The organism is Priestia sp. YIM B13551, from assembly GCF_042787905.1.
GTDB lineage: Bacteria > Bacillota > Bacilli > Bacillales > Bacillaceae_H > Priestia.
The window spans coordinates 690217-747266 of record NZ_JBHZOX010000001.1; the positions used below are offsets into that span (position 1 = coordinate 690217).

General features: G+C 38.8%; 61 protein-coding genes, 1 other RNA gene, 1 pseudogene and 2 riboswitches (2 of these 65 only partly in view). Of the genes and pseudogenes, 23 read left to right on the forward strand and 40 right to left on the reverse strand.

Features of this window, described 5'->3' with window-relative positions; translation table 11 throughout:
• A protein-coding gene (locus tag ACFX4N_RS03555; protein WP_063671486.1) for an FAD-dependent monooxygenase crosses the window boundary here: on the forward strand, positions 1-327 show its 3' portion. Its footprint begins 762 nt before the window's first position; 327 of the gene's 1089 nt are visible here — the last part of the coding sequence; the start codon falls outside the window, past its left edge; the stop codon is at positions 325-327.
• Between the two features lie 103 nt (positions 328-430).
• On the opposite strand, the gene ACFX4N_RS03560 is transcribed toward ACFX4N_RS03555, so the two are convergent.
• Both ACFX4N_RS03560 and ACFX4N_RS03565 read right to left on the reverse strand, forming a co-directional pair.
• Complete coding sequence (locus ACFX4N_RS03560) at positions 431-766, reverse strand: helix-turn-helix domain-containing protein (protein ID WP_013056901.1); 336 nt, start codon at positions 764-766, stop codon at positions 431-433.
• 182 nt (positions 767-948) lie between these two features.
• The gene (locus ACFX4N_RS03565; RefSeq protein ID WP_013056900.1) at positions 949-1074 is read right to left on the reverse strand and encodes an anti-repressor SinI family protein; all 126 of its coding nucleotides are present in this window, start codon (positions 1072-1074) and stop codon (positions 949-951) included.
• Between the two features lie 232 nt (positions 1075-1306).
• On the opposite strand from ACFX4N_RS03565, the gene ACFX4N_RS03570 reads away from it, so the two are divergent.
• Both ACFX4N_RS03570 and ACFX4N_RS03575 read left to right on the forward strand, forming a co-directional pair.
• Complete coding sequence (locus ACFX4N_RS03570) at positions 1307-2860, forward strand: alpha/beta hydrolase (protein WP_063671484.1); 1554 nt, start codon at positions 1307-1309, stop codon at positions 2858-2860.
• Positions 2861-2875: 15 nt separating this feature from the next.
• The gene (locus ACFX4N_RS03575; RefSeq protein ID WP_013056898.1) at positions 2876-3346 is read left to right on the forward strand and encodes a DinB family protein; all 471 of its coding nucleotides are present in this window, start codon (positions 2876-2878) and stop codon (positions 3344-3346) included.
• A 64-nt stretch (positions 3347-3410) separates the two neighbouring features.
• Here the strand turns inward: ACFX4N_RS03575 and ACFX4N_RS03580 are convergent, their stop codons facing one another.
• The 3 genes from ACFX4N_RS03580 to ACFX4N_RS03590 all read right to left on the reverse strand — a co-directional run bounded on the left by ACFX4N_RS03580 (position 3411) and on the right by ACFX4N_RS03590 (position 4829).
• On the reverse strand, positions 3411-3608 hold the full coding sequence (locus ACFX4N_RS03580; protein ID WP_013056897.1) for a hypothetical protein: 198 nt from the start codon (positions 3606-3608) through the stop codon (positions 3411-3413).
• A 115-nt stretch (positions 3609-3723) separates the two neighbouring features.
• Complete coding sequence (fosB, locus tag ACFX4N_RS03585; protein WP_013056896.1) at positions 3724-4152, reverse strand: metallothiol transferase FosB; 429 nt, start codon at positions 4150-4152, stop codon at positions 3724-3726.
• A 65-nt stretch (positions 4153-4217) separates the two neighbouring features.
• Positions 4218-4829, reverse strand: a complete 612-nt coding sequence (locus ACFX4N_RS03590; protein WP_013056895.1) for a LysE/ArgO family amino acid transporter — start codon at positions 4827-4829, stop codon at positions 4218-4220.
• 103 nt (positions 4830-4932) lie between these two features.
• Here ACFX4N_RS03590 and ACFX4N_RS03595 point away from each other — a divergent pair, with 103 nt between their 5' ends.
• A complete protein-coding gene (locus tag ACFX4N_RS03595) occupies positions 4933-6375 on the forward strand; it encodes an aminotransferase-like domain-containing protein (RefSeq protein ID WP_098196440.1) in 1443 nt (480 codons plus the stop codon).
• Here the strand turns inward: ACFX4N_RS03595 and ACFX4N_RS03600 are convergent.
• Genes ACFX4N_RS03600 through ACFX4N_RS03610 form a run of 3 tightly spaced genes read right to left on the reverse strand, consistent with a single transcriptional unit; the run spans position 6366 to position 8694 of the window.
• Positions 6366-7442 carry a HAMP domain-containing sensor histidine kinase gene (locus ACFX4N_RS03600; RefSeq protein WP_013056893.1) on the reverse strand — a complete coding sequence of 359 codons (1077 nt, stop codon included), beginning with the start codon at positions 7440-7442 and terminating at the stop codon, positions 6366-6368. The genes ACFX4N_RS03595 and ACFX4N_RS03600 overlap by 10 nt on opposite strands.
• Complete coding sequence (locus ACFX4N_RS03605) at positions 7439-8119, reverse strand: response regulator transcription factor (RefSeq protein ID WP_057273104.1); 681 nt, start codon at positions 8117-8119, stop codon at positions 7439-7441. Before ACFX4N_RS03605 ends, ACFX4N_RS03600 begins: the two co-directional genes overlap by 4 nt.
• A gap of 11 nt (positions 8120-8130) precedes the next feature.
• Positions 8131-8694, reverse strand: coding sequence for a class I SAM-dependent methyltransferase (locus tag ACFX4N_RS03610; protein ID WP_057273103.1), 564 nt, complete (start codon positions 8692-8694; stop codon positions 8131-8133).
• A 233-nt stretch (positions 8695-8927) separates the two neighbouring features.
• Between ACFX4N_RS03610 and ACFX4N_RS03615 the strand changes: the two genes are divergently transcribed.
• A complete protein-coding gene (locus tag ACFX4N_RS03615; protein WP_257206077.1) occupies positions 8928-9062 on the forward strand; it encodes a hypothetical protein in 135 nt (44 codons plus the stop codon).
• Between the two features lie 83 nt (positions 9063-9145).
• On the opposite strand, the gene ACFX4N_RS03620 is transcribed toward ACFX4N_RS03615, so the two are convergent.
• Positions 9146-9865, reverse strand: a complete 720-nt coding sequence (locus tag ACFX4N_RS03620; RefSeq protein ID WP_013056891.1) for an SDR family NAD(P)-dependent oxidoreductase — start codon at positions 9863-9865, stop codon at positions 9146-9148.
• Positions 9866-10062: 197 nt separating this feature from the next.
• Here ACFX4N_RS03620 and ACFX4N_RS03625 point away from each other — a divergent pair, with 197 nt between their 5' ends.
• Complete coding sequence (locus ACFX4N_RS03625; RefSeq protein ID WP_013056890.1) at positions 10063-10689, forward strand: FMN-dependent NADH-azoreductase; 627 nt, start codon at positions 10063-10065, stop codon at positions 10687-10689.
• 28 nt (positions 10690-10717) lie between these two features.
• Here ACFX4N_RS03625 and ACFX4N_RS03630 read toward each other — a convergent pair whose 3' ends face one another.
• A complete protein-coding gene (locus ACFX4N_RS03630; RefSeq protein WP_013056889.1) occupies positions 10718-11485 on the reverse strand; it encodes a TrmB family transcriptional regulator in 768 nt (255 codons plus the stop codon).
• Positions 11486-11607: 122 nt separating this feature from the next.
• Here ACFX4N_RS03630 and ACFX4N_RS03635 point away from each other — a divergent pair, with 122 nt between their 5' ends.
• The 3 genes from ACFX4N_RS03635 to ACFX4N_RS03645 all read left to right on the forward strand — a co-directional run bounded on the left by ACFX4N_RS03635 (position 11608) and on the right by ACFX4N_RS03645 (position 14241).
• Entirely contained in the window at positions 11608-12381 is a 774-nt protein-coding gene (locus ACFX4N_RS03635; RefSeq protein WP_013056888.1) for a sulfite exporter TauE/SafE family protein, read from the forward strand.
• A 545-nt stretch (positions 12382-12926) separates the two neighbouring features.
• Entirely contained in the window at positions 12927-13211 is a 285-nt protein-coding gene (locus ACFX4N_RS03640) for a hypothetical protein (RefSeq protein ID WP_013056886.1), read from the forward strand.
• Between the two features lie 139 nt (positions 13212-13350).
• Positions 13351-14241, forward strand: coding sequence for a PhzF family phenazine biosynthesis isomerase (locus ACFX4N_RS03645; RefSeq protein ID WP_053487239.1), 891 nt, complete (start codon positions 13351-13353; stop codon positions 14239-14241).
• Positions 14242-14281: 40 nt separating this feature from the next.
• On the opposite strand, the gene ACFX4N_RS03650 is transcribed toward ACFX4N_RS03645, so the two are convergent.
• From ACFX4N_RS03650 to ACFX4N_RS03660, 3 genes are all read right to left on the reverse strand, one after another.
• Positions 14282-14548 (reverse strand): hypothetical protein, encoded by a 267-nt coding sequence (locus ACFX4N_RS03650; RefSeq protein ID WP_013083004.1) that lies wholly within the window; start codon positions 14546-14548, stop codon positions 14282-14284.
• 125 nt (positions 14549-14673) lie between these two features.
• Entirely contained in the window at positions 14674-16176 is a 1503-nt protein-coding gene (locus ACFX4N_RS03655) for an NAD(P)H-hydrate dehydratase (RefSeq protein ID WP_192100450.1), read from the reverse strand.
• Positions 16177-16190: 14 nt separating this feature from the next.
• A complete protein-coding gene (locus ACFX4N_RS03660) occupies positions 16191-17228 on the reverse strand; it encodes a C45 family autoproteolytic acyltransferase/hydrolase (protein WP_057273101.1) in 1038 nt (345 codons plus the stop codon).
• A gap of 142 nt (positions 17229-17370) precedes the next feature.
• On the opposite strand from ACFX4N_RS03660, the gene ACFX4N_RS03665 reads away from it, so the two are divergent.
• From ACFX4N_RS03665 to ACFX4N_RS03675, 3 genes are all read left to right on the forward strand, one after another.
• Positions 17371-19248, forward strand: coding sequence for a terpene cyclase/mutase family protein (locus ACFX4N_RS03665; protein ID WP_057273100.1), 1878 nt, complete (start codon positions 17371-17373; stop codon positions 19246-19248).
• A gap of 322 nt (positions 19249-19570) precedes the next feature.
• Positions 19571-20113, forward strand: coding sequence for a GNAT family N-acetyltransferase (locus ACFX4N_RS03670; protein ID WP_029321532.1), 543 nt, complete (start codon positions 19571-19573; stop codon positions 20111-20113).
• Between the two features lie 101 nt (positions 20114-20214).
• Positions 20215-20409 (forward strand): hypothetical protein, encoded by a 195-nt coding sequence (locus tag ACFX4N_RS03675; protein ID WP_192100451.1) that lies wholly within the window; start codon positions 20215-20217, stop codon positions 20407-20409.
• Position 20410: 1 nt separating this feature from the next.
• Here ACFX4N_RS03675 and ACFX4N_RS03680 read toward each other — a convergent pair whose 3' ends face one another.
• The 4 genes from ACFX4N_RS03680 to ACFX4N_RS03695 form a co-directional block, all read right to left on the reverse strand.
• Positions 20411-21196, reverse strand: coding sequence for an ABC transporter ATP-binding protein (locus ACFX4N_RS03680; RefSeq protein ID WP_013056878.1), 786 nt, complete (start codon positions 21194-21196; stop codon positions 20411-20413).
• An 18-nt stretch (positions 21197-21214) separates the two neighbouring features.
• Complete coding sequence (locus ACFX4N_RS03685; RefSeq protein WP_013056877.1) at positions 21215-21697, reverse strand: GNAT family N-acetyltransferase; 483 nt, start codon at positions 21695-21697, stop codon at positions 21215-21217.
• 158 nt (positions 21698-21855) lie between these two features.
• Entirely contained in the window at positions 21856-22332 is a 477-nt protein-coding gene (locus ACFX4N_RS03690) for a site-2 protease family protein (RefSeq protein WP_013056875.1), read from the reverse strand.
• A 146-nt stretch (positions 22333-22478) separates the two neighbouring features.
• Positions 22479-23297, reverse strand: coding sequence for an AraC family transcriptional regulator (locus ACFX4N_RS03695; protein ID WP_155660429.1), 819 nt, complete (start codon positions 23295-23297; stop codon positions 22479-22481).
• Positions 23298-23435: 138 nt separating this feature from the next.
• On the opposite strand from ACFX4N_RS03695, the gene lacZ reads away from it, so the two are divergent.
• On the forward strand, positions 23436-26540 hold the full coding sequence (gene lacZ / locus ACFX4N_RS03700; RefSeq protein WP_057273099.1) for a beta-galactosidase, LacZ type: 3105 nt from the start codon (positions 23436-23438) through the stop codon (positions 26538-26540).
• 36 nt (positions 26541-26576) lie between these two features.
• Here lacZ and ACFX4N_RS03705 read toward each other — a convergent pair whose 3' ends face one another.
• The 4 genes from ACFX4N_RS03705 to ACFX4N_RS03720 form a co-directional block, all read right to left on the reverse strand.
• Positions 26577-27488 (reverse strand): EamA family transporter, encoded by a 912-nt coding sequence (locus tag ACFX4N_RS03705; RefSeq protein WP_013056872.1) that lies wholly within the window; start codon positions 27486-27488, stop codon positions 26577-26579.
• Between the two features lie 98 nt (positions 27489-27586).
• Complete coding sequence (locus ACFX4N_RS03710; RefSeq protein WP_013056871.1) at positions 27587-29503, reverse strand: vWA domain-containing protein; 1917 nt, start codon at positions 29501-29503, stop codon at positions 27587-27589.
• A gap of 11 nt (positions 29504-29514) precedes the next feature.
• Positions 29515-30429, reverse strand: coding sequence for an ATP-binding protein (locus ACFX4N_RS03715; RefSeq protein WP_013056870.1), 915 nt, complete (start codon positions 30427-30429; stop codon positions 29515-29517).
• A gap of 131 nt (positions 30430-30560) precedes the next feature.
• Positions 30561-30791: a YkvS family protein gene (locus tag ACFX4N_RS03720; protein WP_013056869.1), complete on the reverse strand. Its 231-nt coding sequence runs from the start codon at positions 30789-30791 to the stop codon at positions 30561-30563.
• A 421-nt stretch (positions 30792-31212) separates the two neighbouring features.
• Between ACFX4N_RS03720 and ACFX4N_RS03725 the strand changes: the two genes are divergently transcribed.
• Together ACFX4N_RS03725 and ACFX4N_RS03730 are read left to right on the forward strand one after the other, a co-directional pair.
• Entirely contained in the window at positions 31213-31707 is a 495-nt protein-coding gene (locus ACFX4N_RS03725) for an RNA polymerase sigma factor (protein ID WP_013056868.1), read from the forward strand.
• The gene (locus ACFX4N_RS03730) at positions 31704-32894 is read left to right on the forward strand and encodes an anti-sigma factor (protein WP_192100453.1); all 1191 of its coding nucleotides are present in this window, start codon (positions 31704-31706) and stop codon (positions 32892-32894) included. Before ACFX4N_RS03725 ends, ACFX4N_RS03730 begins: the two co-directional genes overlap by 4 nt.
• A gap of 150 nt (positions 32895-33044) precedes the next feature.
• Here ACFX4N_RS03730 and ACFX4N_RS03735 read toward each other — a convergent pair whose 3' ends face one another.
• Positions 33045-33497, reverse strand: a complete 453-nt coding sequence (locus ACFX4N_RS03735) for a helix-turn-helix transcriptional regulator (protein WP_057273096.1) — start codon at positions 33495-33497, stop codon at positions 33045-33047.
• A 153-nt stretch (positions 33498-33650) separates the two neighbouring features.
• Here ACFX4N_RS03735 and ACFX4N_RS03740 point away from each other — a divergent pair, with 153 nt between their 5' ends.
• The 3 genes from ACFX4N_RS03740 (at position 33651) to ACFX4N_RS03750 (ending at position 35134) form a co-directional block, all read left to right on the forward strand.
• The gene (locus tag ACFX4N_RS03740) at positions 33651-34271 is read left to right on the forward strand and encodes a hypothetical protein (RefSeq protein WP_057273095.1); all 621 of its coding nucleotides are present in this window, start codon (positions 33651-33653) and stop codon (positions 34269-34271) included.
• A 109-nt stretch (positions 34272-34380) separates the two neighbouring features.
• Positions 34381-34558: non-coding RNA, 6S RNA (ssrS, locus tag ACFX4N_RS03745), on the forward strand.
• A 147-nt stretch (positions 34559-34705) separates the two neighbouring features.
• Positions 34706-35134 (forward strand): pyridoxamine 5'-phosphate oxidase family protein, encoded by a 429-nt coding sequence (locus ACFX4N_RS03750; RefSeq protein ID WP_057273094.1) that lies wholly within the window; start codon positions 34706-34708, stop codon positions 35132-35134.
• Between the two features lie 28 nt (positions 35135-35162).
• Here ACFX4N_RS03750 and thiE read toward each other — a convergent pair whose 3' ends face one another.
• From thiE to ACFX4N_RS03775, 5 genes are all read right to left on the reverse strand, one after another.
• Positions 35163-35807: a thiamine phosphate synthase gene (thiE, locus tag ACFX4N_RS03755; RefSeq protein ID WP_013056863.1), complete on the reverse strand. Its 645-nt coding sequence runs from the start codon at positions 35805-35807 to the stop codon at positions 35163-35165.
• Between the two features lie 13 nt (positions 35808-35820).
• Complete coding sequence (gene thiM / locus ACFX4N_RS03760; protein WP_013056862.1) at positions 35821-36627, reverse strand: hydroxyethylthiazole kinase; 807 nt, start codon at positions 36625-36627, stop codon at positions 35821-35823.
• A 75-nt stretch (positions 36628-36702) separates the two neighbouring features.
• Positions 36703-36811: riboswitch (TPP riboswitch) on the reverse strand.
• A 192-nt stretch (positions 36812-37003) separates the two neighbouring features.
• Complete coding sequence (locus ACFX4N_RS03765) at positions 37004-38221, reverse strand: MFS transporter (protein ID WP_013056861.1); 1218 nt, start codon at positions 38219-38221, stop codon at positions 37004-37006.
• 96 nt (positions 38222-38317) lie between these two features.
• Complete coding sequence (locus ACFX4N_RS03770; protein ID WP_013056860.1) at positions 38318-38917, reverse strand: TetR/AcrR family transcriptional regulator; 600 nt, start codon at positions 38915-38917, stop codon at positions 38318-38320.
• A 474-nt stretch (positions 38918-39391) separates the two neighbouring features.
• Positions 39392-39853, reverse strand: a complete 462-nt coding sequence (locus ACFX4N_RS03775) for a GNAT family N-acetyltransferase (protein ID WP_371388513.1) — start codon at positions 39851-39853, stop codon at positions 39392-39394.
• A gap of 173 nt (positions 39854-40026) precedes the next feature.
• Between ACFX4N_RS03775 and ACFX4N_RS03780 the strand changes: the two genes are divergently transcribed.
• Positions 40027-40533, forward strand: coding sequence for a hypothetical protein (locus ACFX4N_RS03780; RefSeq protein WP_013056858.1), 507 nt, complete (start codon positions 40027-40029; stop codon positions 40531-40533).
• A 101-nt stretch (positions 40534-40634) separates the two neighbouring features.
• On the opposite strand, the gene ACFX4N_RS03785 is transcribed toward ACFX4N_RS03780, so the two are convergent.
• The gene (locus tag ACFX4N_RS03785; RefSeq protein ID WP_013056857.1) at positions 40635-42134 is read right to left on the reverse strand and encodes a UDP-N-acetylmuramoyl-L-alanyl-D-glutamate--2,6-diaminopimelate ligase; all 1500 of its coding nucleotides are present in this window, start codon (positions 42132-42134) and stop codon (positions 40635-40637) included.
• Between the two features lie 462 nt (positions 42135-42596).
• Between ACFX4N_RS03785 and ACFX4N_RS03790 the strand changes: the two genes are divergently transcribed.
• Positions 42597-43205 (forward strand): DNA-3-methyladenine glycosylase, encoded by a 609-nt coding sequence (locus tag ACFX4N_RS03790; protein ID WP_013056855.1) that lies wholly within the window; start codon positions 42597-42599, stop codon positions 43203-43205.
• Positions 43206-43273: 68 nt separating this feature from the next.
• Here ACFX4N_RS03790 and ACFX4N_RS03795 read toward each other — a convergent pair whose 3' ends face one another.
• From ACFX4N_RS03795 to ACFX4N_RS03815, 5 genes are all read right to left on the reverse strand, one after another.
• Positions 43274-44242: a sugar phosphate isomerase/epimerase family protein gene (locus tag ACFX4N_RS03795; RefSeq protein WP_013056854.1), complete on the reverse strand. Its 969-nt coding sequence runs from the start codon at positions 44240-44242 to the stop codon at positions 43274-43276.
• A gap of 1 nt (position 44243) precedes the next feature.
• Complete coding sequence (locus ACFX4N_RS03800; protein ID WP_013056853.1) at positions 44244-45248, reverse strand: Gfo/Idh/MocA family protein; 1005 nt, start codon at positions 45246-45248, stop codon at positions 44244-44246.
• Positions 45249-45260: 12 nt separating this feature from the next.
• Positions 45261-46286, reverse strand: coding sequence for a Gfo/Idh/MocA family protein (locus ACFX4N_RS03805; protein WP_013056852.1), 1026 nt, complete (start codon positions 46284-46286; stop codon positions 45261-45263).
• A 32-nt stretch (positions 46287-46318) separates the two neighbouring features.
• Positions 46319-47044, reverse strand: a complete 726-nt coding sequence (locus ACFX4N_RS03810; protein ID WP_013056851.1) for a ThuA domain-containing protein — start codon at positions 47042-47044, stop codon at positions 46319-46321.
• Positions 47045-47133: 89 nt separating this feature from the next.
• Complete coding sequence (locus ACFX4N_RS03815) at positions 47134-48165, reverse strand: LacI family DNA-binding transcriptional regulator (protein WP_029321510.1); 1032 nt, start codon at positions 48163-48165, stop codon at positions 47134-47136.
• Positions 48166-48415: 250 nt separating this feature from the next.
• Here ACFX4N_RS03815 and ACFX4N_RS03820 point away from each other — a divergent pair, with 250 nt between their 5' ends.
• A complete protein-coding gene (locus ACFX4N_RS03820) occupies positions 48416-48991 on the forward strand; it encodes a cell wall hydrolase (protein ID WP_013056849.1) in 576 nt (191 codons plus the stop codon).
• Positions 48992-49024: 33 nt separating this feature from the next.
• Here ACFX4N_RS03820 and ACFX4N_RS03825 read toward each other — a convergent pair whose 3' ends face one another.
• The 4 genes from ACFX4N_RS03825 to ACFX4N_RS03840 all read right to left on the reverse strand — a co-directional run bounded on the left by ACFX4N_RS03825 (position 49025) and on the right by ACFX4N_RS03840 (position 52060).
• Entirely contained in the window at positions 49025-49204 is a 180-nt protein-coding gene (locus tag ACFX4N_RS03825) for a hypothetical protein (RefSeq protein ID WP_055991262.1), read from the reverse strand.
• A gap of 113 nt (positions 49205-49317) precedes the next feature.
• On the reverse strand, positions 49318-50652 hold the full coding sequence (locus tag ACFX4N_RS03830; protein WP_071274965.1) for a sodium-dependent transporter: 1335 nt from the start codon (positions 50650-50652) through the stop codon (positions 49318-49320).
• 175 nt (positions 50653-50827) lie between these two features.
• Positions 50828-51010 carry a hypothetical protein gene (locus ACFX4N_RS03835; RefSeq protein ID WP_013056847.1) on the reverse strand — a complete coding sequence of 61 codons (183 nt, stop codon included), beginning with the start codon at positions 51008-51010 and terminating at the stop codon, positions 50828-50830.
• A 303-nt stretch (positions 51011-51313) separates the two neighbouring features.
• Entirely contained in the window at positions 51314-52060 is a 747-nt protein-coding gene (locus ACFX4N_RS03840) for a TspO/MBR family protein (RefSeq protein ID WP_013056846.1), read from the reverse strand.
• A gap of 226 nt (positions 52061-52286) precedes the next feature.
• Positions 52287-52385: riboswitch (TPP riboswitch) on the forward strand.
• A gap of 95 nt (positions 52386-52480) precedes the next feature.
• On the opposite strand from ACFX4N_RS03840, the gene tenA reads away from it, so the two are divergent.
• Positions 52481-53170, forward strand: coding sequence for a thiaminase II (tenA, locus tag ACFX4N_RS03845; RefSeq protein WP_192100456.1), 690 nt, complete (start codon positions 52481-52483; stop codon positions 53168-53170).
• A gap of 28 nt (positions 53171-53198) precedes the next feature.
• Here the strand turns inward: tenA and ACFX4N_RS03850 are convergent, their stop codons facing one another.
• From ACFX4N_RS03850 to ACFX4N_RS03860, 3 genes and pseudogenes are all read right to left on the reverse strand, one after another.
• Positions 53199-54599 carry an aldehyde dehydrogenase gene (locus tag ACFX4N_RS03850; protein WP_013056844.1) on the reverse strand — a complete coding sequence of 467 codons (1401 nt, stop codon included), beginning with the start codon at positions 54597-54599 and terminating at the stop codon, positions 53199-53201.
• Between the two features lie 13 nt (positions 54600-54612).
• Positions 54613-54915 carry an ArsR/SmtB family transcription factor gene (locus ACFX4N_RS03855; RefSeq protein ID WP_013056843.1) on the reverse strand — a complete coding sequence of 101 codons (303 nt, stop codon included), beginning with the start codon at positions 54913-54915 and terminating at the stop codon, positions 54613-54615.
• Between the two features lie 12 nt (positions 54916-54927).
• Positions 54928-55706 (reverse strand): annotated as a pseudogene (locus tag ACFX4N_RS03860) (SDR family NAD(P)-dependent oxidoreductase).
• A gap of 308 nt (positions 55707-56014) precedes the next feature.
• Between ACFX4N_RS03860 and ACFX4N_RS03865 the strand changes: the two are divergent.
• A protein-coding gene (locus tag ACFX4N_RS03865; protein ID WP_013056841.1) for a helix-turn-helix domain-containing protein crosses the window boundary here: on the forward strand, positions 56015-57050 show its 5' portion. 197 nt of this gene lie beyond the right edge of the window; the window shows 1036 of its 1233 coding nt (coding positions 1-1036); the start codon lies at positions 56015-56017; its stop codon lies off the right edge, out of view.

Here is a 57050-nt window from a genome sequence, read left to right on the forward strand (position 1 = left end):
TCAATAGAAAGGTTTATTACGTCGTGGTCAGACTTTACGCTTCTTTCTGTGCAAAGCAGCATAAGCGAAGTATGGTCAAAGCATCACCTGTTATTATTAGGGGATGCTGCTCATACGATGACTCCCACTGGCGCTTTTGGATTAAACGAGTCATTAAAAGATGCTGACTTACTGTCTGACTTACTGCATCAAGTTTTTTATCAAAACAAAAAGATTTCAGAAACATTGAGACAGTTTGAACAGAAAAGAAAGCCTGAATTAATAACTCTTGAACGTATTCAGTTTCAGCGAGAAAAAGAATTCTCGTCCCATTTTATTTCTTCTTAAGCCTAAAAAAGAGATTCCATAGATAAATGGAATCTCTTTTTTACAATCATGATTTTTCAGCAGTTGTTCTATGTAAGTTCTCTTTTATGTATATTCCACGAAGTTAATCTTGCTTTGCCCGCTGCCATTTTTGAAATTCAAGAAATTGTTTAAACTGCTCTTTGCTTATTCCTGACTCCGCTGCTTCTTTTGCTAACTCAAGCCACTCATCATCAATATCCAACGATTCAGATTTATCCATAGGCTCATGAATCAATCTATCAATACTGACGTTCAATGAGGTAGAAATTTTGTTTAGAAATTGAATAGATGGGTTGAGCTGAATTCCTCTTTCTACTGAAGATATGTACGATTTAGCAACACCCGCTCGGTTTGCAAGTTCTGTTAGCGATATTCCCTGTTTCGTTCTGAGATCTCGAATACGTTGGCCAATTGTCATTTTAATCACCCTTACTAATGCTTACTTATCGATAATAATACCATAATTTCACTTTACCGTGCATTATAAATAAACGTTCTTACTGTAAAGGGATGATTATACATCTAGTAGACATAGCTTGAGACTCGCTATAAAGGTTATCTATGCTTAGAAAATTCTTTATTTTCTTACTAGTGTATTGGCTAAGAATTTGAGCTAATACTTTGTAAAAATTGTCTAACTTCCTCGATGCTTATACCTGTTTGTTTTGCTTCCATTATGAGCATAACCCATTCTAAGTCTAACGCATTTTCGTCTTTAAAATTCATAATTCTCCTCCTTTCTTCTTTTTTCGAAATTGATAACGTTTTCTTTTTGCTGTTTTTGGGCATTCTCCCTTATTTTTCACTATGGTTTTACAGTATAATGGATATTACTAGAACATTAGACATTTTTTAATTACTAAAAAGTACCCATTTTTTTGAATTTTTTGTCTATTCTTATCATAATAATTTTACCGTTACACAAACGCTACAGTTAGACACTAGGAGGATTGTTTTTATGCCTTTTCTGCATACGGCGACAGAAAAAATTTACTATGAAGTTCATTCGCCCGTATTCACTGACAAGACAGAAACCATTGTGATGGTTCATTCTGTTATCACTGATCATACGCTTTTTGATTCTATTACTGCAGAATTAACCCAACATTATTGTGTTATTCAATACGATTTGAGAGAGACAGGAAATAGCGCCTCCGCTACAGGGGAGATATCGTTTGAGGCTCATATTGAAGATCTTTTCCACTTATTACATACGTTACATATAAAGAAATGTTACTTAGTTGGCGTGGGATTTGGAGGACAAATCGCTGTTAAATTTGCTGCCCGCTATGAATTTCTTATTGAGGGACTGATACTATTGTCTCTTCCTTTTTATTCAGATAGCACCCTTCAAAAGATTAAGAGATGTTACAACGAAGAAAGTAAAAACCAAATACCGGTAGATAAAATTTTCGAATTAGGCAAACTAGAGAGTCTGGAACCTACAAACATACAACAGGTAATTGAAAGACTAAAAAAAATGGATCCCGGTGTATATTTCCGCTTTCTTAAACTATCTATTACAGACAATCTATTTCAAGAGTTGACTAGCATTTCACTTCCTGTACTCACTTTATCTGGTCAACATGATTTTCTGTTTTCATCTCAGTATCTCATTTCAAAGACGATGTTTTTAAAAAACTACAGTCATATGACCATACCTAACGCACATTCTTTATTTTTGGTAAAAGAAAAAACAACTTTACTCAAAGAAATTGCCGTAGATTTTATTAAAAGTAACAAAACTCAGCCGTCTTCTTTAAGAAATGACTCTATGAAAATACTTAAAAACTGGGAAAGTGATACGGCTATAGACATACAAAAAGACTTCCATGCCCACACACCCTCTCTTAAAGTAGATTTCTTGTACTCTTTTTCCGTCTATGTAAATGGCCAGCTTATTACAGAGGGCTGGAATAAGCGCTTTGCTCAAGAAATTTTACTATATCTTATTTTTCATCATTCTATCAGCAGAGAACAGCTATGCGAAGCGTTGTGGCCTGACATACCTTTAAGCAATGCCAAAAAGAATTTACGCGTCTACTTGTCTCATTTAAAAAAGTTATTGAATGCAGAAAAGGAAGAGCCAGTTTTACTTGTTAACAGGCAGCTCATTTCTTTAAACGCAGATGTATCAAGCGATGGATTAGATTTATTAACTGACCTTCAGTGGATTACCGAACAGTCTGATCCGACGTTGAAATTCAAGGAAGCTGAACAGCGACTGCACCAATTAGTTCCTCATTATTTAACAACGATTTATGACGACTGGTTCCTTGATATCCGAGTAAAAATAGAGATTATTCTTCTTGACTTATTAATCTGGATGAAAGAATGGCTTTGTGAGAATGGAAAAGTTTCAAAAGCCGTATTTTTACTCATTAAATTTATTGATTTAGTAGAAGAAAAGGAATTCATTTATGATGAAATTGTCGATTGCTATATTAAGCTCGATAACAATGAAAAATCAGAGTACTGGCTGGATCAAAAAATGCGGTATTTAGTTGAATAAAAAGGATGTGAATACATGAATTCGTACTGTGAGATGGTGTTTAATCAAATAAACGTTAACATCCATTCCCTAACCGCAATCATTAATGACGTTACAGAAGAAGAGCTTGCTTATCGTCCCCTCCCTCACAAGCGGTCTATTCAAGAGCTGTTGCAGCATTTATGTCTCATTTGTAGTGCAGACTATTATATTTCCTTAGGCTACTCTGCAGATAAAATGAATGACTTTTATCTGCAGCATCCAGCTTATACAAAGCTTGAACTCAAAGCTGCTTTAGTAGAGGGCTTCAATCAGCTAAAAGCAGCCTACTCTTCTTTTGACGAACAAAAGCTATTTTCACTGCAGACATCCTATTGGGGATGCACGTATACACGTTTTGAGTGGCTACTTGAAATTCAATCTCATTTATACCATCACCGTGCAGAACTGTACACGCTTCTAACCTGTTACCGCAGAAACGGATTGGATGTAGTGCTTTTTGAGTAATATCATTTTGAAATAGAAAAAAGCAGTGAAGCTAAAGCTTCACTGCTTTTTCTTACTATTTATATTAGATAACCTTTATTTTTGTTTTAATTGTATAATATGTATCTGCTACTAGTCCTACTGCAAGTCCGCTAATCATCCCGTACGGCAATACGCCAGGTACATTTTGATAAAAAGTTCCGATGAACATTGCAGCTAGTATGCCGAAAAGTACGCCTATTACAATATGCGAACCAAACTTCACCTGTTTTGCGGTATACATTCTTCCTCCTCCTCACTTTTTTTCCATTATATCACAACAGTATCGTTTGTTTAATGATAAATGCAAGAAGAAGGCGAATGTAATAGAATTATAACCTCATGTAACTATTTTAGTACTACTCTTTTAGCGAATAAAACTTCATATGTGGCTTTTCATCTTGGTAATACGCTAAACGGTCTTGGAGCGTACCGGTATGAAATTCAAATTTATGCCCATCTGGATCCGTAAAATAAAGAGATTTTTTGTCTCTCTCGTCACGGCTTCTTCCCGGTAAGATTGTTACATTATGCTGTTTTAACAATTCTTTTGCTTCGTCAAAGCTTTCAATGGTAATAGAAAACGCTAAATGAGTATACGAATACTGAATTTCTGATCTAGGTACATTTTTTTCTTCGTTTAACGCCAGCCACAATCCATTAAGATTAAAATAAGCGGTGGATTTTCCTTTCACTAAAAGTTCCGCTCCTAACACTTTCTGATAAAAGGTGATGGACTGTTCTAAATTTGACACGGAAAAGCACATATGATTAATTCCTTGAATCATTTTTTACCCTCGCTTTCTAGAAAAAAGCATTTTTATATTACATAACTTTCCTTTCAACGTTTATTCTAATGAAAAAGAATGCTTTTTGCCATGTAAAGAGCCACTCCCCAAATCATACATGCAGAAACCTTATTCACCCAAATCATTATTTTCCCATTTGTATCCATTTTTCCTATCACTTTTCCTGCAAAAGCTAAAAATAAAAACCATATCCATGAAACAGATATCGTAACCAGCGTAAAAATCCATTTTTCCTTTCCGCTGTACAGTAGAGAATTTGTTCCGATTACGCCTATAATATCCATCAGCGCGTGGGGATTTAGCAGAGATACAGAAGCAGCAAATAGAATCTGCGCTTTTACCGTCATTCCTTCCTTTAATGACGTTTTCGAAGGTTCGCTCTTCCATGTTACAAAGCCCATATACGCTAAAAAAAGAAAACCTATTCCAAAAATAAGCGTTTGAAAAAACGAAAAAGCAGCAACTACTGCTGAAACTCCCAGCACTGCGACTATAATTAAAATCGTATCACAAACAGAAGCCGTCACCACTACAGGAAGCGCCTGTTTGAACATCCGTTGATTTGCTCCTTGATTAAAAACAAACACATTTTGTACTCCTAAAGGTAAAATCAAACCGAATGCTAACAACAAAGCGTGTATAACCACTGTAAACATGTTACTCTCTCCTTTCACTTTCATCTTACAATTGACATCCCCTGTTGTCTCCATCCAAGTTTTGATTTATAATACCAACCAAATTACAAAAAGGTGGTCTCACATGAATTGGACTCCAAATCCGGCTGATAAAAAGCCAATGCACAAACAAATTCAAGAGTATATGAAAGAGAAAATTACAAATGGAGAATGGCCTATTGGAACTAAAATTCCTTCGCAGCGCCATTTGGCTGCTACCTTTTCTGTAAATAGAAGCACAGTGGTAACAGCAACTGAAAACTTAATTGCTGAAGGACTGCTTAGTGGAAACAAAGGTGGTGGAACCAAAGTCATTAACAATACGTGGAGCTTACTAGCAGCAGGTTCTCACATGAACTGGAGTTCTTATGTAGAGGCAGGAATATACCAACCAAATTCTTCGACTATCCGCCATATTAACGAAGCTGAATTTCAACGGGGCATTATTCGTTTGGGAACTGGAGAGTTAGCACCTGACCTGCTCCCTTCTGATCAGCTTTCCGAGCTGTTTAGCGGAATGAAACATAGAAGCGTACACTTGGGGTACGAGCACCCAAAAGGTAACGGTGAACTGCGACAAGAGTTAGCGAAGCATGTAAAAAAACGAGGCATTGAAACGTCTCCTTCATCTATTTTAATTGTATCTGGTTCACTTCAAGCGCTTCAATTAATTTCAATCGGCCTGCTGCCTCCAGGTGCCAATATTTTAGCTGAAAAGCCATCTTATCTTTATTCTCTGCCCTTGTTTCAGTCCGCACAAATGAAAATAACGGGCGTTTCATTAGATAAAGAAGGAATTCAATTATCTTCATTAAAAGACCAGCATGAAAAAGAAAAAGGCACAGTCTTATATACGATACCCAACTTTCATAACCCAACCAATGTGACGATGAGCGAACAAAGGCGTCAAGAGCTACTTCATCGGTGTGAAATGATGCATTTGCCTATTATTGAAGATGATGCTTACGGAGAGCTTTGGTTTCATTCACCCCCTCCGCTTTCATTAAAAGCTCAAGATAAAAACGGAATGGTTCTTTATTTAGGAACGCTCTCTAAAACCTTCAGCCCAGGATTTCGAATTGGATGGGTTGTCGGGCCAGAACATGTGATTGAGCGATTGGCCGATCTTAAAATGCAAGTTGACTACGGAGCTAGTTCCTTATCTCAATGGGCTGCTGCTGAAGCTCTTAAGACAGGAATTTATGACAATCACGTTGCCAGCGTACGGTACAAATTAAAAGAAAAATCTCAGAAAGCACAGGCTATTTTAGAGAAGCATTTGGAAAGTCTCGCTACATGGAATGTTCCGAGCGGAGGTTTTTATTTTTGGCTTACGCTGCATAAGCCTGTTTCGATGCGTAAATTATTTAAGCACTGTCTAGATCAAGGCGTCCTTTTAAATCCAGGCGCATTATATGATCATGAAACATCGCAGCATATCAGAATATCCTTTGCTTATGCGACGCTTCCAGAATTTGAATACGGTATTAAAATAGTAGCAAAAAGCCTTAAGAATCTTTACTTATGATTCTCAAGGCTTTCTTGTGTTAGCGGCAGCTTTATAAAAAAAGTGAGCTTATTACGCTGAAGCTCCGCTCGTATATCTCCTTGATGAAGCAGGATGATTTGTTTAGCAATAGCCAGTCCTAAGCCTGAACCATTCGCATCCGTTCTTGATTCATCACCTCGATAAAATCGATCAAATAACTTTTCTACCTCAAGTTTTTCACTGATGTTAATGCTGTTCCTAAAGGAAATAATCAACGAATCCTCATCAATTTCCTGATTCACCTCTAATACGGAAGGCTTTTCGCTGTACTTTTTGGCATTTTCGAGCAAATTTTGAAATACTCTTACCATTTTCTCTACATCAATCAATACAACCGATTCACTAGCAAAACTAGTCTGAACGTCAATGCCTTCTCTTTTTAAAATCGGCTCGTACTCTCCTATCACCTGCTGAAGCAAACGTTTCATATCCACTTCATTTCGTTGAAGCTGAAGATCGGGACTCGTTAATTTTGTATAGTCAAACAACTCTTCAATTAAATCCGTTAAATAATTTGCTTTTGAATCGACAATATATAAATAGCTATCTAATGTTTCATCATCTAAATTTGCTCTCTTTTTAATTAAATCGAGGTACCCCACAATGGAGGTTAGCGGCGTGCGCAGATCGTGAGACACACTGGATATTAGCTCATTTTTTGCTTGTTCGATTTCTCGTTCGCGATTAAATTTTGTACGAAGCTGAGCAGACATTTTGTTAATATTTTGACTTAACTCAGCCAGTTCATCTTTTCCTCGCACATGGATGGTTGCTCCTAAATCTCCATTTGATATTTTTTGAACCTGTTCGGAAATTTCTTTCAGGTAACGAATATGGGAACGAATAAGTACTAAAAAAACAAAAATAAAGACCACAACCGCCATAGAAATAAGCCCAAACGCCAATAGATTATATGCAGAAACATTCATTTTCTCTTCTTGTATATACCTGCTTAAAACAAGCCTAGAAATTAAAATAAAAATTAAATTAGTAGCCAAAAAGCTTATAATGACAGCAAAAAGAAGCTTTACACTTATTCTTCTCATATCCTGTATCCTACGCCCCATATTGTTTTAATATAAATGGGCTTTTTCGGATTATCCTCAATTTTTTCGCGGATTTTTGTAATATGAACCATTACGGTACTATCCGATTTAAGCGCGTCTGCTTGCCAAACGGCTTCATATATTTTCCCCATACTCATCACCGTGCCCTTATGACGTGCAAGCAGCTCTAAAATATCAAACTCTTTTGGCGTTAAGCGAATCTCTTGGCCGCGTACAAAGACGAGTCGGGTGCTGCGGTTAATTTCCAAATCGCCAATTTGAATAATTTCATGCTCAGCACGTTGATTGTATTTTTTATAGCGTCTAATTTGTGATTTAACCCGCGCGATGAGCTCGAGAGGATTAAATGGCTTTGTTAAGTAATCATCTGCGCCTGCTGTTAAGCCAGATATCTTGTCCATATCTTCTGACTTAGCTGACAGCATGATAATGGGCATGTTTTTTTCTTCACGTATTTTAAAAGCAGCCTCAATTCCACTCATCTGCGGCATCATAATATCTAATATAATTAAATCTACCTCTTGTTCTTCTAAAAGCGCTAACCCAGATACAGCATTAGAAACTTTCAGCGCTTCAAATCCTTCATTTTCTAAGTAAATAGCAATTAAATTACGAATTTGCTCATCGTCATCCATAATTAAAATTCTGTCTTTCATTTACAAACTCCTTATATCTCATTCTTTTCACATGTAAAAATGTATGCAGGCGGAACATTTCTCCACTCTTTTTCTACCTTAATCTTCGGGAAAAACGTACGAATCAACTCTTTTTTTAAATTCGTATACTGAAACGTAATAAATTTCCCTTCATCAGCTAATACGCTGCGCGTGTTTTGCAGAATACAGTCCGACACTTCAGACGGCAACGAGGCAAAAGGAAGACCTGATAATACGTAATCTATTTTTGTAATACCATACTGTATCAAGTACTTTTGAACATTTTCAGCGGATCCGTTTATCACGTACACATTTTTTTCATTCCTTACTTGTTCCTTTACTTTTTCGTAAAAATGCCGATTATATTCGATAAGAAGCAAAGTTGTACAAGCGCTTCGTCTTCTTATTAATTCACGGGTGAAAGCTCCGGTTCCTGGTCCGTACTCTACTATACAGGCTGCATGTTCAAAATCAATCCCTTTTATCATCTTTTTCGCTAAGTGCTTAGAGCTTGGCAAAAGTGCTCCTACCGTTCGCGGCTGGTGAAAATATTGATACATAAAAGCTAAATTCATTTTCTATTCCTTCTTTCTACTCTTTCTTTCTAGAATAGAAAAAAAATCTAAAGAAACGTTAAGTAAATTTCTTAAGAATTCTTAAGAAAACAAAAAGGAGGATGGGACAAACGTATTTTAGTTGAAGGAAGATCCGAACTATGAATTAAAATCCTTTATTGAGAATTAAGTGCATTCGAATTTTTTATGGTGATAGTCAACGTAGGTTTCATGTATGTAGGTGCTTCTAGCTGTTGATTGGAGGGCAAGGCCAAGACTCCTGCCGGAAAAGCGGAACAGATGAGACCCCGCAGGAGCGCATGCGACGAGGAGGCTCATCGGCCGCCCGCGGAAAGCGAAGTCTGGCACGGAGATCAACAGCGGTGTAACACGCGCCATACTGAATTATTTATCCCATTTGTTCGTCTTTGGATTGATGTAGTTAATGTCTCAATTCCTTTTGAAAGAGTATTCAGCGTAAATAACATCCGCTATTAAGATCAAAGGTGGCTCCTGTATAATGTTTTGCTTGAGGGCTTAATAAAAACAGGACCGTATCTGCCACGTCTTGAGGCGTAACAAAGCTTGGAATCAGCTGATGAGCGATGTATTCATTTTTGCGCCACTCTGGAATATTTTTCATCATATCGGTATTTACCATTGTAGGTGCTACCGCATTCACCCGCATATAAGGAGAAAAATTCATCGCACAGCTCTTGGTTAATCCTAATACTGCTGCTTTAGACATTCCATATATAGCATCGGAGCTTCCTTCCATTCCTGACACGGACGATATATTAATAATCGCCCCTTCTGTTTCCTTTTTCATTAATAATTCGCCAAAGTACTTGGAGAAATAAACATATCCTTTAATATTAATATCCATCACAAAATCTATTTCGTTTTCTTCATAATCCAATAAATTTTTTCCTAAATACACGCCTGCATTATTAACTAACCCATACAAATTTTTATCTTTTATTTGATAAAAAAGATCTTTTACATCCTTTCCATTTTTAACATCTACTACATGCGTTTCAATATGGCCCTTTGTATCTTCAGCTAGTTGTCTCAAAGCTTCATCATTAATATCACAAGCAATAACTGAATAGCACTTTGACACACACTCTTTTACAATTTCTTTGCCAATTCCAGAACCTGCACCCGTAACAATTATCCATTTTTCTTTCATCTCGACACCTCTTATTTACTTCTGTTACACATACTTGTTATGTAAATATTCAAACATTTATTATACCATTATTTTCTATATAAAAGTTCTTTTCCTATGCTCTTTTTCAGCTTACTGAACAAAGTGCGTATAGTTTTTTATACTAGTGATAACGATAAGACAGTACATTATTTCAAACAAGAAAGAGATGATAAGACGTGGCAAAAGTACTTTATATTACAGCTCATCCTCACGATGAGTCTCAATCATTCAGTATGGCAACTGGAAAAGCATTTATCGATGCTTACAAAGAGCACAATTCAAGTGACGAAGTTGTACATATTGACCTTTATAAAGAAAATATCCCTCATATTGATGCGGATGTATTTAGCGGCTGGGGCAAACTTCAGTCTGGCTCTGAACTTTCTTCTCATGAACAGGAAAAGGTCAATCGTCTTGCAGAACTGAGCGAACAGTTTGTAACCGCGGACAAATATGTTTTTGTAACGCCTATGTGGAACTTTTCATTTCCACCGGTTATGAAAGCTTATTTAGACTCTGTAGCCGTAGCCGGTAAGTCATTTAAATACACGGCAGAAGGTCCTGTTGGGCTATTAACGGATAAAAAAGCGCTTCATATTCAAGCGCGCGGAGGCATTTATTCGGAAGGTCCCGCAGCTGATATGGAAATGGGGCATCGTTATATTGGAATTATGATGAATTTCTTCGGAGTACCTTCGTTAGACGGCATTTTTGTCGAAGGGCATAACGCAATGCCAGATAAAGCGCAGGAAATTAAAGAAAAGGGAATAGCCGAAGCCAAAAAACTTGCGCAAACTTTTTAATACAAAAACCCGCATAAAGCGGGTTTTTCTACGCAAAAAAACTTTCTCTTTCCCTTTCGATCCATCTGTCCATTTCCTGATCACTTTTTTCTACAAGTCTGTTAACGAGAATATCATGCCAAATATAGTTTTCAAGTAAATTAATGTTGACTGCGTTATTTGTATAGTAAGCCATTTCTTTATGACCATAAATCATTTCACTGCTGTCAACAGATATAATAAACCAGTTTTGATTCCCAATGTTTTCGGTATAGCTTGTATGACGGTGCCGGTCAAATTCCTCCATCGCTTCATCTTGTTCAAACACAATTCCTTTTAGTGTGACACTCTCCCTTAGCTGTAATAAAAGGGGCTTCAACTCATTATAAATATCGGGCCAAAGCGAGATGACAATTTTATTTTTTGCTTTTAACAATAGCGACTCACAAAAAGCAAGAATCGCTCTTTCCCCTTTCATCGTCATAACCCGGCTTTCTTCTATAGACTCTGCAGCTTCAAGACGTTTAAGCGTTTCGCTAACGTCTTCATACGTTTCGTTCCATTTTTTCTGCAGCGAATGCAAAAAAGCATCGACGGGCAACGACGTGTACCGGGTGCCATCATTACTCTCTTCTTTTAACACCATGCCTTTTTCCTCTAGTGTTTGTAAAATATCGTATACACGCGCTCTTGGCACACCTGAATGTTTACTAATACTATAAGCAGTGGAAGATCCTTTTTTAACAAGCGTCACGTATACTTTTGATTCGTACTGATTAAATCCAAGCGACTGCAGCTGCTGAATAATATTTTCCATAAAGGAAACCTCCCTGTTTTTTAAGTTATTTGAAATTTTCATCATTTACATATTTACAACTGCTTTTTATATAGTTACTATTTAAGTAGTCACTATATATTATGACATGAGGAAGGTGCTTTATGGAAGAATTAAGTTTACAGATTGTTCTTTTGCTTTTACTATTTGGTTTTTTAGCTGCATTCATCGACTCTGTAGTTGGCGGAGGGGGTTTAATTTCAACGCCTGCCCTTTTATTTTTAGGCCTGCCTCCCGCTGCTGCCTTAGCTACAAATAAATTAGCCGGAACGATGGGCGTATTAACGAGTACCATTCGATTTGTTAAATCCGGAAAAGTCGATTTTCGCGTCGTAGGTAAATGGTTTCCTTTTGTATTTATTGGTTCTTTAGGAGGTTCAATCACCGTTCATTTTCTATCCTCTGCTTTTTTGAAACCTGTTATTTTGATTCTCCTTGTTTTAGTTGCTATTTATACAATCTTCAAAAAAAACTGGGGCACCACGTCCACGTATAAGCCGCTGTCTATTAAGAAACTTATTTTCTTTACTGCACTTATTTTTATTATTGGCTTTTACGATGGTTTTTTAGGAGCAGGCACAGGTTCATTTATTTTATTTGCTTTTTTATTTATGGGATTTGATTTCCTGCAGTCAGCAGGCAGTGCAAAATTTTTAAATTTCGGCAGTAACTTAGGTGCTTTGCTTGTGTTTTTATATTTCGATTCTGTTGTATTTTCTTACGGATTAATTATGGGGTTTGCGATGATCGTGGGTTCTTTTGTCGGGTCAAATGTCGCTCTATCAAAAGGCGTGACGTACGTCCGAACGCTTTTTATCCTTGTCACTTTAAGCCTTATTAGCAAAAACATATTCGATTATGTGAATCAGTACAAATAGATCAATGGTTTCTTTAGAACCATAACAATGAACCTATATATCTATTAGATTAATAAAACCACCTCTTACTATTTTTTTATTTTTGGGTAAATGTGTAAAAAAACACTAAAATTGCTGTATACTGGCCCATGTTGTTTTACATAATTTAGAAATATTATACAGAGGTGAACATTTTGTTTAAGAAATTCAGGTTTTTATGGTTTATTCTGCTGATCTTTGCACTTATTTTTGTCAAAAATACGTTCTTTTCTTCTTCAGAGAACGCCGCTGAGACTCTAGCAACGTCAGATGTTCCACAAGCCGCAGATACTTTCAAAGATGGAAACAATCAGTAGGACGGAGTCATTATTCAAAAATATCGCAAACAGCTAGATGCAGCGCAGAAGAAAAGCGACGAAAAAGCTACTAAAGAAATACAAGAAAAAATTTATGAAGGCGGAAGACAAGCGGCACTAAACTTTTTACCGCGCAATAAATTTCAAAGAGCTTTTTCTCAGCCTTCTAAAAAATCGGCCGATGATATTTATAACTTTCTAATTGCCCAAGTGGGGTTTGGAGGATATTATTCTCTTTATCAAGAAGCAATAGCCGCAAAAAAAGAAGCAGCTTCTTCTACTGATGAATTAAATATGAGTGGCATTCAAGCTAAAACCGCTGCACTTACATACGGCACACTAGCACAAAGAGAGCATCTGCTTGTTACAAGTCTTGCCTATGACTTAAGCAGCGTAGGCGTCATTTCTTCCGATACAGCTAAAGATATTGATAAAAAAGCTACTCATATGCTAGAAGTTAGAAAAGAAGGAATAAATGCCGCGATGCAAAAATAGTTTTGCGAAGTGAAAAACAGCGGGTAAAACTGCTGTTTTTTTATTCTAACGTTCAGGTATTTCACTATTTTAATAGCCAATCATTTAATAACACTGGTTAAAGCTTTCATACAAGGATATAAAAATGGAGGTAATTTCTATGAAAGAAGCGATTGTTTATCAATACGATGCGTTCAGCACGCGCCCTAATAAAGGAAATCCTGCAGGAATCGTGTTTAACGGAGATGATTTTTCAGCTGAAGAAATGCAGAAGATTGCTTATCAAGCACAGTTTAACGAAACGGCTTTTATCATGAAGTCTTCCCGCGCTGATTTACGAATTCGATACTTTACGCCCGGCCAAGAAGCAGATTTGTGCGGTCATGCAACCGTCGCTTCTCTTTATGCTTTACATAGTAAAAACAAACTTCCAAAAACTACATTTACAGTGGAAACAAATGCTGGAATTTTGCCGATGACTGTACAGAATAGAAACGGACAACCTGTTATCACCATGAGTCAAGCTTCTCCGCAGTTTCATCCGTTTTCGGGTTCAAAAGAAAAACTGGCAAAAGCTCTTAATCTTCATATTGATGACCTTGATCAAAGACTTCCTATTGTATATGGAAGTACGGGGAACTGGACGCTTATTGTACCTTTAAAAAATTTAGATGCCTGTAAAAAGATGAAGCCTAATCAAGAAGATTTCCCTCATATTTTAACAGATATGCCAAAAGCATCTATTCATCCCTTTTGTTTTGAAACGATTCACTCAGAAGCCCATATGCACGGAAGACATTTCTCTTCACCATTTTCAGGTACGGTAGAAGACGCCGTAACTGGAACAGCATCAGGCGTAATGGGCGCCTATTATGCGAGATATGTGGACCAGCAAGATAATGACCGCTGGCAATTTGTGATTGAGCAAGGACAGGAAATAGATAAAGATGGCTTCGTTCATGTAAAAATTACAAAAAAAGAGAATACGTATGGTGTGGTAATCGCAGGAGAAGCGGTCTATGTAACCAAGCAAATCGTTTCTCTTTCCTAATAAAAACGTGTCCGCCTATTTGGCGAACACGTTTTTTTGTTTAGTAAATAATAGCCTGTACGCTCATTATTGTAACGGTTAAAATAAGAATCACGTTCCCTATAATTAACCACGGCTTTGCGCTTCCTCTTCTACCTTTAATAGCCGTGATTAGTCCAGCAATGGGCAATAAAGCCATAACGATGACCCAAATTTTACGAAGAATGCTGGAATCCAAATAAAAACCAAACTGCATCATCGCAAATAACACGACTGTGATAAGGAAGAAAAGTGTAGGCACAGCTAAATGAATGCCTCTTGGTCTCATTGAGTAGTACACAACATCACTTTCTTTCTATGTAAAATCTTACGTAAAATAACGTTATCATTTACAAAGAGTTTTGACAACTTTTTGAAGGATTTTGTCAACAAATTTTAATAATCTAGAAGAAATTACTTCTCACCCAGCTGCCCTAAGACTGCCGGCAGTGCAGAAATAACGTCGCTTGCTAACATATCCATCATTGTATGCCCCTGATCGAGCAGCACATCCGCTGCTTTTCCGTGAACATATACCGCATTACTGATTGCTTCTTGAAGAGAATCATGCTGCATAATAAAAGCGAGGATGATCCCTGTTAACGTGTCACCCGTTCCTCCTTTCGCAAGTCCCGCGTTTCCAGTGGTATTTACGTATTGTTTTCCGTCAGGTGTTGTAACAATCGTGTTTGGACCTTTTAATACAAGGTACACACCATTTTCCACTGCGTATTGCCTAGATATTGAAAATCGATTTGCTTCTACTTCGGCGATTGTTGTGTTCACGAGCCTTGCCATTTCTCCCGGATGAGGTGTTAAAATCGTGGCGTGTTCTCTTTCTTTTACTTCTGTTTCTAAATGGGGAAGATGAAAAAGAGCATCGGCGTCCACCACAACAGAAACCGGCTGGTAAAGCACTTGTTCGACGACTTTCTTCGTTTCTTTCGTTCTCCCAAGCCCTGGTCCGACTGCAATGGCATCATACTTCGCTTCTTCTAAAGGTATCTCCCCTGCAAAAAAGCCATCTTTGCTTGGACATGGTTTATACATCACTTCCAGCATGTGACCAGCTGCAATCGCATGAATATCGCTCGGAAGCGCAAGCGTTAAAAGTCCCGCTCCGCTTGTGAGCGCTGCTTTTGACGTTAACATCGGCGCTCCGGGTGTTTGGAGTGAACCTCCTATTACGATTCCTTTTCCGTGTGTACCTTTATTGGACGAAGCATTCCGAATAGGAAAAGATTGTTTAATATGCTGAGTTGACCATACCTCTTTAAAAGATGAACTTTTTTCAATTGCTAACGGCGGAATTCCAATATCTACCACAATCAATTCTCCATAACTTTCTTTGCTGGGGTATGTAAATGCCGTGATTTTCGGCTGCTGAAGCGTAATCGTAGCATCTGCACGTACTGTAAGCTCTTGCTTCTGTTCCATTACTCCACTTGGGACATCGATGCTGTATATGTAAGCCTTAGAGTCGTTTATTTTTTTTATAATATCATCGTAAGGAGATTTGATGCTGCCTTTTACTCCTATCCCTAGTAGACAGTCAATAAGCACCGTATACTTTTTTACAGAGAAATTATCTCCCGCCGATTGCCACGTGAACCCGGCATTTTCATAGATGATCATTGCTTTTTTAGCCGCGCCTTTTATTTTTTCCCGTGCAGGAACTACCCAGACGTCAACTTCATAGCCTTTTGACTTCAAAGCACGGGCAATAACAAAGCCGTCTCCTCCATTGTTTCCCGTTCCTATAAGCAGCCCTATGTTTTCATGTTTTTCGATTCGCTCACTCAGCGCGTTTGCAGCAGTCTGCCCGGCATTTTCCATAAGGGACTCTTCACTCATCCTAATTGTATTCATCATATAATCATCTACTTGATACATCTCTTGATTCGTTACAATTCTCATTATGCTGCTCCTTACTAAAACGGAAATAGTTCATCTGTATTTACCGTTCCTTTTATTTTCGTTATAGTTAATTGTTCTCCTTTCATCCAATCTTCAAACGAGAAAATGAGAGGCTTTGCTTTTCGTCCAATCCCCACAATGACTTGCAGCGTCTCCGGTACATATGCTACTGTATGAAGCGTTCCAGCAGAATTCCGGTAATCTTCTTTAAAAATACCGTATTCATCTTCATTAAATAAAGAGAAAGCTTCAAGAGGCAATAGCTTTTTTTCAATATGATCTCGAATATGATCGAGCCTTTCCTTTGACTCTACCAAATGATGACGATTTTCTTCGACCAGCTGATTAAAATGGTTCGTACACCCCATCATCGTTCCTCTTTGTACATGAACGCCTCGTCCAGATGCTTCGACTACTGCTCCCTGTCCGCTGCGGTCATAAATGGAATAATTGAACGCATGACGATGCGGTGCTCTTTCTAAAATAGCAATAGCCTCTTCTGTCGTTTCACATGTTTCTAAAATAAACCGAGCGAGCGTACAGCAAATAAATCCGTTCGTTTGACGGCGGCGATTAACAAAATGATAGCCAATTGCTAATCCTTTTTCATTCATTCCATCCATTCGCCCCACCATTCTCGTTCCAAATCCGACGCTTGCATATCCTTCATTTGGCTGAAAAAGCAAAAATCGACCTTCGTACGTTTTAGGATGATAATCGTAGTTTCGCACATACACGCCGTGCTGCATAAGAGCCGAACATCCCGTTTTTTTCCACTCTTGCTGATACCCGCTGTACTCATGAATAACGTCTTCAAGAGGCCAATCTAAGCCTTCTGCTAAGCCCACTAGCTCATCCCACAGTCCCGGAGCAAATAAGTCGTAATAATGACGAGCTTCTTTTGCTATCGTTTGATAGCTTCTTAATGAACGTTTTCTTCTTTTTTGATGATTTTCAAACAGCTTTGTTCCTTTATGTAATTTCCCTTGCATTTCACCAAGCTCTCGGTAAGAGCCTCGTCCTTGAATGACTTCTACCTGTATTTCTTTCACTTCTATCACTCCAATTTTCCAGTACCTTTATTGTGCAGCAAGCGCTCTATTCTTTGCAACTTTCTCCTCTCATAGAACTCTCTTCCTTTGAATACAGTTATAAAGAAACAGGTCGAAAGATTGAAAAGCATTATCATAAGAGGTGATCATATTGCTAAAGGAAGTTCAGCTAGAGATTCAGCGAAGAATCGCCTATCTGCGCCCAACACAAAAAAATGACGGGTCATTTCGCTACTGTTTTGAAACAGGCGTTATGCCTGATGCGTTTTTAATTATGCTTCTTCGCACCTTTGATTTAGATAAAGAAGGGTTGATTAAACAATTAACCGAACGGATCGTTTCCCTTCAAAATGAAGATGGTCTTTGGACGTTGTTTGATGATGAAGAACATAACTTATCCGCCACTATTCAAGCTTATACAGCTCTTTTATATTCAGGGTATTACCAAAAAAACGACCGGATTTTGCGAAAAGCAGAAAGATATATTATAGATTCGGGAGGCATTTCGCGCGCTCATTTTCTTACAAGATGGATGCTTTCTGTTAACGGTTTATACGAGTGGCCAAAGCTATTTTACCTCCCGCTTTCTCTTTTGCTCGTGCCTACCTATGTACCGCTTAACTTTTATGAATTAAGCACCTATGCCAGAATTCACTTCGTTCCGATGATGGTAGCAGGAAACAAAAAATTTTCACTTACTTCTAGGCATACACCTTCTCTTTCTCATTTAGATGTAAGAGAACAGAAACAGGAATCGGAGGAAACTACTCAAGAATCACGCGCTTCTATTTTTTTAGTCGACCATTTAAAACAGCTGGCTTCTTTACCTTCTTACATCCACAAGCTTGGTTATCAAGCAGCGGAGCGTTACATGCTAGAAAGAATTGAAAAAGACGGAACACTCTACAGCTACGCCACCTCTACTTTTTTTATGATTTACGGTCTTTTGGCTCTTGGCTATAAAAAAGATTCATTTGTGATCCAAAAAGCAATTGACGGTATTTGTTCACTACTTAGTACATGCAGCGGCCACGTGCACGTAGAAAACTCCACGTCAACCGTTTGGGATACCGCGCTGCTATCTTACGCTCTACAGGAAGCAGGTGTACCGCAGCAAGATCCTATGATTAAAGGCTCAACTCGCTACTTAAAGAAAAGACAGCATACAAAGCTTGGAGATTGGCAGTTTCATAACCCAAATACAGCACCTGGAGGCTGGGGGTTTTCCGATATTAATACGAATAACCCTGACTTAGACGATACGTCTGCTGCTATCAGAGCTCTTTCTAGAAGAGCACAAACCGATACAGATTATTTGGAGTCTTGGCAAAGAGGCATTAACTGGCTGCTGTCCATGCAAAACAAAGACGGGGGTTTTGCTGCATTTGAAAAAAATACTGACTCTATTTTATTTACTTATCTCCCGCTTGAAAATGCAAAAGATGCAGCGACGGATCCGGCTACTGCCGATTTAACCGGTCGAGTGCTTGAGTGCCTCGGAAACTTTGCTGGTATGAATAAATCCCACCCTTCGATTAAAGCTGCAGTAAAATGGCTGTTTGATCATCAATTGGATAACGGGAGCTGGTACGGCCGGTGGGGAGTTTGCTACATTTACGGAACGTGGGCCGCTATTACAGGACTTCGTGCTGTAGGGGTTTCTGCTTCTGATCCGCGTATCATCAAAGCTATCAACTGGCTCAAAAGCATTCAACAAGAAGACGGTGGATTCGGAGAATCATGCTATAGCGCTTCTTTAAAAAAATATGTGCCACTATCGTTTAGCACCCCTTCTCAAACGGCTTGGGCTCTCGATGCTTTAATGACAATATGTCCATTAAAAGATCGAGCCGTTGAAAAAGGAATTAAATTTTTACTGAATCCAAATCTTACAGAGCAGCAAACTCATTACCCCACGGGAATTGGTCTTCCTGGACAATTTTATATTCAGTACCACAGCTACAATGATATTTTTCCTCTTCTTGCACTTGCTCACTACGCAAAAAAACATTCTTCGTAAAGAGGCTGGCAGAAAAGTAGTTTAGCTGAAGGAAGATCCGAACGATGAATCGAGATTCTTGCTTGAGAATCCAACTCGTTCGGATTTTTTCATTTGTAGAATGAACGTAGGCTTCATGTATGTAGAGCAGTTAATGGAAAGCCAAGGCTTGCACGGAAGTCAACCGCGGTGTAACAAGCACTCCATACTAGCGTACCGATCCCATTTGTTTTAAGATTCGATGGACATAGTTATGTCTGAATTTCTTTTATACATAAAAGCAGGTTTTTTAGGAGACAAGTGGAATACCTTTTTAAATGTTAGAAAAGAAAGGATGCATCAAATGAATAATGTTTCACCACTTTTAAAAGGAAAAAACGTGATACTAAGAAAACCAAAAGACAGCGATGTAAATGACTATCTAGCATGCAAACAAACAAAAGAACTTATTCGCATGTACGGAGGCGATACCCGAAACTTAAAACCTCTTACATTACAAGATGCCAAGCGGCACGTCGAGTACATAAAGTCTCAAAAGCTGAATTGGTGTATTGAATATGAGCAGCGTTTTGTTGGAGAAGCACGGCTGACCGTTAACGAGCACGACCGGCGCGCACGGTATGCAATTGGTTTATTTGATTCTTCCGTCTGGAATCAAGGGCTAGGCACCGAAGTTACAAAATTGGTACTTGCGTACGCATTTGAACACCTTCACTTGCACAGAGTCGATTTACGAGTGCTCGAATACAACCATAGAGCCATTGCTTGTTATGAAAAATGCGGTTTTGTAAAAGAAGGAATAGAGCGTGAAGGTGCTTTTATTGAAGAAGCATTTCAGACAGATCTTATCATGAGTATACTCGAACAAGAATATTATCAGCTGTAGAAAAGAGAATCAGCTGTCGTCATCCTACTTCTTTAAAAGTTCGTATAGCCCAAGCCTTTTGTGAATAAAGTAACATAACGATATAATCAAAGGAGCCAACGATGACAGCTTATGATTCCTCTTCTTTTGTATTTGTAACCATTGATAAACATGACATTGCTGCTTTTTTACTAATTGATATTATTTGCAGCACCACTATTTATGTAGCATGTAAACATTATCTCCACAATGAGCTTGTTTCCATTGCAAGCAGCGCTCTTTTTCCCATGGTATGTAAGAAGTTTTCTCGACGCTAGCTCAGCTTTTTACCGGTTCTTTTAATGACAGCCAAGTGCGTTCCTTCTGCTGCTGAATCTCTACGGAGTGATTAAAAAATTTAGAAAGATGCGGCTCAGTGAGCTGGTCTTTCGTTTTTCCAGAAGAAAACACTTCTCCTTGGCGCATACAAAGCGTATGGGTAAAGCACGGCAAAATTTCTTCTACATGGTGAGTAACATAAATAAGCGTAGGCGCTTTTGGCTGCTCTGCCATTTTTGCAATCAGCTGAAGAAGCTGTTCTCGGGCCATTATATCTAGTCCTGTACATGGCTCATCAAGTATTAAAAGCTTTGGTGAAGCCATAAGAGCTCGGGCAATTAGCACTCGCTGGCGCTCTCCTTGAGAAAGTGTTCCGTACGCCTGATTTTGTAAATCTTCGCAATTTAGCAGCTTCATTAATTCTATAGCTTGGTTCATATCTTTTTGCTCCACTTGTTCATACAAACCAATAGATGCAAATTTGCCGCTTAAAATCATTTCTAAAACCGTATCGTCATCTTGAAACCGCTGCTGAAGCGAAGAACTTACCCACCCGATTTCTTTTCTGAGCTCAGACAGATTTGTTTCTCCAAATTTCCTTGAGAGAACTTCTACTTGGCCTTTTGTAGGCCAGATATATCCGTTGATTATATTTAAAAGCGTCGTTTTTCCGGAACCATTTAACCCAAGCAAACACCAATGTTCCCCTTTTTTCACTAACCACGACACGTTTTTTAAAATTTCTTTTTCTGCTCGTTTTACCGAAACGTTCTTAATTTTGATCATGCTAACACTCCTATACTCTCATTTTTCATTATATATACTATAAAAGAATAATGATTTGTCCCATTTGTTAACTTGCTTTTCTTTTTTCATGCCAATTCTTTCAGCCACTTTAATCGATGGGTAATTGTCAGGATCTATCAATGATGTAATTTTCTGAAATTTCAGCGTATGAAGTCCATAATCTAAGCAAGCTTTTGCTGCTTCACTCGCATAGCCCTTCCCCCAGCGGCTGCGTAAGAATAAATAACCAAGTTCTGGATCTACCTTTCCGTCTACTTTTTGAAGAACCATGCCGCACTGCCCTAGAAACTCTCCTTTCTGTTTATCCTCAGCGATCCACATGCTAATGCCGTACGTTTGATAATGCTGCTTCATCCATTGAATCCAACGGCGTGTGTCTTGTTCGCTTTTAGTAGAAGAATAATACTTCATTGCTTCAGCATCCTCAAAGATTTTCAGTAAATTTTCTGCATCGCTTTCGGCCATGGCTCGCAGCGTCATTCGTTCTGTCTCAATAATCGTATGAATCCTCTCCTTTCTTACATTCCAATATCTACTATCTTTATTATCCGCTACTATTTTCTTTTCGTAAAGTTTTCCTTTTTTTATTTAAATGAACGAGAAAAAACGCACCAAAAAAGGCTGCTACACACAGCCCTTTAATCTGGATCACACGTTTTCCCGTACCGTAATACGTTATATATAGCACGTCCATCACTTGCAGATGTCTCTGTATATTGAATTGGCAGCAGTGAGAAAATAACATAATAGACTGAAAAATAAACAAATTGATAGCAAAATATATCTTCAGGCAGAATATTAGCCATAATTAATCCATTTATTATAAAAATAGTAAGCACATTAAACAGTACACCACCCGCATACACCACTGCATGAGAAATGCGACTGTCATTCTTAAGATTTTCATATTTACAAAACGAGTCTAAAAAATAGACTGACTTAATTTTAAACTTCCCCATTTTAAGAATCGTTTTCCCTCGCCCAATAGTAAAATCGACCTTCCCTCCGAAAATAATTGCCATGACGGAATGCCCCAGCTGATGAACAAATGATACAAGTGGCAATACAAGACAGAATGACCACACAAACTTTGGAAGATCATTTAACCCAAACACGTTTATCCCTCCTTTTTGTTTCTTCTCTCTACTTTTCCTCCCCGTTTTCACTTAAAACTACATTTAATTTCTTTTTTAAAACTCATACGGAATAACTAGCATACACTTCATGTCTTATGACCTAGATAAACCCTGATGTATGTAGCTTATGAAAAATACATTTTTCGAAAAATAGTTGGCGTAACGTTTTCCTGTTCTTTGAAACGCTTGATAAAGTAGCTTGGATGTTCATACCCTACTTGTCTTGCTATATCTTGTACAGAGATTTGGTTGTTTTTAAGCAGCAGTTTCTTTGCTTTTTGAATCCGCACGCGCGTTACGTATTCAAATGGCCGGATGCCAAGAGATTGTTGAAAAAGCAAACACGTATACTGCTCCGTTACGTTGAGCTGCTGCGCCAGTACTTCTAGCGTTAACGGCTGATGATAATATTCCTCGATATAACGAAGGACTGGGTTTAGCTGAGTAATTTGCTGCAGGCGACTTTTGCTTTCTATATATACGCTGTCTTGGCGAAGTTTTAAAATGACGCTATATAGTAGTTCAGAGCACTGCATGGTGCTAGAGGTATGATTTTCTTCTAACCGATCCATTAGTTCTTGAAGCATCCTGTAAAGACTTTCAGCATTTGTAAGGACGATTTTTCCCGAATTAATAAATTGAAGAGAAAGCATGATATCATCAATCACACTTCCGTTAAAAGAAACCCAGCATACTTGCCATTCGCTCGTAACGGGATAGTATTCGTGCGGAACGTGCGGCGTCAGAAACATCCCTTCATTTTCTTTTATAATATAAACCTCATCATTTACACGAAGCTCGCCTCTTCCTTTTATGCATTGAATCCATTGATAATCAGGAAACTCTCCCTGACGCTTAATATGCTTTTGGTGTCTCCAGCTTCCAGCGCTTGTAACATAGAATGGCAGTTTCATATCTTCATCTGAAAGGGCCGGAAAGTACATACGGTCCACATTACTTCCCCCTTTTTATGTGAATATAGTTATATTATCATGAAAATAATTGGATTGATAAGGTTTTCAGAAAACGTTATCATTTTCATATAAACTAATAACCTAGTACTTTAGAAATGAGGGATCGACGTGTTAAAAACCGGCAAGAAATTTCATTATACAGCACCTGCAAACGGATACCCTGAATGGAATAACAACCCTGAAATTTTTCAATTGAACCGTTCAAAAGCACACGCTTTACTTATGCCTTATCAAACGGTCGAAGAGGCCTTAAAAAATGATAGAAAATCTTCTGTTTACTATCAAAGCTTAAATGGCAGCTGGTATTTTCATTTTGCTGAAAATGCAGATGCCCGCGTCAAAAACTTTTTCGCACCTGAGTTTTCATATGAGAAATGGGACTCTATTTCAGTTCCTTCACATTGGCAGCTGCAAGGATATGACTATCCTCAATATACAAACGTGACATACCCTTGGGTTGAAAATGAAGAGCTCGAACCTCCTTTTGCACCGACTAAATATAACCCTGTCGGTCAGTACATCCGTACTTTTACACCTAAACCAGAATGGAAAGATCAGCCGGTGTACGTCAGCTTCCAAGGCGTCGAATCTGCTTTTTACGTATGGATTAACGGTGAGTTTGTTGGATACAGCGAAGACAGCTTTACTCCAGCTGAATTTGATATAACTTCTTACCTTCAAGAAGGTGAAAATACGATAGCAGTAGAAGTATATCGCTGGAGTGATGCAAGCTGGCTTGAAGACCAAGATTTTTGGCGAATGAGCGGCATCTTCCGAGATGTGTATCTCTATTCTACTCCACCAGTTCACATCTATGACTTTAGCGTTCGTTCGTCGCTTGATAACAACTACCAAGATGGTGAACTTATCGTTTCAGCTGATATCTTAAACTACTTTGAGCACGATACTCAAGGTCTAACATTTGAAGCCACGCTGTATGACGCGAATGGCCAAGAAGTACTACAAGCTCCGCTGCAAATAAATTTAAGTGTGAGCGATCAACGTACAGTCTCCTTGCGTACACACATTAAAAGCCCTGAAAAATGGAGTGCAGAAAGCCCTCATTTGTATACGCTTGTACTCAGCTTAAAGAATTCTGCTGGTTCTATTATTGAAACAGAAAGCTGTAAAGTCGGCTTCCGTACATTTGAACTAAAGAACGGTCTTATGACAATCAACGGCAAACGTATTGTACTTCGAGGAGTGAATCGCCACGAATTTGATTCAGTAAAAGGCCGGGCAGGCATCACGCGCGAAGACATGCTTCACGACATTTTGCTGATGAAACAGCATAATATTAACGCCGTGCGTACATCCCATTATCCTAACGATTCAGTATGGTATGAACTGTGTGATGAATACGGACTGTACGTTATTGATGAAACCAATTTAGAAACGCACGGAACGTGGACTTATTTACAAGAAGGTGAGCAAAAAGCCGTTCCAGGAAGCAAGCCAGAATGGAAAGAAAACGTATTGGATCGCTGTCGTTCGATGTACGAACGTGACAAAAACCACCCTTCTATCATTATTTGGTCGCTTGGAAACGAATCATTTGGCGGAGAAAACTTTCACCATATGTATACCTTTTTTAAAGAAAAAGATTCCACACGACTTGTTCATTACGAAGGAATCTTCCATCATCGCGACTATGATGCTTCAGATATAGAAAGCACGATGTACGTTAAGCCAGCAGATGTAGAGCGCTATGCATTAATGAATCCGAAAAAACCTTACATCTTATGTGAATACAGTCATGCAATGGGCAATTCATGCGGGAATTTATACAAATACTGGGAGCTGTTCGATCAATATCCGATCTTGCAAGGCGGTTTTATATGGGACTGGAAAGATCAAGCTCTTCAAACAACAGCAGAAGACGGTACTTCTTACTTAGCTTACGGGGGAGATTTTGGTGATACGCCTAACGATGGTAACTTCTGCGGAAACGGCTTAATCTTTGCTGATGGGACAGCTAGCCCTAAAATTGCAGAAGTAAAAAAATGCTATCAGCCCGTAAAGTGGACAGCAGTCGACGCTGCTAAAGGAAAGTTTTCCGTTCAAAACAAACACTTGTTTACAAACTTGAACGCCTATGATTTTGTTTGGACTGTTGAAAAAAACGGTGAACTCGTTGAAAAGCATGCGTCTCTTTTAAATGTAGCTCCTGATGGTACAGAAGAACTGACGCTTTCTTATCCTCTTTATGAGCAAGAAAATGAAACTGATGAATTTGTTTTAACTCTTTCTCTCAGATTGTCCAAAGATACAGCTTGGGCTTCAGCTGGATATGAAGTGGCATACGAACAGTTTGTACTGCCTGCCAAAACCGCTGTACCTTCAGTAAAAGCTGCTCATCCTGCTTTAACCGTTGACCAAAATGAACAAACGCTTACGGTTACAGGAACTAACTTCACGGCTATTTTTGATAAGCGAAAAGGACAGTTTATTTCTTACAACTATGAGCACACCGAGCTGCTTGCGTCGGGTTTCCGTCCGAATTTTTGGCGTGCAGTAACCGATAATGACCTCGGGAATAAACTGCATGAAAGATGTCAAACGTGGCGTCAAGCAAGCTTAGAGCAGCATGTGCAAAACATAAGTGTTCAGCCGCAAATTGACTTTGTTATCATTTCGGTTGAACTAGCTTTAGACAACTCTCTTGCTTCTTGCTATGTAACGTATACGCTATATAACGATGGTGAAATGAAGATTGAACAATCTTTAGCACCTTCTGAGACAATGCCTGAAATTCCTGAAATCGGCATGCTGTTTATGATGAATGCGGCTTTTGATTCTTTAACGTGGTACGGAAGAGGACCTCATGAAAATTATTGGGACCGTAAAACTGGCGCTAAGCTGGCCCTTCATAAAGGCAGTGTAAAAGAGCAAGTTACACCGTATTTACGCCCTCAAGAATGCGGAAATAAAACGGACGTTCGATGGGCCACTATTACAAACGATCAAGGACGCGGCTTTTTGATAAAAGGTTTGCCAACAGTCGAGCTGAACGCTTTACCTTACTCACCTTTTGAACTGGAGGCTTACGATCATTTTTACAAATTGCCGTCAAGCGATTCAGTAACCGTGCGGGTTAACTACAAGCAAATGGGCGTTGGCGGAGACGACAGCTGGGGAGCTAAAACACATCCTGATTACACACTATATGCTAACCGCTCGTATACAAACACGTTTACACTAAAACCTCTATAAAAGTAAAAAGGACTTTCAAATGAAAGTCCTTTTTACTTATGACGTCACCTCTGGCTTTCGCTGAGAAAGTAAAAATACCGTAGCGATAATAAGAATCGTACCTAACCACTCCGTCCATCCAAAGGTCACATGAAGCCATAGAACAGAGAGCGCCGCTGCTGATAAAGGCTCTGCTGACGCAAGAACAATGGCTTCAGAAGCGCTAATATGCTTCAAACTTTCCAAATAGCAATAAAATGCAATAAGCGTTCCAAAGATGACTACAAATAACACCGCACACAGCGACAATAGCGACCACTCACCTGCTATATGCCACGGCGGGTGAATAAATGAAAAACTTACTCCACCTATCACCATTCCCCAGCCTACTACTTCAATTGAGCTCCATTTCGCAAGAAGGCGTTTAGGCTGAAGCGTATAAAAAGCAGACGTCACAGCTGCCCCAATCCCCCAAAACAACGCCCATCCTGTAATAGACAGCTCGTTAAAATTTCCGCTTGTTGCAAGAAAAAATGTCCCCGTTATGACGAGCGCAACAGAAATCATTTCTACTTTCACCGGCCACTTTCTTGCTTGCACAGCTAAATAGCCAATAATAAATATTGGCGACGTATATTGAAGCACTGTAGCTGTAGCAGCGTTTCCTGCTTCAATAGCTGCAAAATATGTATACTGCACGCCGAGCATACCGATTACACCAAACAAAAGCAGCGAAGTCCTCTCTTCTTTTGTTTTCCAAATTGCAAAAATATTGCGCTGCTTAGAGGCTATTGCCAAAAGCAGCAATCCGGATACTAACATACGAACGACGACCAGCCATTCTGCGTTAAAACTTTTATGCTGAAATAAATATTGAGCCACCGTGCCAGATACTCCCCACATTGTGGCACCAATGATTACAAGCAGCAGCCCCCATGCTCTTCTAGATGACGTTTGAACTCCTTCCACTTGCCATTCCTTCTCTCTTTTTCATATATATTTAACTTACCTCGCTCCTCTTTAACGGTCAATAGCAAAAAAAGTCGAAGCAATATGCTTCGACTTTTTTAAATGCTTTTATGAAGTAATTTCTTCAGTAAAGGAAATAGCACATCGGGAAGTTCTTCGATGTTTGGTACTAGAATACTATATTTCCCGTACATATTTTGAATGGTTTTCTTTTGTCCTTCATCAATTTCTCCGTTGGATAAAAAGACGTTGATGACTTCAATTCCGTGCTTGCGTGCTTCTAATACCGCTTCGTGCGTATCTACAATACCATTTTGTTCATATCCCATAGCGGCTGGTTCACCGTCTGAAAACACAAGTAAAAACTTCTGCTGTTCAGAACGCTGAAGCAAACGGCGTGTCATATGGCGAATAGCAAATCCATCACGGTTGTCTTCTTCAGGCTCAAGCTGCATAATTTCAGGACCGCTTTTACGCTTTAACGATGCTTGAAAGTCCATAACCGTCTGCAGGTAGTTAGGCTGGCTCGTTTCGGTGGCATCATTTGTATCTTCCCAAAACCCTACAATTTGATGAGGCACCATAACAGACTTTAACGCTTCATGAAATAGCGTAATCCCAAGCTTCGTTTCATCCATTTTGTCGTACATCGATGCGGAACAGTCAACTAAAAGAGAAAAGACGGCATCAATTTGCGCAGAATCTTCATCTTTTTTATAAAACAAACGAGGATTGTCGTCTGTCCATAGTTTTAGAAGCTTTTTATTCAATCGGCCAAAGTGCAGCTCGCTTCTAGGAAGCGTTTTTTTATGTTCAAGCGTTTTTTCAATCATTTGCTTTAATTTCTTTTGATACGATGCAATAATTTTTTTATTCTCATCATACTGAACAACGTGATCGTCGTTCGGAAGTTTAGAATCTATAAAAACAGCATAGGCATGCTTATTTTCTTTCCCATACTCATAATCCGCTTCCCCGTCTTTTTCCGGATGCGTTTGCTCCATGGCTTCGATTTGAGAATAATCGTTGCGCGATGTTTTTTGAGAAGACCCTTGCACCATGCCCATTGCTTGATCTCCATCGTCGCCTTCACGAACACCATCGCCTAGCATGTCTGTTTTTGAGCCTTGATCCATATCAAACTGTAGAAAACTTTGCGTCGCTTCGCTTGTCTCTCGATGCCACATTTCCATTTTCTCTTCGTGAATGTCTTCATCCCCGTCTTTTTCATGCTCTAAAATATCATCGTTCACTAATGAATCTTTGCGCTTTAAATCTTCAAATGTTAACCCTTCTTCTAACTGATCATACTGGAGTTCAGCCAAGAAGAAATAGGTATTAAGCATATCTTTTTCAATAATATCATCAAAAACATCTACAAGTTCAAGACAGATGCGCGATACATCTTTTGTTGTTTTAGCTTCATATACATTTGTTAGCTGTCTGCGAATAAAAGGCATCGCTAAATTAATCGATTCACTCATTGAAGGAATTTCTTCAAATGGATTTTCGGCCGTCAATAGCAAGTAGATGCCGTTAAAAAGTGCATCCGTATACACGCTTTTTGTTAAATTTGCGCTCATTTGTGTAGCAAAATATTTTCTATAGAGCTGTCTTCTGACGGCGAAGGCTTTTTTCGTTCCAGAACGTTCGCGTTTGCATACTTCTTCTAAACGAATATCTTCAAACAGCATAAACAGCTGCTTAGCTAAGCTAGGTACCGAGGTTTTATTTATTTTCTTTAAATATGCATTAATTTCTTTGAAGTTTGAATGCTTATAGCTTCCAATACTTCTTAAAAATACATCACTTTTTAAGCCGTACACTTTGTCTTGTTCTGGACGGTTATCCCAAAAGTGACTGAGATAAATAATGCCGTGTACAGGATCATAATAAGACGAAACGCGATACTCTACTTCAATTTCATCATTTTTTGTTAATGTTTTCGTTAAATCTGCCAGCTCCATATAGAGAAAGGAATCTACATTTTTGTCGTTAAATTTAATAAATCGCATAGCGCCACTCCTTACTCAAATAATGTTTCAGCAATATTTTGAATGGCGGCTTTTTCCCTTTCATCTTCTAGCTTTTCAATAATACCGCGTTTAATCGCGCGAAGAGGCGGCATATAAAGAGCTAAATCACACGTATCGATAAGCGCACGAATAGACGCAGCTTCTTCTGATACATGGCCGCTTTGAACTTGAGTAATTAAATCTGCAGAGAGCGTGACAAATTTATCAATTAATTTTTCGTCTTTTAACTGAGACTGAGACATCAGAACTTGCTTTAAGCTGCCTCCTTGAATATACGGAACTTCAATAACAACAAAACGATTTTTTAATGCTTCGTTTAATGGAACAGTACCAACATACCCCTCATTAATAGCCGCTACTACGCCGAACGTTTGCTGACCGCGTACTACATCTCCAGTGAATGGGTTCGTAATCATTTTCCGGTAATCAAGAACCCCGTTTAAAATAGGAAGCGTTTCAGGTTTAGCCATGTTAATTTCATCAATATATAATAAATGGCCTTTTTTCATTGCCTGAATAACAGGTCCTTCCACAAACTCAATACCTGTTTTCCCTTCTTGTTCAGCAATTGTTTTAAAACCAAGCAGCGCTTCTGCATCTAAGTCAACCGAGCAGTTAACGCTATGCATCGGCTGAGAAAATAAATGCGACAGCGTTTCAGCCAGCTTTGTTTTACCTGAACCTGTTGGCCCCTTTAAAAGTACATTTTTCCCTAGTGACAAGGCAATAATGGCATCTTCTAAAATATCTGCTTCTTCTGCTGTATAGCCGCCTTTTCCAATTAATAGCTGATCAGCATCGGACAAATTTTCATATTTACGATTCGCTAAAAGCGAAAGAACCTCTTGCGGTAATGATAATTGTGATAGTTGAATTGACATAACAAAAATCCTTTCTTTCTGCATACTTTCTATAGTTTACTAAAAAACATTGTTCATCTCAAAGAATTGCTTTACCTACGCTTTTCTCTAAGGTTTCCGATAGAAAAATCGCAGCCTTTAAACATATATTCAGTAAAAAAAAGTAGGTTATTCACCTACTTTTTTACGATTTTATAGTTTTTATGATTAACAACTGTTTTCATGGATTCGCCCGTTTCAGCATCTTTCCCAAAATCTACGATAACCGAATTGTCTCGCACTACCATAACAATTCCTTTAAATCCTTTATAGTCGCCTTTTTTTGGCTGAATCGTATCGCCAACTTTAGCTGCTTTGACTTTAGGTGCTTGTTCTTCTGTACCTTGTGTATTTTCTACGTCCATCATGACCCCACCTTTTCCAATTTACCGTGTTTTTTATAAGTGAAAACACAATTTAATTTACTTTTTGTTGAAAATACTTAGTTCATTTTCCCACAAACATCCATGGTTAAACAACATGTGTTTGTCCATTTTTATTTTGCAAACAAACGCTGTATTTTTTATTATGTATGTAGCTGTTTTTTGTAAGAGCACATCCTTGTTCTATCATAACATTTTCTGTTTCCTTCGAACACCAATTACCCTTTAGTTTTTTAAAAAAATGACAAATTACACGGAATTATGTCGAATTTCATATGGTTTTCTTTTTAGTATGATAAGCTATATATCGTATTTTAAGCATCTTTTATCTATTACATACGATTTTTAATAAAAAAACCGAAACTTTTATCCACAAATTGCGTTGATTAAATGAAAGGGGGAGAAAATGGCACAACAGCATAACTTTGAACACATTTATAAACAGCACATGCATGATTTGCTGCGCTATCTTCTCTCTCTTACTCGCAGAAAAGAATCAGCGGAAGATTTAATGCAGGAGACCTTTTACCGGGCACTTTTACACTTAGAAACATATAAAGGCGAGGAAGTGAAGCCTTGGCTGTTCAAAATTGCTTATCACGCCTTTATTGACTGGTATCGAAAAGAAAAAAAACGCCCTACTGTCGAAATAGAAGAATGGCACTTTACTCCTCAGCCAAGTGCTGAAGAACAAGTGATGATTCAAAGTGAAATCGACGGCTGGCTTTCTGATGTATCTGCTTTGCCTCCGGCTAAGCAGAATATTGTACTGCTACGAGATTATCACGGCTTCACATATGAAGAGATTGCAGAAATGACTGGCTTTACTCTGTCAAAAGTGAAAATGGACTTGTATCGTGGTCGTCAACAATTGAAAAAAAGAAAGGAAGAGGACGGATGAGCTGTCAAGATATGAAGCATCAATGGGAAAAATATAAAAACGGCACTTTGACAGACAAAGAAGCAGAAACACTTGAAGAACATACGGAAAATTGTGAAGCATGCTCAGCTCATTTGGAGCACTTGCTAACCGAAGATGAACCGTTATCGCCAACTGCATCAGCTACTTCATTAAGTGACGATACGATGTTGGATAATAAAAAAGTTAAAAAGTCCATTTATATCGCCAAATGGAAGCAGCGCCTTTCAAATGTGACAACTGTCATTGGCTCTGTCGTTCTGCTATGGATAATCGGCAGCTTTTTATCTATTGTATATTATCATCAATCAAAAACCGAATACATAAACAGCGTGAATCAAGCGGCTATCGAATCTGCTTTTCCGAACGTTCATATACGTGAAACCACTTCTGATACACAGTCCTTTTTCCGCATGCAGTCGCAAATGGAAGCTTATAAGCAAATTGGACGTGAAGAGCAGGCCATTGGGACGTTTACATTTCATCAGCTGTTTGATAAAACAAGCGGTGTAGAAAAAGAATTTCCTGGCGGCAAATACGATCTTAACCTTTCTTTTGTCTATCCTGATCCAAAAAAACTAAAGCAACATACAAAAGAGTATAAGGAATGGACGAATGAAACATGGAAAGCATTAGAAAATCTACCAAAAGGAACGGTAAGCGAAGTGGCTATTTCTTTTGATGATACGTACTCGCTAAAAGAAGTTCAGCAAAAAATGAACACCATCGACAGCCGTGATTTTTCTACCTCTTGGTACGCGCTTAATACAGGGCACGAACAAAAAACAAGTACAAAAGACGAGCCATTAATTGACTTAACATCAACATTTGGCTTTCCAGAGTTTCTAGACTTACCTTACGAACACAAAGGAAATCAAACCCACTCTACTAGCAAGTCGAACGTTTTAAATATGATGAAACTATTAGCTGATAATGAAGAAACGGTCCAAAAAGTTCGTCAGCTAGACCATTCGGATCTGTTGCTAAAGCAGCGATATTCTTATGTAAAAAAACATGGCGTCGGTGTGTACGGCGTTGTGATTACAGGGCCTACAAAAAAGCTTCTGAAATTAAAAAATGATCCGTCGATCACATATGCGTCACTTGGAGATGTAGAGCTATGGAATTGGTTCAGTCGTCCCTCATCAGGTACCTTAATGAATCAGTAGAGGCTGAGACAAAAGTATAGCAATGGAAGAAAAATCCGAACGATGAATCAAGACTCTTGATGGAGAATCAAATTCGTTCGGATTTTTTTATGGATAGGGTGAACGTAGGTTTCATATATGCAGTGATTTCGTTACGTCCCGGCCTCTTTTTTATTCATTCGTTAATTCTTCAAACCTTTTTACCGCTTCGCTTTTATCAAATGAACTAAACCATCGATAGTCTTGGTCATCTAAAACGCGATAGTGCTGACTAATCATATTTTGCTGCAGACGAAAAGAGCCTTCTTTTTGAATTTCTTTCCACCATACTCTTCCTCCGAGCGTTCTATCTTTTGGAGAAGATACGCCGTTATGAGCAATGATTTCTACTACTTCTAAAGGAACGTCTCCTAAAACCGATTGAAGGATTTCACTGTCACCAAACAAACCGCATACTGCAACAGTGGTCGTCCACCCTGCTTCCGTGCGCCCTTTTTCAATTTGAACCAATGTTTTTTTGGAAATACCAATGACTTCAGCCATTCTGTCTTGTGAATAGTTTCTTTCTAAACGAATTAATCGTATTTTATCTGATACTGATTTAATTACTTCTTGTTTATTCATTTTCACAGCCCTTTCTTTCTATACACGTACATTTCTTTAGTGTAATATTACACCTAATTAAAGAAGAGTTTCAAGCGTTTCCCTTCGTCACAAGACGGGGAAATATACTGAAATGGTTTTTGTACACTAAAACAAGTAAAAGGAGTTGAGAATATGTATATCATTGGATGGGCTATGCTTGTACTATACGCCTTGCTGCTAGCTCCGGGAGCAAGCGCCGCTAATAATTTGCTGTTTAAAAATCTTATCACAGGAAATTTTCAACAGGTAGATCCGCTCGTGGTTATGGTATTCTCTTTTTTAGGACTTTTCCCAGTATTGTTTATGATAATGATCTGTAAAAAAGATACATACAAACTGCCTGGATGGCCATTTTCTCTTCTATCATTTGCGCTTGGAGCTTTTTCTCTTTTGTTCTATTATCATTGGAAAGGACAAAAAGTTCGAACACGTTCGCGTATTTCTTCACGCTTCATTGCTATCATTTCTTCTCGTCTATGGATTGGACTGTGCTTAGCGCTCACGATTTCAGGTTACGCATACGGACTATCCGTAGGTTCAATAAAAGCTTATGGAGATGCTTTTATGCAGTCACAGCTTGTTAGCGTGATGACCGCTGATTTTTTTGTTTTAACGTGGCTTTCTTACTCCGTTATGACAAAAGAAAGGATTGCATCCCAGCCTTACCTTCTTTTATGTTTCATTCCAGTTGCGGGCCCTTTTCTTATTTTGTTACTGCTTCCCCGCCAAGATGTTAGAGAAGAAAAACTTTAAATAAAAGTCTTGCGTTCCATTCATTATTCCGTTATAATCATTTCTTGTACGATGAAAGTTGATTAATTAGAAAACATTTATATATCGGCATCTTATTTACATTTGTTATACATACCTGCGCTGTGCGTATACTCATGTTGTCTTAAACCTTTGAGTGTTAAAAGGGAGCTCAAAATTTAGCTGCAGATAGCACGCCCTTCTTGGGACGCTAAACCCGGCTATGAGGGCACCCACCTAGTAGATCTGGGTATTTAAGACACTTAGGGTTACGGCAGTGCGGGCTTATTTTTTAGTTAGCTGTAGCTAGCTTTTTTTATTTTTCATTTTATTAGTTTACATAACTATTTTATTGTTAACTTATATTTTTTTTAGACATGTATGTTTTATTTATCTTCGATTGAGGAACATAAAAAGTAATAAAGGAGATGGATAAAATGAATGAACAAAAAATTGCTAAAAAAGTAAACGAAGTATTAGAAGGAAATCGTGTAGGAACATTAGCCACAGTTGTAAACAACAAACCCCATTCTCGCTATATGACATTCTTTAGCGATGAAGAGGGTATCGCTCTTTACACACCAACAAATATCAATACACATAAGGCAGAAGAAATCGAAGCCAATCCGAACGTGCACGTACTATTGGGCTACAGCGGTGAAGGATATGGCGATCAATACTTAGAATTATCTGGTACAGCTGTTCTTCGTACTGGTGATCAATTAAAAGGGCGTATATGGAACGATCACATGAAAGAATGGTTTGACGGTCCAAATGACCCTGAGTATGTTATTCTTGAAATTACGCCGAACGAAATTCGCTTCATGAATGAAGGCGAAGAAACTCCTCAAACTGTTCAGCTATAATAAAAAAAGCGCACAGTGTGCGCTTTTTTTATTTTCCTACCGCTTCTTTCAATTGAGCTGCTTTTTCTTTTGGAGACGCTGCTAAGCTAATCGCGGTAATAATAGAAACGCCATCTGCACCTGCTTCTACTACTTGTTTGGCATTTTCAGGCGTGATGCCACCGATTCCTACAATTGGAAAGTCAATATTCTGGTTTCGCACTTCTTCAATTAATTTTGTACCTTGCACTGCTTTTGCGTCTTTTTTTGTAGAAGTAGGAAAAACAGGTCCCATTCCTACATAATCCGCCCCGTCTTTTATCGCTTGCTGCAGCTCTTGTACATTATGAACAGAGACGCCCACAATCCCTTTTCCTATTTTCTCTCGAACAATATGAGCTTTTTCATCTTCTTGTCCAATATGAACGCCATCTGCTTGTAAGCGGATCGCTAAGTCAAGATCATCATTCACAACAAAAGGAACGCTGTGCTGCTGACAAATTTGCTGAAGTTCCTTCGCCAGCTGATATTTCGCTTCTCCTGTTAAGGCACCTTCGCCTTTTTCACGAAATTGAAACACGGTAACGCCGCCTTCAATTGCTTCTTTCAACACTTCTTTCGGATCTTTTTTACAGTTATTGCTGCCCATTATAAAATAAACTTGCAGCAGCTTTTTGATTTCTTCGTTTGTCATTTTCCGGCTCCTTTTAACGTTGATGTACTCTTGCATATGATTCAATATCCTGCCCAGATAAAAGATGAAGCTGGTTTAACAGCTCAATTTGAAAGCTTCCCGGCCCTTCTTCACCTTTTTTCGCTGCGGCGATCTCACCTGCCACTCCGTAAAAACTTAAAGCAGCAACGCTTGCCTCGACATATTCTTTTTCTACAGCAGCGAAAGCTCCTATAATTGATGTCAGCAGACACCCAGTACCCGTCACTTTCGTAAATAACGGGTGACCGTTGTCTACTGTATACGTTGTGTTTCCATCCGTGATTACATCTTGTTTACCCGTGATAACAATCACTGTATCTAATTTGTTCGCTGCTTTCTCAGCAAGTTCAATGACGTCTCCTTGCCCTTCTAATGAATCAACGCCTTTAATGAGCCATGACTCGCCTACTACATTCGCAACTTCAGCAGCGTTACCACGAATAACTGCAATATTTAATTCTTCTACAAGCTGACGTGCTACTTCTGTACGAAACGGTGTCGCTCCGGCTCCTACAGGATCGAAAATAACCGGCACGCCATTTTCATTTGCTGATTTTCCTGCTATTCTCATCGCTTCTACTTCTTGAGCCGTCAGTGTACCCATATTTAAAACAAGCGCTCCGGCGATTCGTGCCATGTCAGCCACTTCTTCCTTCGCATAAGCCATAACAGGTGAAGCTCCTAGTGCAAGCAGTCCATTTGCAGTAAAATTGGTTACCACAACATTCGTAATATTATGAACAAGCGGACTTGTATCTCTTACTTTTTCTAATTGAGCTGAAATTTTACTAATATCCATATTCTCTCACTCTTTTCATTTAGTTTTAACACTGCAAAAAAAAGACAAAAAAGCACCTTGCATGCGCAAAGTGCTTTGGTATGTACTCACATTCCCTGCGCTGGCATTATCCAACAGGTTCAAATGGTCAACAGGCGTCCCTGTACTCTCAGCCTGCCCCGCGCAAGCTCCCATACTATTCTTGTTACGTTTAAAGTTTACTATTAACCTTTTTTATTTGCAACCATTTCACTGTTTTGCCGATAAAATAAAGCTTCTCTATAGGCTGAGTGGCGTTGTAAACCTTACACCTTTACTAAAAGAATAATCAAAAGACCTCCAGTAAGCTACTAGAGGTCTTCTATTCCCTAAGAATTCTATCATTTTTTCCTTATGGTTATTTCTCTTGAACCGCTTGATTTCTCACAGCTGTTTTTCTGTCCTTCCCTGCTCTTAAAGATAAAAGAAAACAAAGCAGCAGTACAAGTGCAGCTGATACGTACGGATAATTAATGTTTATATCAAAGAGAAAGCCTGCTACAACTGGTCCAATAATATTTCCAAGACTTGTATAAGCAGAATTTAGTCCGGCTACATACCCTTGGTCGTCTTGTGCCATCATCGACATTTGCGTGCTGATTGCCGGACGTAAAATATCTGTTGCTAAAAAGACGATGAATGTCACAACAATAATAAGCCAGTACGTGTGCACAAATAGCGTAAGTAAAATAAAAAGTCCCGTCATCATCAAGCAAAACGAAATCACTCTTTTTTCACCAAACTTATTTAAAATCCAGCCAAAAATCGTAACCTGCACTACAGCCCCCGCAATAGAGCCAAACGTAATAACAAACGCAATATCTTTTGGCGTAAAGCTAAATTTATGATCAACAAATAGTGAAAAAATCGTTTCATAATTGGATAATCCAAACGATGTCACAAAAACAATAATTAAACTTAGAAAATAAGGTTCTTTATAGGAATTCATAAGCTGCAGTAGCAGCCGATCTTCTTTTGGATTCTCATTGTTTGAAACAGCATGATTTTGTACAGGACGAGACTCTGGCAAAACAAAAAGCGTAATCACTGCAGCCAAGCCTCCTGCTACTGCGGCCATATAAAATGGTACACGCATGCCGTATTCAGCTAAAAAGCCTCCGATACCGGGCCCAATAATAAATCCTGTTGTAATCGCCGCCGTCACATAGCCCATTCCTTTAGCGCGTTCTTTAGCAGACGTCACGTCCGCTGTATAAGCCATAACAGCAGGCATAATAAGCGCGGCCCCGACCCCGCCTAACATTCTCGATACAAATAATAAAAGAGGTGTACTCACTGAACCAAAGAACCATTCAGATAAGGCAAAAACAATCATTCCCGCTACAATAATTTTCTTTCTCCCTAACGAATCTGATAACCGACCCGCTAAAGGTGAAAACAGAAATTGAGTTAGTGAAAACACCGCTACTAAAAGCCCCATCACGCTGCCGTTGATATGAAGCTCCGTCATATATGTTGGCATAATTGGAATAACGAGACCGATTCCTGTAAAAATAATAAAAATATTTAGCATGAGCAGCAAAATCGCCGCTCGATTTCTTAACAATAATGACATATAAACCTCCTGATTACAAAAATACTGAACGTTCGGTCTATAAAAATACAAAATAATGAGGGATTACTCATTACCGCAATAAGCATCCCCGATTATTTAAGAAGACCTTGCTATAATTCCGTTTAAAAATACATCGATTGCTGAATGGTAAAGCTGCAGGGCATTTTCCGTGTTCGTTTTTCGAGACATACGGCTCATTCCAACAAACAGCCCTTCTAAAATCACTGCAAGCTGTTCTGCATTTTTAGGAGAAAACTCTCCTTCATCAATGCCTTTTTGCAAAAGTTCCCGGTTAAACTCCACGTGTCGTTTCACCATCTCATCAATTCGCTCTTCGATGTCGCTGCCCTTTTCCTCGTTGTTAAAAAACTCATCGGCGGCTTTCGTAAGAGGATGATTTAAATCATCTAAAATGATTTGCTCCGCAATTCCAAAAAGCTTATCTCTTGTTGTTTTGTAAAGAGACTCTCTTTCTTTCCAGTTTCGTTCCCACTCGAGATCCCATTCGTCTATTAAATAGAGAAAAAGCCCTTCTTTACTTTTAAAGTGATAATAAATATTCCCTTTACTGCTTCCCGTAGCCTCTACAATTTCCTCAATAGATGTAGCTTTATAGCCTTTTTGAGAAAACAATGCTTTAGCGGCATCTGCCACTTTTCTTTTGGTTTGTTCACTTTGAAGCTTTTTTTTATTCAATCTATTTCCACCGCCCCGCACATTTATTATTTATACTGAACATTCGTTTTGTATTATCTGATACCTATACTACTTAGGAAAAACCTTTTTGTCTAGTAAGAAAACCTAGTTTATACCTTTTTATATGAATTATGACAAAACAAAAAACAAAGAGGTTGAGACATAACTAAATCAATTCAATCTAAAGACACACAAACGGGATAAATGATCAGGTATGAATCATTTGTTACACCGCTGTCGATTTCCGTGCAAAACTTCCTTTTCCGCAGGCGGCCGCTGAGCCTCCTCGTCGCTTCAGCTCCTGGCGGAGTCTTCGCCTTGCCCTCCAATCAACAGCTAGAAGCAACTACATATATAAAAACTACCGGTTTACCATTACCATGAAAAAATCCGAACGAGTTGGATTCTCCATCAAGAATCTCGATTCCTCTTTCGGATTTTCCTTCAACTAAAATACTTTTGTCCCATCCTCTTTTAATCATTCAATTTCTTTGTCATAAATACACTGTATGGATCTTCTTTGTAGGTAGAAAACGGTTCGCACTCGTAAAATCCAAAACTGGCGTACAGCTTTCTAGCCGGTTCAAAAGCAGACGCGGATCCTGTTTCTAAGCTTAAGCGTCGGTACCCTCGTTTTTGTGCTTCGTTTATTATGTACTGCAGCAGCTCTTTAGCGATTCCTTTCCGCAAATGGGCGGTAGCTGTTCGCATCGATTTAATTTCTCCGTGATGCTCATCTAACTCTTTTAAAGCCCCGCACCCTGCTAGCTGACTGTCTTCCCACACGCTCCAAAACGTAATATCACGTTGCTTTAAGTTTTCAATATTTAGAGCATGAATACTTTCAGGGGGTGAATGTAAGTTCATTCCTTGAAGGTGAGAACTTACCAGTTCAATAACTTCATTGTTCATTAAGTGGTCTCTTTTTATTTTAATCATTTTCTCTTCCTTCCTGCTACTAAGGGGTGGTCAACTACAAACCGACTTATGAATAAATTCACTGTCGACCTTTAAAAATCCTTTTATACACTCCCTTCTTTTTCTCCAGTTATTAAAACCGACTTTGCCAAGCAGATGTTTCATACATTGTTAAACGGAGGTGAAATTCATTGAAGAAGGTTTTATTTTGTCTTATTCCTCTTTTGTTTTTATTATCCGCCTGCTTTAGTGATCCTGTTCAAGATGATTTAATCGACTATAACAATCAAGATTTAAAAAAAGCGGCTCAGCTTGAAAAAGAAGCGATTGACGCATACGATTCTGTTACAGGCGCTAACTACACAAGTGACGCAGTGATGTATGATACGATGACGAGTGAAGTCATTCCTACCTATCGTAAATTTGTTGACGAACTGGAAAACATCGATGTAGAAACCGACGATCTTCGAAAGATTCATGAAAGTTATATAAAGGCTGCCAATACCCAGTATAATGCTTTCATTAAAATTGTCAGCGCTTTAGAAAAGCAGGACCGCAACCTTATTGCTGAGGCAAACGCTATGCTTGATGAAGCACGAAAAGGCATACGCGATTACAATGCAGCTATTAAAAAGCTGGCTAAAGAACATGATGTAAAAATTGAAGAACCAAAAACACAGCGAGAAAACAGCCTATAGTTTTGATGCAAAAAGAAGGTCTCTAAAAATAGTAAGAGACCTTCTTTCGTATGCTGTTTCAATTTCTACACGTTCGTTCGATAGATAAATGAAGAAGAGTATTAGGAAATATTGCTTAACGATGCATAATAAGAAGCAATAATTTCTTCATCGGAATGCGGAATTTCGTTTCCTTTTACAAGCTGAGCGCCGTTAATACAGCCGCTTGTAAGTAAGATAATATCATTCGGCTTTCCTAAAGAAAGCGACTTTAATACTCCTTCTGTTCGAGTAGGGGCGCGGTGAATATTACTTGCGCTCGGATTTGAAAAACCCGTCATCACTTGATCTACAATTACGTTCGGGTCATGATGACCTGGATGATCAACCGTTACGATAATTTCATCCGCTTTTCCTTCAATGACACGCGCCATTTTAGGCATTTTATTAAAATCTCGAATGCCGATTCCTGCAATCATGACAATTAGCTGGTTATACTCCATCTTTTTTACTTCTTCTACTAGACGCGTAAGGGCAACAGGCGTATGGGCATAGTCTAAAATCACTTTTTGGTTATTGGGACCTTCTACCACTTGAAAGCGCCCTTCTGGACTTTCCAATTGAGGAAGCACGCTAATAATATCCTCAATGTGGTATTCAAAATGAAGAGCTGTACCAATGGCCGCTAGCACGTTAGCAATGTTGTAATCGCCATATACAGGCACTGCTACTTTGTATGACTGTCCTTTATACAGTAAATCAAAGAAAGAGCCCCCTTCTTTGACAGTAATGTTTTTTGCTTGCAGAGTTGCCTCCGCATTATTTAATAAGCTATACGTGACTTTAGGTCCTTCAAATAGCCTGCTCAAGTCTTTCCCCATGTCCTGATCATCTATATTAATAACGGCATGTTTTGCCTGCTGAAATAATTTCATCTTGCATTTTTTATAGTGCTCAAACGTTTTATGATACTCTAAGTGCTCTTCTGAAAGATTTGTGTGAATGGCTACATCAAAATAAATATCTTCTACTCGCTGCTGATCAATCGCAATTGAAGATACTTCCATCACTGCCGCTTCATCGCCTCTTGTATACAAATCATAAAAAATTTTATGTAAGTCTACCGATTCAGGTGTTGTAGGCGTACTTTTTTTATAAACTAACTTCTTCTTTGATGACCAAATGCCGGTCGTTCCAATCGATCCTGTCGGCAATTTTAAAAGAGTTAAAAGCGACCTTACGTAAGCTGCTACGGTTGTTTTACCATTTGTACCTGTAACGCCAATTGTCTCAATTTTTTCATCCGTATAATCAAAATACATTTTAGAAAAAGATGCCATTACTTTGCGAACGTCATCAACAGCTAAAAACGTACAGTGAGAATACTGAGTACTCAAAAGACGCAGCTCCTCAATGCTTGTCCCAAAGACTGCTACGGCTCCTCTAGTTATAGCTTCTTTGATATATTGATGTCCATCTTCATTTTCACCTTTTATACTAAAAAATACTGATCCGTCGTGAACCTGCTTTGAATGATATGTCAGATGGTTGATCGTTTGAGATGCAGGCCCAAAAATATGTTTAATTGATAAGTTCATTAATGTATCAAAGTGGATGTTCATAGCTATTCCTCACAGTGTATAAATTTTATTTTTAATATGTTCTAAAATCCCTTAAATACTCTTTGAAGGATATTTTTTCTTTATTTCCATTTATAAAGAACTTTCTACAATTCAATCTTTTTATTTTGCTTTCATGTGTAGAACGAAAATAAAGAAAAGACGGATCACTATTTTTTAAAACTAAAAGCATGTAAAATATGGATGAACTGTGTATATCATACCAGCAGCAAAAGCGAAGTATTGTAGTAAAATATTCCCCCTATACGTGCAAAACGAAACCATTCTTTAAAATAAAATAATTTCATAGAGTGAGTTGAATCATGATAAATACTTGAACGTGGGATAAGAAAGATTACTGTATTAATCAGTGCCTCCCTTTGCAAAATAACAAAGAAAACATCATAATAAAAGATGCGCATAACAGCGTGAATGACTCTGTTTTGAAAGGATGGACTACAGCAAATGACGCGTTCTCTTTTAGCGATTGAACCACTTCCTCTTTTATTTTACCAACAGCCTACACTTGAATTAGCTCAGTCGCTGTTAGGATGTCTTCTTGTTCACGAAACGGCAGAAGGAACTGCATCTGGTTTTATTGTAGAAACAGAGGCTTATAAAGGGCCTTTCGACCGAGCAGCTCATAGCTTTAATAACCGGCGCACAAAAAGAACGGAGGTAATGTTCGGTCCTCCTGGTCATGCCTATACGCATACAATGCATACACATTGTTTACTCAATGTTGTAAGCAGCGACATCGATTGTCCAGAAGGCGTCCTCATTCGAGCTATTGAGCCATTTAGCGGAAAAAATTTGATGAAAAATAGACGTCGAGGGATGGAAAATGAAATAAATTGGACAAACGGTCCTGGGAAACTAACAAAAGCACTAGGGGTTTCAATGGATTTGTACGGTCATGATTTAACCAGCCCTCCTCTTTATATTGCTCGTGGCTTCACTCCTTCAGAGATTTCCGCCGGACCTCGCGTTGGCATTGATAATTCTGGTGAAGCGAAGGATTACCCTTGGCGCTTTTGGGTTGCCAATCACCCTTTTGTATCGAAATTCAGGTGAACCAAAGGCGAATTGATTTACTAACGAAAATAAAAGAAGCACCTCTTTTTAGAGATGCTTCTTTTTGCTTACGCCCACCACATTTGTGAGGGAGTTTCTTCAATTAATACACTTTGTAAGTTTGTAACCGCGCGTTTAAATCCTTCTTCAATCGACATGATTGGATCTTCGTGCTCAATGCTGACTACATAATCGTATCCGTATGTGCGAAGTGCACTCATCATATCAGACCACTCTTTTACATCATGTCCGCACCCTACGGATCTAAACGTCCATGCACGCGTTTGGACTTCTCCGTATGGCTGCATATCCGTCAGGCCATACATGTTAATATTATCCTGGTCCAAGTACGTATCCTTTGCATGGAAATGATGAATCGCATTTTCTTTTGCTAAAATTTTAATAGCTCCTACCGGATCAATTCCTTGCCACCATAAATGACTTGGATCAAGGTTAGCGCCAATCGCTGGACTTGTTTTTTCGCGAAGCTTTAGGAGCGTATACGGAGTATGAACTAAAAATCCGCCGTGAAGTTCTAAACCAATTTTCACATTATGCTCCTCGGCTAGTTCTCCAATTTCTTTCCAATAAGGAACAAGCTTATTTTCCCATTGCCAATTCAATACGTCTCCATACTCGTTAGGCCAAGGAGTAACAGGCCAGTTTGGGTACTTGGCTTCTTCGTGATCTCCTGCTGTTCCAGAGAAACAGTTCACCACTGGAACATCTACTAATGATGCTAGTTGGATGGTCTTGCGAAGCGTTTCGTCAGATTCTTTTGCAAAACTTGCCTCAGGTGAAATAGGATTGCCGTGGCAGCTAAATGCGCTGATTGTAAGTCCGCGGTCTTTTATCTGCTTCATATAGGCTTCTCTTTTTTCTTTATCTTCAAGCAGCTCATCTAGCGGACAATGGCTGTTTCCCGGATAGCCGCCCGTTCCGATTTCAACAGCATGAAGACCTGCTGCTTTTACTTTATCTAACATCTCTTCAAAAGAAAGATCCGCAAATAAGACCGTGAATACTCCAAGTTTCATTTTAATTTCCCCCTGTGCGATATATTTCGTCAATAATAGCTGAGACTTGAAGCGCTTCTTGTGGCTTTACCACTAATTCAGCATTTCCTTTACACGCTTCAACGAAATTTTTAGCCTGACTTAGGCTGTAATCATCTTCTCCATCTATCCAAGGTGACGTACTGTTCATGAGCATACCGTTTTTAGACGTGTATAGTTCAAACGGAAACACACTTAAACCGCCCTCTACCCCTGATATGCTTACGTGCTCTTCATCATCTTCGATATTAGCTGCCCAAGAAGTTTCTAAAAGAAGCGACGCTCCATTTTCAAATTTAATATAGGCCGTTACATGATCATCCACGCTGAATGTTTCATGATCAAATGCTCCCCATTGATTTAATTGGTTAGGCGTTTTACTCAGGTCATTATATGTACTTCCCAGCACTTCAGTATGCTTTGGGTTTCCCATCAGCCAAAGCGTTAAATCAAGCAAATGGCAGCCGTAATCAATTAAGCTGCCTCCTCCTTGAAGATCTTTGTTCGTAAATACCCCCCAACCGGGAACCTTTCGGCGACGCATTGCTCTGACACGTGCAACTAATGGGCGCCCTACCTCTGTCATCATTTTTTTCGCAGCCTGCGCTTCTTTCATGAATCGGTAATGATACGCAATCGCTAACTGCTTACCTGATTCTCTAGCAGCAGCAAGCATTTCTTCACCTTGCTCTTTAGACATCGCCATTGGCTTTTCACATAGGACGTGAACGCCTGCTTTTAGCGCTTCTACTGCAAACTCGGCGTGAAATTTATTCGGTGTACAAATACATACAGCGTCCACTTCTTTAAACATATCTTTGTAATCAACAAATACGTGAGGGATATTATGCTCATTGGCTACCTCTGTGGCTCTTTCACTATTAATATCGCTAAGCCCCCAAATCACACATTCATCACCCAGTTGTTTGAATGCTGGGATATGCCTGCTTACAGCAATCCCTCCTGCTCCGATTATGCCAATTCTCACGTTTTTCACCTCTTACACGCGCGTAATTTGTTTCGTTTGACTTGATTTTAAAGCTGCTAAAATAACAGCAAGTGATTTTAATCCTTCTTCACCAGGAACAGGAGATTCTTTATCTTCTGCAACTGCATCTACAAATTGTTCAATGACGTGAGAATTACTTTGTCCGCCTTCATCGTTCGACTGGATTTTTCCTAACTCATAGTTCACCACTTCACCTGTTGCATATTGGGCAACTAATGAATACGTCGGATCGTCCTCTAAACGAAGAATCCCTTTCTCGCCGTAAACAATCGTGGAGTTGTCTTCTTTTCCATTGTAAGCCCAGCTTGCCGCAAGCGTACCGATAATCCCGCTTTCCGTTTTTAATACGCACACAGCATTGTCGTCTACATTTGCAAAGTCTTTTGCATTGCTTTCTACAAATGCACCGACTTCTACAATTTCTTCATTTAATATGTAGCGGAGCATATCGGTTTTATGAACGCCTAAATCCCCCATAGCACCAATAAACGCTTCGTCTTTTTTAAAGAACCAGCTGTCTTTTCCGTCCACGCTCCAACCTTCAGGACCACCGTGGCCAAAAGCCGTACGGAAACTGTAAATTTTACCGATTTCCCCTTTTCCAATAAGTTCACGAGCTTTTTGATGAGAAGCTACAAAGCGCTGATTATGTCCGATCATTAGTTTTTTACCGTTTGTTTTTGCTGCTTCAATCATTGCTTTCGCTTCTTCTTCTGATGTTGCCATCGGCTTTTCACACAGGACATGAACTCCGCTGTTTAACGCTGCCACCGAAATAGGCGCATGAAGATAATTGGGCGTACATACGCTCACTGCTTCCACTGTACCGCTTGCTAAAAGTTCTTCGTAGTTTGTGTAAGCTTTTACACCGTACTGCTGCGCTACGCTGTTTGCACGTTCTGTGTTTATATCGCAAACGGCTACTAATTCTACTTGTTCATTCATCTTATATTCTGGTAAGTGACGGTGTTGCGCAATGCTTCCGCACCCAATAACGCCAATTTTTACTTTTTCCATCTTTCCTATCCCCTTTGCTTAAGCATTATTAATTAGTTTTTAACAGCGATTGATTCAAGCGGTTGCGCATTGCCGTAAACAGGACGTTTTCTCTCTGCTGGCTTCGCCCATTTAATAGCATTCATAATGACACGCTGAATGTCTTTGTTATGGTATGTTGGATATGTTTCATGTCCAGGTCTGAAATAAAATACTTTTCCGTTTCCGCGTTTGTACGTGCAGCCGCTTCTGAAAATTTCTCCGCCTTCAAACCAGCTCGTGAAAATCAGTTCATCAGGTGCTGGAATATCAAAGTGCTCTCCATACATTTCTTCGCGCTCAAGCTCGATAAATTCACCAATACCTTCCACAATCGGATGACTCGGTTCTACTACCCACAAGCGCTCTTTTTCATCTGCTTCACGCCATTTTAAGTCGCAGCTTGTGCCCATTAACGTTTTAAAAATTTTAGAAAAGTGACCTGAGTGTAAGACAATAAGCCCCATACCGTCTAGCACGCGCTGCTTTACTTTCTCAACGATGTCATCTTTCACTTCGTCATGTGCTAAATGACCCCACCATACTAAAACATCCGTTTGATTTAATACTTCTTCAGTCAACCCGTGTTCTACTTCGTCTAATGTTGCGGTGTGTGTACGAAACCCTCCTTCTTCTAAAAAAGAAGCGATGGCACCGTGAATGCCTTCAGGGTAAATTTCTCTTACAACCGGATTTTTCTGTTCATGACGATTTTCATTCCATACTGTAACATTAATCATTTTCATATCCCCTTTTTTTGTGAATGCTAACTTATATCCCCTTTTTTCATAAATGCTAAACTTTGGTTAACCGGTTAACTTACTCTGATTCACCCGCGCTTAGCAGTCGAATCTCGAATAATAAGTTCAACCGATAATTTCACATGCTGCAGCGTGCTGAAACGGTGTTCAATTGCTTGAATAACAGACGTCGCGGCGACGACTCCTTTGTTAAATACATCTTGACGAATGGTTGTTAGACTTGGAGATGCATAGCTACTAAACGTTATGTCATCGAACCCTACGATTGAGTAGTCCTGCGGAATTTTTTTCCCCTTTTCTTGCAGTGCTTTCATAATTCCAAGCGCCAGCGTATCAGAGGATGCAAAAACCGCCCGAATATCCTTATGATCTTGCAGCAGCTTGTTCCCTAAATTGTAACCGTTATCAAACGAACTTTCGTTCACTTCAAAAACAAACGTCTTTGATGGTGTAATGCCCGCTTCTTTTAATGCTTTCTCGTAGCCTATATACCTCTTTTTATCCACTGGACTATTGACGAGGTGATGAGCAACAAAGGCAATTTCTTTGTGACCCAAATTCACTAAATGTGTTGTAGCTAGATATCCTCCATACTCATCGTCTACAGAAATATGATGATAATCGCGTTCGTACCTTTCGTATGTATCTACTAGCACAATCGGATTCGATAACGCTTTCATTTTCTCATACAATCGATGCGGGAAGGCTCCTAAAAACAGAAGACCATCAATATTTCTCGTTCGAATCCATTTTAGGCAATCAGCTGGGCTACTCGCTCCAGATATGACTAGATCATAACCATGCTTACGGATTACATATTCAATTCCACTAATCATTTCACTGTAATAATGGTTATCTTTAAATATAGTAGAAAGTGAATCATCTGTAAGCGGGAACATAACGCCAATCATATTTGACTTTTGTTTCGAAAGACTAACGGCGGTTAAATTTGGTTCGTAGTTTAATTCTTTTACCGCTGTTAAAATTCGCTCTTTTGTTTCATCGGATACTTTGTTAATTCCGTTTAAGACGTAAGATACTGAAGCTGCAGACACACCTGCATGCTTTGCTACATCACGAATCGTTATCTTTTCTCCCATAAAATCTCTCCAGTTAAACGGTTAACTATTTACTCGTTCATTATAATTCACTCCTTTATTATCAGTCAACGTATTTTTCAAATTATCTGTTAACTATTATAATATCTTCCTAGATTGGTATGTTTTAAGCAGTGACAAGATGTATTGACACCTGTTAATCTTTGAAACGTACATATAAAGTTCGGTGCACAGCACGCACCGATCCGTGATAAAAGGGGCGTTCAAAAGGATTTCAGGAGGTACTTACTTTATGTTTAAGAAACTAGCAATTATTGGAGCACTAGCAGTTCCTATGTTCGGCATGAGTCACGGGGCAAATGCCGCTGAAACAACCCATCGCGTAAAAGCCGGAGAGACTCTTTACAAGATTGGCGCTGAATACGGCGTTACGGTTAAACAGTTAAAAGAAGCGAATCACAAATCTACCGACTCTATTAATGCAAATGAAACATTAACAATCCCTAACTCTATTAGCGAAAGTGATAAAGAATTGTTAGCTCGCCTTGTACAAGCTGAAGCAAAAGGCGAACCTTACGCTGGCAAAGTGGCTGTAGCAACAGTCGTTTTAAACCGCGTGGATAGCGATTCTTTCCCAAACTCTATTCATGATGTCATTTATCAAGGTACACAGTTTACACCTGTACAAAACGGTGAAATTAATAAAGCAGCGGATGCTGACGCAAAAAAAGCTGTAAATGAAGCACTAGCTTTTAGAGGTCAAGGAAAAGGTTCGTTATTCTTCTTTAATCCAGATAAAACAAGCGACCAATGGCTTCGTCAAAAACAGGTTACGATTACGATCGGAAATCACGTTTTTGCAAAATAAACAAAAGATTGAGACATAAAAAATTGCTCCAATCTAAAGGCGAACAAATGGCGTAAAGGAGCTCGTATGGATTGCTTGTGACACCGCTGTTGATTTCCGTGCAAGTCTTCGCTTTCCGCGGGCGGCCGGTGAGCCTCCTCGTTGCTTACGCTCCTGCGGGGTCTCACCTGTTCCGCTTTTCCCGCAGGAGTCTTGGTCTTGCGCTCCAATCAACAGCTAGAAGCAATTAAATCGATTAAACTTACCTTCACTATCACAATAAAAAGCTCCGAACGATTCATCGTTCGGAGCTTTCTTCAACTAACATATTTTTTGTCTCAGCCTATTTAATATGCAACAAGTAAGCTTAATAGAACAGCTATAATTATAATAGGCAATACGTATTTAACTAGAAAGAACCATGCATTGAATAATTTAGCGCCTTTTGTACTTCCTGAAATAAACTCTTCATACACGGCTTCTTTTTTCATTTTAAATGTCACAAAAATCGCAATGGCTAAACTTCCAAGAGGCAGCATTAAGTTGCTCACAAAAAAGTCAGCTACGTCAAATATACTTCTGCCAAAAAGTGAGACATGTTTTAGTACACCAAACGAAAGCGCTGATGGGATACCTACCACAAACACAAGAATCCCTGATAAAGAAGCGTAGCGAGTTCGTTTTGTCTGATCGTCTTTGGTTAAAGCAGCTACGATAATTTCCAGCAGTGAGAAAGCAGAGGTAAGCGTAGCGAATAGAAATAAAATTAAAAACAGTGCTAAAAAGACGGTACCAAACGGCATTTTCTCAAATACTGTTGGCAAGACCACAAACAAAAGTCCAGGTCCTTCAGTTGGCTTTAATCCAAATGAAAAAACGGCTGGAAAAATAGCCAAGCCCGCCAGCAGCGAAACAAACAAGTTCAAAATAGCAATAGTGCCAGCTGAACGCGTCAAGCTTACTTTTTTCCCTAAATAAGAGCTATATGTCACCATGCAGGATAATCCCACGCAAAGCGAGAAAAACGACTGACCGAGCGCATAGAGAACAGATGACCCTGTAATGGCTGAAAAATCTGGTTTCAAAAAGAACTTTACTCCGTCCATTGCTCCGTCTAATGTTAAAGAACGCACTACGATAATGATAAAACAAATAAATAACAGCGGCATCATGTATTTATTAGCACGCTCTATTCCTTTTTGTACGCCTTTTGAAATAACAAACACTGTAATTAATAAAAACAGCGCCTGTGCACCTAATACTACATAAGGCTGGCTAATGACGGCATTGAACAACGGGCCGTACTCTTTTCCGCTTAGCATACCGGTTACGCTCATAATCGTATATAAAATCACCCAGCCGCCAACGACGCTGTAAAAGGAAAGCAAAACGACACAGCTTAGTACTCCCAGCCTGCCAATCCATACCCAAGCGGATTTTGGAGCAATTGCCTTATAAGCACTAATCGCTTCTTTTCCCGTATGTCTTCCAATGATAAATTCTGCCAACAGAAGCGGCAATCCAATAAAAATCGTAAATAAAATAAACAACGCAAAAAACGCTCCACCGCCACTGGTTCCCGTTACGTATGGAAACTTCCATATCGCTCCTAGACCAATTGCTGCCCCAGCAGATGCTAAAATAAAACCGAGGCGTGAAGACCACTGATTTCCTTTACTCATATAATGTTACTCTCTCCTCTTCTAAACTCAAAACTCACCTGATTAGTACTGTACCATAAATGCAGAAGAAAATCATTCCCGTTTTACTTTTTTCTATAAAACGATATCTATATAGAATAGAAAAATGAAGAAGCAGCTGCTTCTTCATTTTAAGGTTGGTGTTTCTATTCAAAATTTATTCTCTGTACGATGATTCATCTCCCCGGTAGGCTTCTTGATTTGAAATTTCTTCAATATGCATATGCCCTTCTCTCTCTAAACGAAGGACCGTACGCTCTGCATCTTCATAACTCTCGCACGTCACTTGTTTATATTCCATATCATCTTTATCTGTGTAAGCGACTAAATATGTTTCCATTTTAACTCCTCCTAATACAACCTGTATGTAACGTATGTTGCCTTTTTCGTTTATTTCTAAACATATAGGCTCCAAACATAAAGCCTAGCATACTATAATAGCGGAACTTCAATTTAAAAAAGTTGAATTTTTCATTATGCACCGATGCAACATGGAGGTTACACTTATGACATTTATTTTATCATTCGTACCAATTGTTGTTCCTTTTGGTATTTTAATTAGCTTAATTGCTTTTACAGCTGCTTTTTTACAATCAAAAGAGCATCATAAAAAGCTCTAGCTTACAAAAGCTAGAGCTTCTTTTTAAAAACGTCTATAGCGTTTAATCAATCCCACAATAATGGCAATTGCTAATAAAACAACTGAAATGATGACAGTAATGACAATTGGCTGATTTCCACTTTGCTTCACTGCAATGGCAATATAAGCCCAAATAAAAACAAGCGGATAAACAGCGTCTCGGTTTTTTAATGTAAACATAATGCCCAGCGCAGCTCCTACCAGCAGCATAATAATCGTCCATGCTAACTCGCTCAGGCCAAGCAAATGCTGTATTCCATTTGCTTGAAATACGACAAACACATTGACAATAGTCGCAACAGAAATCCATCCAAGATAAAGCGAAATCGGCAGACGCATAAACCATGTCGTCATCCGAGAATGCTGAATAATGGAATATACAATCATTAATGTGCCTAGAATAAAGAGCATAACTAAAAGAGATAACTTATAGTAATCGTTTTGGAAAATAAAGATCCACGCACTATTTAACAAACAGTTTAGAAAAAACCAAATGCCGATACGTGCATATATTTCCTTTTGATCTTCTCTTGCAAAAAATTGGCGTATAACCCAAATGGTTAATAATAAATAAATAACGCCCCAGATAGCAAAGGCATAACCCGCTGGTGTAAACAACGTAGGAACTTGCGCAGAAGCTTCTCCCGTTGTTTTGCCTCCTATTGGAATGGCATTTGCTAAATAATTCACAAGCAGTGTAATAGCCAAGCCTACTGTATTTAATACAGCATACAAACGAAATTTCGCCATTTTGTTCTCTCCTTTCTTCTATTTATATGGGAGTGTTTCGGAGACGAAAACGGCTCTTCCCTTCATTAATACCTCTTCTTCCCTAAAAATATGCATTTTTAAACAAAAATGATTAAAAATAGCTTTAAGAAATTTCCTCTTTAAGAAAGAAAAGCGGTTAGCACACAATTTCCCATAACGCTTTCTATTTTTCAGAATATATGGTAAGTTAAACATAGATTAATAGGAAGTCCACTAGGGGTGCCCACCGGCTGAGACAAGTTTTCTTGATCCCTTTGAACCTGATCTGGCTCATACCAGCGTAGGAAAGTGGCAATGTTCAGTTTTTTACTGTCCTTTGCCACTCCGTTTATAAACGGAGTGTTTTTTATTTCCTTTATGTGCTTGTTTGTGACTTCCTCATATTAAAGGAGGATTTTGATGTCATTTTCATCTCAATTAAGACAAGAAGCAAACTATATTTACGAAGCCATTTTTAACCATCCTTTTATTAAAGGAATTGCTGAAGGAAACGTGCCAAAAGAAGCGCTTATTCACTACGTTTCTCAAGATTACGAATACTTAACAGCATTTGTTCGCATTTACGGCGCTGCTTTAACGAAATGCCGCACGCGTACCGAAATGGAAGCCTTTAATGCCGGCATTTCTACGGTATTACATAGTGAAGTACACCCTCACAATAATTTTTGTGAAGTAGCAGGCGTACGTTATGAAGACCTTCACACTGAGACGCTTTCACCGACGGCCAGCCACTACATTAACCATATGACAAGCGTTGCGCATACAGGCAGCTTAGCAGAAATCATTGCAGTGCTTCTTCCATGTCCATGGACGTACGTTGAAATTGGGCAGCGCATTACAGAACAAGTAAATCCATCTCCTTCTCATCCTTTTTATGAATGGATTCAGTTTTATAATAATGAAGAAATGAATGGCACAACACAATGGTTTTGTAACAAGCTCGATGAACTCGCCGAACAAGCGACTGAAGAAGAACGTAACCGTATGAAAGATCACTTCATCAAAAGCTGTGAACTCGAGTATTTATTTTGGGAAATGGCATATATCCAAGAAAAATGGCCGCTTTCTCAGCTTTCACTTTCAAAATAACGAAAAAGCCTCCTATCAGGAGGCTCTTTTATTTCAGTAATTTTTTGATCATTTTCAAGCTTTGTTTTTCCGAAGGATAGCGGAATGACAAATCAAACTTGGTTGTTTGAGACAGCATGCTTTTAAAATGAGTAAATGTCTGAAAGCTGTCTTTTCCATGATATTGACCCGTGCCGCTTTCTCCCACTCCGCCAAACGGTAAATATGGCGTAGCGATATGCATAAGCGTATCGTTTATACAGCCTCCTCCAAATGAAAGACGCTCCGTTATGGCGTTTTGCACATCTTCACTTTCTGTAAATAAGTAAAGAGCTAACGGCTTAGCTTTTTCTTGAACTTTATGAATGACTTCGTCTAGTGTTTCATATTCAATCATAGGAAGAATAGGCCCAAAGATTTCTTCTTGCATGACATCTGAGGTCCAGCTTACTTCACTTAACACCGTAGGTTCTATTGTTAGCGTGTTTTTATTGTACCCGCCTCCAACTATAGCATTTCCGTCTTTTAAAAACTCAACTAGCCGAGTAAAATGGCGCTCACTGACAATACGGCCATAGCGGTCGCTTTCAAGCGGATTACTACCGTAAAATTGAGAAATCGCTTCGCGAAGTTTCTCTACAAGCTGCGCTTTTACCTTTTTATGCACGAGCAAATAATCAGGAGCAACGCACGTTTGGCCTGCATTCATCCCTTTACCAAACATAATTCGCTTCGCTGCAAGATCTAGGTTTGCGTCTTCATGTACAATGCACGGACTTTTTCCGCCTAGCTCAAGCGTGACGGGAATAAGCTGCTTCCCTGCTTCTTGCATAATAATTTTCCCTACATTTACACTTCCCGTAAAGAAAATATAATCAACGGGCTGTTTTAAAAGCAGACTTGTAGTGTCTACAGCCCCTTCAACCACCGTCACAAATGCTGGGTCAAAAGCTTCAGCTAGTAATTCTTGTATAACGCGAGATACGCTAGGCGTTAATTCAGAAGGTTTTATAATCGCCGTGTTTCCAGCGGCAATCGCTCCTACTAAAGGAGACAGTGCTAATTGAAACGGATAGTTCCACGGAGCAATAATTAACGCGACTCCATACGGTTCAGGAACAATTTTCCCTTTAGAGCCCACATGTGTTAAAGCGGTTTTTACTTTTTTAGGCTTCATCCATTTTGCTAAATGTTTAAGCGTAAATCGAATTTCCTCTAGTAAAATCCCAATTTCCGACGTGTAGGCCTCTACTTCAGATTTATTTAAATCTTGTTTTAAAGCATCCATAATTCTCTGCTCGTTTTGTTTGACTGCGTCTCTTAGCTTATTCAGCGCTTGAATACGGCTGTTGATACTCTTTGTCTTTTGCGCATAGAAATACTGCTTTTGTGTAGAGACAATATGTTCAATGACCGTTTCATCTGTGATATAAAATCGCTCGTGGTTCATCTCTTTCATCTCCCTATAAACATTCGGCTTCAACTGTAGCAAGCAAGCTTTTTAATAGCTCAACTGCCTCACTTAAAGCTAGTGAATAATATCTCTGCGTCCCTTTTTGCTCAATTTGCACAAGCTTTTGATCGCGTAAAATTTTTAAATGATGAGAAATTGCCGGTCGTGATAGAGTAGACTCGTTTGCAATTTCATTAACGGTTAAAGGCTCTTTTTCGGCGAGCAGCAAAATAATATCTTGTCTTGCTGAATCACTTAGAGCCTGAAAAACAGGAATGCTGGCACGAAATAACTCGACTGCTTTTTCACTCATATATATTCTCCTTTATTTAATTTCTTGTGTTCTTCGGACAACGGATGTAAGCCACTTTCTTGGCACGAAGCGCGGGATGAACGTAGCAAGACGAAACTGTACTCCTGGTACGATAACCGTCTGCCCTTTCATAAATTTTTTATAGCCAACTTTCGTTACTGTTTCTACATCCATTGCACCGCTTTGAAAAAGCTTGGAGTTGCTTAGCTGGGCTCGGTCGCTAAAACCAGTTTTAGTTGGACCCGGGCATAGAGCACTTACCGTTACATTGGTACCTTTTAATTCATTTTCAAGGGCCTCTGTGAAAGATAACACGTACGCTTTCGTTGCGTAATATACCGTCATAAGCGGACCTGGCATAAATGCAGCAACAGATGCAATGTTTAAAATTTTTCCGCGATTTCTTTTGACCATATCCGGTAAAAATAATTTTGTTAAATGAGTTAATGCTCGAATATTTAAATCAATCATGTTTAACTCTTCATCTAAAGCTGTTTCAATAAATTTGCCGTATAGTCCAAAACCAGCATTGTTCACTAAATAATCAACGTGCATTTTTTTTTTTTAAGTTCTTCATATAATGACTGTATCTCTTCTTCTCTTGATAAATCCTTAACAACCGTTATCACTTCAATATTATAAGTAGATTTTAAATTCTCTCCAATCGCTGTTAGTTTATCAGCGCTTCTGGCAACTAAAATTACAGGATGCCCATCCTTTGCGAATTGATAAGCTAACTCTTTACCTATTCCTCCCGACGCACCGGTGATGAGCGCATAATGCTGTGACATAGTGTTCACTCCTTATGTTTATATGTTCAAGAACTTAAACATTTAAACTTATCTTATAGGATTCATTTTTTCCCGTCAACTGTTTTCTATACTCTCCTTTTCTTTTATGTTTTCCATTTTTGCCATTTGCGCATTTCTGTACATTTTTTTACAAAATATGCGTTTTCTTTACATAGAAGGCTAATGTCGTCTAGTTTTGACAACCTTTGTCACCTAGCAGGAAAACAAGTGAAGATATGGTGAATACAACATACAACAAATAATCCATTACATAGTTGGATGAAAATAGATAAGGGAGGAAATGAAAAATGATGGAGACATATACAATTAAAAAAGTAAGTGATCAATTAGAGGTAGAAAAGAAAACGCTAAAACAATGGGAAAAATTATTGGGCAGCTATTTAACAATTGAACGAGTAGATGGGGCTCGTGTCTATACAGAGGAACAAATTGAATTATTTAATGATATTAAACAGCTGTTTGATGAACAATGTACGTTAGATGAAGTCAAAGAATATGTTCAGCTGCTGATAAAGGAACAAGAAGAACAGGAGCATTTAGTGATGGAATCAGAGGCAGCGGTTTCAAAAGAAGAGGAACCAGCAAAGTTGAAAACTTCTAAAAAAGAAAACGTCATTGATTTTCAAGAACATTCCAATAAACAAATAAAGCAAGAAAAGAAAAAAGCTGCTGAAAAGCAGGAAAGCATTTCAGAAAATAAGCAAGAGAAGACCCCTCCTATACCTGAAGCACGATTAGCTACTGAAGAAGAAAAGCAGGCTATTTCTGCTTCTATTGAAGAGCCAAAACCAAACGACCTTGTTGTGAATGAAAAAGAACTGCTTCAAGGGGAATTAGTAGAAGCTGTTCGCCGCTATGAAGATGTGTTTGAGGTACTTGATACATTTAAAGCTGATTTGTTAAAAGAAATGCGAGAAGGTATGCGAAATGAAGTTCGCGAAGAAATTGTCGGAGAAGTAAAAAGAGAGCTTGAAAAAAGTGCTACCCAAACTGTAGAAATGGTGGAGTCGGTCGGGGCATACATTTCTGAGTCTTCAGAACGCAGCGCAAGAGATGTAGAAAATATGTCTAAAAAAATTATCCGTTCTAACGAAAAATCGTTTGATGAAGTCACTTCTTTGATTGAAGATTATTCAACAATCGCTGAAGAGAAAACCGAGGATATGCGCCTGTTCATGAAAGATGTCATGGAGAATGCGGATGAATCCTCTAAAGAAATGCAGTATTTATTAGACCGATTCTCAAGCAACTCCACCGTTGCGATGAATCAAGTAAAATTTATGGTTGAAAAATTAAATAATTCTTCAACTAATACGACAGAAG

Coding starts and splice junctions, on each gene's coding strand:
- ACFX4N_RS03560 (WP_013056901.1), bottom strand. CDS start 766: ATGACAATTGGCCAACGTATTCGAGATCTCAGAACGAAACAGGGAATA.
- ACFX4N_RS03565 (WP_013056900.1), bottom strand. CDS start 1,074: ATGAATTTTAAAGACGAAAATGCGTTAGACTTAGAATGGGTTATGCTC.
- ACFX4N_RS03570 (WP_063671484.1), top strand. CDS start 1,307: ATGCCTTTTCTGCATACGGCGACAGAAAAAATTTACTATGAAGTTCAT.
- ACFX4N_RS03575 (WP_013056898.1), top strand. CDS start 2,876: ATGAATTCGTACTGTGAGATGGTGTTTAATCAAATAAACGTTAACATC.
- ACFX4N_RS03580 (WP_013056897.1), bottom strand. CDS start 3,608: ATGTATACCGCAAAACAGGTGAAGTTTGGTTCGCATATTGTAATAGGC.
- fosB (WP_013056896.1), bottom strand. CDS start 4,152: ATGATTCAAGGAATTAATCATATGTGCTTTTCCGTGTCAAATTTAGAA.
- ACFX4N_RS03590 (WP_013056895.1), bottom strand. CDS start 4,829: ATGTTTACAGTGGTTATACACGCTTTGTTGTTAGCATTCGGTTTGATT.
- ACFX4N_RS03595 (WP_098196440.1), top strand. CDS start 4,933: ATGAATTGGACTCCAAATCCGGCTGATAAAAAGCCAATGCACAAACAA.
- ACFX4N_RS03600 (WP_013056893.1), bottom strand. CDS start 7,442: ATGAGAAGAATAAGTGTAAAGCTTCTTTTTGCTGTCATTATAAGCTTT.
- ACFX4N_RS03605 (WP_057273104.1), bottom strand. CDS start 8,119: ATGAAAGACAGAATTTTAATTATGGATGACGATGAGCAAATTCGTAAT.
- ACFX4N_RS03610 (WP_057273103.1), bottom strand. CDS start 8,694: ATGAATTTAGCTTTTATGTATCAATATTTTCACCAGCCGCGAACGGTA.
- ACFX4N_RS03620 (WP_013056891.1), bottom strand. CDS start 9,865: ATGAAAGAAAAATGGATAATTGTTACGGGTGCAGGTTCTGGAATTGGC.
- ACFX4N_RS03630 (WP_013056889.1), bottom strand. CDS start 11,485: ATGGAAAATATTATTCAGCAGCTGCAGTCGCTTGGATTTAATCAGTAC.
- ACFX4N_RS03635 (WP_013056888.1), top strand. CDS start 11,608: ATGGAAGAATTAAGTTTACAGATTGTTCTTTTGCTTTTACTATTTGGT.
- ACFX4N_RS03645 (WP_053487239.1), top strand. CDS start 13,351: ATGAAAGAAGCGATTGTTTATCAATACGATGCGTTCAGCACGCGCCCT.
- ACFX4N_RS03650 (WP_013083004.1), bottom strand. CDS start 14,548: ATGAGACCAAGAGGCATTCATTTAGCTGTGCCTACACTTTTCTTCCTT.
- ACFX4N_RS03655 (WP_192100450.1), bottom strand. CDS start 16,176: ATGAGAATTGTAACGAATCAAGAGATGTATCAAGTAGATGATTATATG.
- ACFX4N_RS03670 (WP_029321532.1), top strand. CDS start 19,571: ATGAATAATGTTTCACCACTTTTAAAAGGAAAAAACGTGATACTAAGA.
- ACFX4N_RS03675 (WP_192100451.1), top strand. CDS start 20,215: ATGACAGCTTATGATTCCTCTTCTTTTGTATTTGTAACCATTGATAAA.
- ACFX4N_RS03680 (WP_013056878.1), bottom strand. CDS start 21,196: ATGATCAAAATTAAGAACGTTTCGGTAAAACGAGCAGAAAAAGAAATT.
- ACFX4N_RS03685 (WP_013056877.1), bottom strand. CDS start 21,697: ATGACGCTGCGAGCCATGGCCGAAAGCGATGCAGAAAATTTACTGAAA.
- ACFX4N_RS03695 (WP_155660429.1), bottom strand. CDS start 23,297: ATGTACTTTCCGGCCCTTTCAGATGAAGATATGAAACTGCCATTCTAT.
- ACFX4N_RS03710 (WP_013056871.1), bottom strand. CDS start 29,503: ATGCGATTTATTAAATTTAACGACAAAAATGTAGATTCCTTTCTCTAT.
- ACFX4N_RS03715 (WP_013056870.1), bottom strand. CDS start 30,429: ATGCAGAAAGAAAGGATTTTTGTTATGTCAATTCAACTATCACAATTA.
- ACFX4N_RS03720 (WP_013056869.1), bottom strand. CDS start 30,791: ATGATGGACGTAGAAAATACACAAGGTACAGAAGAACAAGCACCTAAA.
- ACFX4N_RS03725 (WP_013056868.1), top strand. CDS start 31,213: ATGGCACAACAGCATAACTTTGAACACATTTATAAACAGCACATGCAT.
- ACFX4N_RS03730 (WP_192100453.1), top strand. CDS start 31,704: ATGAGCTGTCAAGATATGAAGCATCAATGGGAAAAATATAAAAACGGC.
- ACFX4N_RS03735 (WP_057273096.1), bottom strand. CDS start 33,497: ATGAATAAACAAGAAGTAATTAAATCAGTATCAGATAAAATACGATTA.
- ACFX4N_RS03740 (WP_057273095.1), top strand. CDS start 33,651: ATGTATATCATTGGATGGGCTATGCTTGTACTATACGCCTTGCTGCTA.
- ACFX4N_RS03750 (WP_057273094.1), top strand. CDS start 34,706: ATGAATGAACAAAAAATTGCTAAAAAAGTAAACGAAGTATTAGAAGGA.
- thiE (WP_013056863.1), bottom strand. CDS start 35,807: ATGACAAACGAAGAAATCAAAAAGCTGCTGCAAGTTTATTTTATAATG.
- thiM (WP_013056862.1), bottom strand. CDS start 36,627: ATGGATATTAGTAAAATTTCAGCTCAATTAGAAAAAGTAAGAGATACA.
- ACFX4N_RS03765 (WP_013056861.1), bottom strand. CDS start 38,221: ATGTCATTATTGTTAAGAAATCGAGCGGCGATTTTGCTGCTCATGCTA.
- ACFX4N_RS03785 (WP_013056857.1), bottom strand. CDS start 42,134: ATGAACATCCACTTTGATACATTAATGAACTTATCAATTAAACATATT.
- ACFX4N_RS03790 (WP_013056855.1), top strand. CDS start 42,597: ATGACGCGTTCTCTTTTAGCGATTGAACCACTTCCTCTTTTATTTTAC.
- ACFX4N_RS03795 (WP_013056854.1), bottom strand. CDS start 44,242: ATGAAACTTGGAGTATTCACGGTCTTATTTGCGGATCTTTCTTTTGAA.
- ACFX4N_RS03805 (WP_013056852.1), bottom strand. CDS start 46,286: ATGGAAAAAGTAAAAATTGGCGTTATTGGGTGCGGAAGCATTGCGCAA.
- ACFX4N_RS03810 (WP_013056851.1), bottom strand. CDS start 47,044: ATGATTAATGTTACAGTATGGAATGAAAATCGTCATGAACAGAAAAAT.
- ACFX4N_RS03815 (WP_029321510.1), bottom strand. CDS start 48,165: ATGGGAGAAAAGATAACGATTCGTGATGTAGCAAAGCATGCAGGTGTG.
- ACFX4N_RS03820 (WP_013056849.1), top strand. CDS start 48,416: ATGTTTAAGAAACTAGCAATTATTGGAGCACTAGCAGTTCCTATGTTC.
- ACFX4N_RS03830 (WP_071274965.1), bottom strand. CDS start 50,652: ATGAGTAAAGGAAATCAGTGGTCTTCACGCCTCGGTTTTATTTTAGCA.
- ACFX4N_RS03835 (WP_013056847.1), bottom strand. CDS start 51,010: ATGGAAACATATTTAGTCGCTTACACAGATAAAGATGATATGGAATAT.
- ACFX4N_RS03840 (WP_013056846.1), bottom strand. CDS start 52,060: ATGGCGAAATTTCGTTTGTATGCTGTATTAAATACAGTAGGCTTGGCT.
- tenA (WP_192100456.1), top strand. CDS start 52,481: ATGTCATTTTCATCTCAATTAAGACAAGAAGCAAACTATATTTACGAA.
- ACFX4N_RS03850 (WP_013056844.1), bottom strand. CDS start 54,599: ATGAACCACGAGCGATTTTATATCACAGATGAAACGGTCATTGAACAT.
- ACFX4N_RS03855 (WP_013056843.1), bottom strand. CDS start 54,915: ATGAGTGAAAAAGCAGTCGAGTTATTTCGTGCCAGCATTCCTGTTTTT.